At 60.7% G+C, this 54,983-nt stretch carries 52 protein-coding genes (1 of these 52 running past the window's edge); 21 read left to right on the forward strand and 31 right to left on the reverse strand.

Features of this window, described 5'->3' with window-relative positions; all coding sequences use genetic code 11:
• Window positions 1–260: the 3' portion of a hypothetical protein gene (locus ACVWYF_RS21145; protein WP_457071871.1), read on the forward strand. It extends 115 nt beyond the left edge of the window; 260 of the gene's 375 nt are visible here — the last part of the coding sequence; its start codon lies off the left edge, out of view; its stop codon occupies window positions 258–260.
• Between the two features lie 146 nt (window positions 261–406).
• On the opposite strand, the gene ACVWYF_RS21150 is transcribed toward ACVWYF_RS21145, so the two are convergent.
• The gene (locus ACVWYF_RS21150) at window positions 407–1,660 is read right to left on the reverse strand and encodes a M16 family metallopeptidase (protein ID WP_457071873.1); all 1,254 of its coding nucleotides are present in this window, start codon (window positions 1,658–1,660) and stop codon (window positions 407–409) included.
• Between the two features lie 355 nt (window positions 1,661–2,015).
• Here ACVWYF_RS21150 and ACVWYF_RS21155 point away from each other — a divergent pair, with 355 nt between their 5' ends.
• The gene (locus tag ACVWYF_RS21155) at window positions 2,016–4,385 is read left to right on the forward strand and encodes an ATP-binding protein (protein WP_457071875.1); all 2,370 of its coding nucleotides are present in this window, start codon (window positions 2,016–2,018) and stop codon (window positions 4,383–4,385) included.
• Here the strand turns inward: ACVWYF_RS21155 and ACVWYF_RS21160 are convergent.
• A complete protein-coding gene (locus tag ACVWYF_RS21160; protein WP_457071877.1) occupies window positions 4,382–5,101 on the reverse strand; it encodes a LytR/AlgR family response regulator transcription factor in 720 nt (239 codons plus the stop codon). The two genes, ACVWYF_RS21155 and ACVWYF_RS21160, sit on opposite strands and share 4 nt — an antisense overlap.
• A gap of 416 nt (window positions 5,102–5,517) precedes the next feature.
• On the reverse strand, window positions 5,518–6,999 hold the full coding sequence (locus ACVWYF_RS21165) for an FG-GAP-like repeat-containing protein (protein WP_457071879.1): 1,482 nt from the start codon (window positions 6,997–6,999) through the stop codon (window positions 5,518–5,520).
• A 158-nt stretch (window positions 7,000–7,157) separates the two neighbouring features.
• On the opposite strand from ACVWYF_RS21165, the gene ACVWYF_RS21170 reads away from it, so the two are divergent.
• The 4 genes from ACVWYF_RS21170 (at window position 7,158) to ytxJ (ending at window position 10,634) form a co-directional block, all read left to right on the forward strand.
• Complete coding sequence (locus ACVWYF_RS21170; RefSeq protein ID WP_457071881.1) at window positions 7,158–9,137, forward strand: alpha-ketoacid dehydrogenase subunit alpha/beta; 1,980 nt, start codon at window positions 7,158–7,160, stop codon at window positions 9,135–9,137.
• Between the two features lie 102 nt (window positions 9,138–9,239).
• The gene (locus ACVWYF_RS21175) at window positions 9,240–9,824 is read left to right on the forward strand and encodes a hypothetical protein (RefSeq protein WP_457071883.1); all 585 of its coding nucleotides are present in this window, start codon (window positions 9,240–9,242) and stop codon (window positions 9,822–9,824) included.
• 34 nt (window positions 9,825–9,858) lie between these two features.
• A complete protein-coding gene (locus tag ACVWYF_RS21180) occupies window positions 9,859–10,185 on the forward strand; it encodes a hypothetical protein (RefSeq protein ID WP_457071885.1) in 327 nt (108 codons plus the stop codon).
• A 104-nt stretch (window positions 10,186–10,289) separates the two neighbouring features.
• Entirely contained in the window at window positions 10,290–10,634 is a 345-nt protein-coding gene (gene ytxJ / locus ACVWYF_RS21185; protein ID WP_457071887.1) for a bacillithiol system redox-active protein YtxJ, read from the forward strand.
• 79 nt (window positions 10,635–10,713) lie between these two features.
• Here ytxJ and ACVWYF_RS21190 read toward each other — a convergent pair whose 3' ends face one another.
• The gene (locus tag ACVWYF_RS21190; protein WP_457071889.1) at window positions 10,714–11,121 is read right to left on the reverse strand and encodes an OsmC family protein; all 408 of its coding nucleotides are present in this window, start codon (window positions 11,119–11,121) and stop codon (window positions 10,714–10,716) included.
• A gap of 109 nt (window positions 11,122–11,230) precedes the next feature.
• Between ACVWYF_RS21190 and ACVWYF_RS21195 the strand changes: the two genes are divergently transcribed.
• The 3 genes from ACVWYF_RS21195 (at window position 11,231) to ACVWYF_RS21205 (ending at window position 13,592) form a co-directional block, all read left to right on the forward strand.
• Window positions 11,231–12,121 carry a hypothetical protein gene (locus ACVWYF_RS21195; protein WP_457071891.1) on the forward strand — a complete coding sequence of 297 codons (891 nt, stop codon included), beginning with the start codon at window positions 11,231–11,233 and terminating at the stop codon, window positions 12,119–12,121.
• A gap of 130 nt (window positions 12,122–12,251) precedes the next feature.
• Window positions 12,252–13,145, forward strand: coding sequence for a lipoyl synthase (gene lipA, locus ACVWYF_RS21200; RefSeq protein WP_457071893.1), 894 nt, complete (start codon window positions 12,252–12,254; stop codon window positions 13,143–13,145).
• A gap of 45 nt (window positions 13,146–13,190) precedes the next feature.
• Window positions 13,191–13,592 (forward strand): DUF805 domain-containing protein, encoded by a 402-nt coding sequence (locus tag ACVWYF_RS21205; protein ID WP_457071895.1) that lies wholly within the window; start codon window positions 13,191–13,193, stop codon window positions 13,590–13,592.
• A gap of 57 nt (window positions 13,593–13,649) precedes the next feature.
• Here the strand turns inward: ACVWYF_RS21205 and ACVWYF_RS21210 are convergent, their stop codons facing one another.
• Window positions 13,650–14,246 carry a DUF4136 domain-containing protein gene (locus tag ACVWYF_RS21210; protein WP_457071897.1) on the reverse strand — a complete coding sequence of 199 codons (597 nt, stop codon included), beginning with the start codon at window positions 14,244–14,246 and terminating at the stop codon, window positions 13,650–13,652.
• Between the two features lie 231 nt (window positions 14,247–14,477).
• Here ACVWYF_RS21210 and ACVWYF_RS21215 point away from each other — a divergent pair, with 231 nt between their 5' ends.
• Window positions 14,478–14,801: a hypothetical protein gene (locus ACVWYF_RS21215; RefSeq protein ID WP_457071899.1), complete on the forward strand. Its 324-nt coding sequence runs from the start codon at window positions 14,478–14,480 to the stop codon at window positions 14,799–14,801.
• Between the two features lie 82 nt (window positions 14,802–14,883).
• Here ACVWYF_RS21215 and gcvP read toward each other — a convergent pair whose 3' ends face one another.
• The gene (gene gcvP, locus ACVWYF_RS21220) at window positions 14,884–17,802 is read right to left on the reverse strand and encodes an aminomethyl-transferring glycine dehydrogenase (protein ID WP_457071901.1); all 2,919 of its coding nucleotides are present in this window, start codon (window positions 17,800–17,802) and stop codon (window positions 14,884–14,886) included.
• A gap of 301 nt (window positions 17,803–18,103) precedes the next feature.
• Here gcvP and ACVWYF_RS21225 point away from each other — a divergent pair, with 301 nt between their 5' ends.
• From ACVWYF_RS21225 to ACVWYF_RS21235, 3 genes are all read left to right on the forward strand, one after another.
• A complete protein-coding gene (locus tag ACVWYF_RS21225) occupies window positions 18,104–19,336 on the forward strand; it encodes an NAD(P)-dependent oxidoreductase (RefSeq protein ID WP_457071904.1) in 1,233 nt (410 codons plus the stop codon).
• Window positions 19,337–19,372: 36 nt separating this feature from the next.
• Window positions 19,373–19,975 (forward strand): Uma2 family endonuclease, encoded by a 603-nt coding sequence (locus ACVWYF_RS21230; protein ID WP_457071906.1) that lies wholly within the window; start codon window positions 19,373–19,375, stop codon window positions 19,973–19,975.
• A 198-nt stretch (window positions 19,976–20,173) separates the two neighbouring features.
• On the forward strand, window positions 20,174–22,933 hold the full coding sequence (locus ACVWYF_RS21235; protein ID WP_457071908.1) for an Eco57I restriction-modification methylase domain-containing protein: 2,760 nt from the start codon (window positions 20,174–20,176) through the stop codon (window positions 22,931–22,933).
• 222 nt (window positions 22,934–23,155) lie between these two features.
• On the opposite strand, the gene ACVWYF_RS21240 is transcribed toward ACVWYF_RS21235, so the two are convergent.
• The 4 genes from ACVWYF_RS21240 to ACVWYF_RS21255 form a co-directional block, all read right to left on the reverse strand.
• Entirely contained in the window at window positions 23,156–23,638 is a 483-nt protein-coding gene (locus tag ACVWYF_RS21240; RefSeq protein WP_457071910.1) for a hypothetical protein, read from the reverse strand.
• 252 nt (window positions 23,639–23,890) lie between these two features.
• Window positions 23,891–24,325 (reverse strand): CsbD family protein, encoded by a 435-nt coding sequence (locus ACVWYF_RS21245; RefSeq protein WP_457071912.1) that lies wholly within the window; start codon window positions 24,323–24,325, stop codon window positions 23,891–23,893.
• A gap of 155 nt (window positions 24,326–24,480) precedes the next feature.
• Window positions 24,481–25,125: a hypothetical protein gene (locus ACVWYF_RS21250; protein ID WP_457071914.1), complete on the reverse strand. Its 645-nt coding sequence runs from the start codon at window positions 25,123–25,125 to the stop codon at window positions 24,481–24,483.
• A gap of 3 nt (window positions 25,126–25,128) precedes the next feature.
• A complete protein-coding gene (locus ACVWYF_RS21255; protein WP_457071916.1) occupies window positions 25,129–25,908 on the reverse strand; it encodes a hypothetical protein in 780 nt (259 codons plus the stop codon).
• A gap of 198 nt (window positions 25,909–26,106) precedes the next feature.
• Between ACVWYF_RS21255 and ACVWYF_RS21260 the strand changes: the two genes are divergently transcribed.
• Entirely contained in the window at window positions 26,107–27,666 is a 1,560-nt protein-coding gene (locus ACVWYF_RS21260) for a hypothetical protein (protein ID WP_457071919.1), read from the forward strand.
• A gap of 71 nt (window positions 27,667–27,737) precedes the next feature.
• Here ACVWYF_RS21260 and ACVWYF_RS21265 read toward each other — a convergent pair whose 3' ends face one another.
• Window positions 27,738–28,157, reverse strand: coding sequence for a hypothetical protein (locus ACVWYF_RS21265; RefSeq protein WP_457071922.1), 420 nt, complete (start codon window positions 28,155–28,157; stop codon window positions 27,738–27,740).
• A gap of 178 nt (window positions 28,158–28,335) precedes the next feature.
• Between ACVWYF_RS21265 and ACVWYF_RS21270 the strand changes: the two genes are divergently transcribed.
• From ACVWYF_RS21270 to ACVWYF_RS21290, 5 genes are all read left to right on the forward strand, one after another.
• Window positions 28,336–28,737: a hypothetical protein gene (locus tag ACVWYF_RS21270; RefSeq protein ID WP_457071924.1), complete on the forward strand. Its 402-nt coding sequence runs from the start codon at window positions 28,336–28,338 to the stop codon at window positions 28,735–28,737.
• A 125-nt stretch (window positions 28,738–28,862) separates the two neighbouring features.
• Window positions 28,863–29,876 carry a hypothetical protein gene (locus ACVWYF_RS21275; protein ID WP_457071927.1) on the forward strand — a complete coding sequence of 338 codons (1,014 nt, stop codon included), beginning with the start codon at window positions 28,863–28,865 and terminating at the stop codon, window positions 29,874–29,876.
• Window positions 29,877–29,905: 29 nt separating this feature from the next.
• Window positions 29,906–30,967, forward strand: coding sequence for a DUF3089 domain-containing protein (locus ACVWYF_RS21280; protein ID WP_457071929.1), 1,062 nt, complete (start codon window positions 29,906–29,908; stop codon window positions 30,965–30,967).
• A 63-nt stretch (window positions 30,968–31,030) separates the two neighbouring features.
• The gene (locus tag ACVWYF_RS21285; protein ID WP_457071932.1) at window positions 31,031–31,648 is read left to right on the forward strand and encodes a DUF6624 domain-containing protein; all 618 of its coding nucleotides are present in this window, start codon (window positions 31,031–31,033) and stop codon (window positions 31,646–31,648) included.
• A 101-nt stretch (window positions 31,649–31,749) separates the two neighbouring features.
• The gene (locus tag ACVWYF_RS21290) at window positions 31,750–32,094 is read left to right on the forward strand and encodes a hypothetical protein (protein WP_457071935.1); all 345 of its coding nucleotides are present in this window, start codon (window positions 31,750–31,752) and stop codon (window positions 32,092–32,094) included.
• A 55-nt stretch (window positions 32,095–32,149) separates the two neighbouring features.
• Here the strand turns inward: ACVWYF_RS21290 and tsf are convergent, their stop codons facing one another.
• From tsf to ACVWYF_RS21320, 6 genes are all read right to left on the reverse strand, one after another.
• Window positions 32,150–32,986 (reverse strand): translation elongation factor Ts, encoded by an 837-nt coding sequence (gene tsf, locus ACVWYF_RS21295; protein WP_457071938.1) that lies wholly within the window; start codon window positions 32,984–32,986, stop codon window positions 32,150–32,152.
• A gap of 153 nt (window positions 32,987–33,139) precedes the next feature.
• The gene (gene rpsB, locus ACVWYF_RS21300) at window positions 33,140–33,907 is read right to left on the reverse strand and encodes a 30S ribosomal protein S2 (RefSeq protein ID WP_342295207.1); all 768 of its coding nucleotides are present in this window, start codon (window positions 33,905–33,907) and stop codon (window positions 33,140–33,142) included.
• A gap of 18 nt (window positions 33,908–33,925) precedes the next feature.
• Window positions 33,926–34,312, reverse strand: a complete 387-nt coding sequence (gene rpsI, locus ACVWYF_RS21305) for a 30S ribosomal protein S9 (RefSeq protein ID WP_168672488.1) — start codon at window positions 34,310–34,312, stop codon at window positions 33,926–33,928.
• A gap of 105 nt (window positions 34,313–34,417) precedes the next feature.
• Window positions 34,418–34,870: a 50S ribosomal protein L13 gene (gene rplM / locus ACVWYF_RS21310; RefSeq protein WP_457071942.1), complete on the reverse strand. Its 453-nt coding sequence runs from the start codon at window positions 34,868–34,870 to the stop codon at window positions 34,418–34,420.
• Window positions 34,871–35,036: 166 nt separating this feature from the next.
• The gene (locus ACVWYF_RS21315; protein ID WP_457071945.1) at window positions 35,037–35,750 is read right to left on the reverse strand and encodes an RluA family pseudouridine synthase; all 714 of its coding nucleotides are present in this window, start codon (window positions 35,748–35,750) and stop codon (window positions 35,037–35,039) included.
• Between the two features lie 25 nt (window positions 35,751–35,775).
• Window positions 35,776–36,846, reverse strand: coding sequence for a sensor histidine kinase (locus ACVWYF_RS21320; protein WP_457071947.1), 1,071 nt, complete (start codon window positions 36,844–36,846; stop codon window positions 35,776–35,778).
• Window positions 36,847–36,934: 88 nt separating this feature from the next.
• On the opposite strand from ACVWYF_RS21320, the gene ACVWYF_RS21325 reads away from it, so the two are divergent.
• Window positions 36,935–37,525: a DUF3575 domain-containing protein gene (locus ACVWYF_RS21325; RefSeq protein WP_457071951.1), complete on the forward strand. Its 591-nt coding sequence runs from the start codon at window positions 36,935–36,937 to the stop codon at window positions 37,523–37,525.
• A 36-nt stretch (window positions 37,526–37,561) separates the two neighbouring features.
• Here the strand turns inward: ACVWYF_RS21325 and ACVWYF_RS21330 are convergent, their stop codons facing one another.
• The 4 genes from ACVWYF_RS21330 to recA all read right to left on the reverse strand — a co-directional run bounded on the left by ACVWYF_RS21330 (window position 37,562) and on the right by recA (window position 41,123).
• A complete protein-coding gene (locus tag ACVWYF_RS21330) occupies window positions 37,562–38,257 on the reverse strand; it encodes a response regulator transcription factor (RefSeq protein WP_457071954.1) in 696 nt (231 codons plus the stop codon).
• Between the two features lie 100 nt (window positions 38,258–38,357).
• On the reverse strand, window positions 38,358–39,017 hold the full coding sequence (locus tag ACVWYF_RS21335; protein WP_457071956.1) for a hypothetical protein: 660 nt from the start codon (window positions 39,015–39,017) through the stop codon (window positions 38,358–38,360).
• A gap of 111 nt (window positions 39,018–39,128) precedes the next feature.
• Window positions 39,129–39,944 carry a DUF3108 domain-containing protein gene (locus ACVWYF_RS21340; protein ID WP_457071959.1) on the reverse strand — a complete coding sequence of 272 codons (816 nt, stop codon included), beginning with the start codon at window positions 39,942–39,944 and terminating at the stop codon, window positions 39,129–39,131.
• Window positions 39,945–40,091: 147 nt separating this feature from the next.
• On the reverse strand, window positions 40,092–41,123 hold the full coding sequence (gene recA, locus ACVWYF_RS21345) for a recombinase RecA (RefSeq protein WP_457071998.1): 1,032 nt from the start codon (window positions 41,121–41,123) through the stop codon (window positions 40,092–40,094).
• A gap of 478 nt (window positions 41,124–41,601) precedes the next feature.
• On the opposite strand from recA, the gene ACVWYF_RS21350 reads away from it, so the two are divergent.
• Window positions 41,602–42,654: a hypothetical protein gene (locus ACVWYF_RS21350; RefSeq protein WP_457071961.1), complete on the forward strand. Its 1,053-nt coding sequence runs from the start codon at window positions 41,602–41,604 to the stop codon at window positions 42,652–42,654.
• A 187-nt stretch (window positions 42,655–42,841) separates the two neighbouring features.
• Here the strand turns inward: ACVWYF_RS21350 and ACVWYF_RS21355 are convergent, their stop codons facing one another.
• The 10 genes from ACVWYF_RS21355 to ACVWYF_RS21400 form a co-directional block, all read right to left on the reverse strand.
• The gene (locus ACVWYF_RS21355; RefSeq protein WP_457071964.1) at window positions 42,842–43,390 is read right to left on the reverse strand and encodes a GNAT family N-acetyltransferase; all 549 of its coding nucleotides are present in this window, start codon (window positions 43,388–43,390) and stop codon (window positions 42,842–42,844) included.
• Window positions 43,391–43,458: 68 nt separating this feature from the next.
• A complete protein-coding gene (locus ACVWYF_RS21360) occupies window positions 43,459–43,884 on the reverse strand; it encodes a hypothetical protein (protein WP_457071967.1) in 426 nt (141 codons plus the stop codon).
• A gap of 98 nt (window positions 43,885–43,982) precedes the next feature.
• On the reverse strand, window positions 43,983–44,948 hold the full coding sequence (locus ACVWYF_RS21365; protein WP_457071970.1) for an AAA family ATPase: 966 nt from the start codon (window positions 44,946–44,948) through the stop codon (window positions 43,983–43,985).
• A 152-nt stretch (window positions 44,949–45,100) separates the two neighbouring features.
• Window positions 45,101–46,480, reverse strand: coding sequence for a peptidylprolyl isomerase (locus tag ACVWYF_RS21370; RefSeq protein ID WP_457071973.1), 1,380 nt, complete (start codon window positions 46,478–46,480; stop codon window positions 45,101–45,103).
• Window positions 46,481–46,726: 246 nt separating this feature from the next.
• Window positions 46,727–49,042, reverse strand: coding sequence for a peptidylprolyl isomerase (locus ACVWYF_RS21375; protein WP_457071976.1), 2,316 nt, complete (start codon window positions 49,040–49,042; stop codon window positions 46,727–46,729).
• Between the two features lie 184 nt (window positions 49,043–49,226).
• Window positions 49,227–49,640 (reverse strand): ATP-binding protein, encoded by a 414-nt coding sequence (locus tag ACVWYF_RS21380; protein ID WP_457071979.1) that lies wholly within the window; start codon window positions 49,638–49,640, stop codon window positions 49,227–49,229.
• Window positions 49,641–49,742: 102 nt separating this feature from the next.
• Window positions 49,743–50,072, reverse strand: a complete 330-nt coding sequence (locus ACVWYF_RS21385; RefSeq protein ID WP_188561161.1) for an STAS domain-containing protein — start codon at window positions 50,070–50,072, stop codon at window positions 49,743–49,745.
• Between the two features lie 21 nt (window positions 50,073–50,093).
• Complete coding sequence (locus tag ACVWYF_RS21390) at window positions 50,094–51,584, reverse strand: PP2C family protein-serine/threonine phosphatase (protein WP_457071984.1); 1,491 nt, start codon at window positions 51,582–51,584, stop codon at window positions 50,094–50,096.
• 197 nt (window positions 51,585–51,781) lie between these two features.
• Window positions 51,782–53,260: an IMP dehydrogenase gene (guaB, locus tag ACVWYF_RS21395; RefSeq protein ID WP_457071987.1), complete on the reverse strand. Its 1,479-nt coding sequence runs from the start codon at window positions 53,258–53,260 to the stop codon at window positions 51,782–51,784.
• Window positions 53,261–53,349: 89 nt separating this feature from the next.
• Complete coding sequence (locus ACVWYF_RS21400; RefSeq protein WP_457071990.1) at window positions 53,350–54,762, reverse strand: alpha/beta hydrolase-fold protein; 1,413 nt, start codon at window positions 54,760–54,762, stop codon at window positions 53,350–53,352.
• Window positions 54,763–54,983 lie beyond the last annotated feature (221 nt).

A 54,983-nucleotide genomic window follows, 5' to 3' on the forward strand; every position in this document is an offset into this window, starting at 1 on the left:
GTGCCCGCAAGGCACCCAACATCAACCCCCACACCGGCAAACCCTACGGGGCCGGCGTGTCGCAGGACGTTAAGGATGGCACGGCCTACCTCGCGCCCGGCGTGCCCATGCGCAAGCAGGTGGGCTACCAGAACAACGGCGGCTACAACGACAACCGCACCCCGCGCCCGCGCTACGTGAAGCCCGCCAACAGCAGCCTCAGCCGCGACAGCAACGTGCCAGTAGCGCCCGGCAAAACCAAGGTAAAAATTAAGCGCTAGGTTTTTTCAAACCAGAACGGTCCTGCTGAGCGCAGCCGAAGCATCTCTACCACGCAACTAATCCCAATCGAAAGGAATGGTATTGCGGTAAAGATGCTTCGGCTGCGCTCAGCAGGACCATTCTTATGTTTTCAGAAACCCCTGAGCTACGCCGGTTCGGCCACGGCGGCGGCTTCGTAGTAAAGCGTGTTGCAGTTTTCGGGACGTAGCACCAGTTGGGCCATAGCGCGCACGTCGGCCACGGTCACGGCCTGGATGCGGCGGCTTTCGTCGTTCACCAGGTTGGCATCGCCCTGTAGCTTGCTGTATGCCAGGTTCATGGCGCGGTTCAGGAGGTCGATTTCACCGAAAACCAGGCTGCTTTCGGCCTGGTTTTTTACTTTTTCGAGCTCGTGGGCGTCCACGTCTTCGGTTAGGAATTCGGCCACCACGGCTTCCACGGCGGCATCGGCAGCTTTAATATCCACGCCCTCGTTCAGTTTGCCGCTGATGACAAGCAGGCCGGGGTCGAGCGAGCCGGTGAGCGACGCCGAAATGTTATTGAACAGCGCCTGCTCCTTCACCAGCCGCTGGTGCAGCCGCGCCGATTTGCCGTGGCCCAGCATGTCGCTGAGCAGGTCCACGGCGTGGTAGCGGGCATCGCCCCGGGCGGGCATGTGGTAAGCCTTGTACAGGGCGCTGAGGGGAACTTCGGCCTGGGTGGTGAGGTGCCGGGCTGCGGCCTGGGCGGGCTCCTGGGGCAGCTGGCGCTGGTAGGCCGGCCCGCCGGCAATGGGGCCGAACCACTTCTCGGCCAACTGGCGCACGTCGGCGGCGCTCACGGCCCCAGCCACCACCAGCACGGCATTCTGGGGGGCATAGTGCTTCTTGAAAAAGCCGCGCACGTCGTCCATTACGGCGTTTTCGATGTGCGCAATCTCCTTGCCAATGGTGTTCCACTGGTAGGGGTGGGTGTGGTAGGCGAGGGGCTTGAGCTGGAGCCACACGTCGCCGTAGGGCTGGTTGAGGTAGCTCTGCTTGAACTCTTCCACCACCACTTTGCGCTGCACTTCGAGGCCGTTTTCGGAAAAGGCCAGGTTCAGCATCCGGTCGCTTTCGAGCCAGAAGCCGGTTTCGAGGTTGGCGGCCGGCAGCGAGAGGTAATAGTTCGTCACGTCGGCCGAGGTGAAGGCGTTGTTTTCGCCGCCCACGCGCTGCAACGGCTCGTCGTAGCTGGGGATGTTGACGGAGCCCGAAAACATCAGATGCTCAAACAAGTGCGCGAAGCCGGTGTGCGCGGCGTCCTCATCGCGCGAGCCCACGTCGTACATCACGTTGAGCACGGCCATGGGCGTACTGAAATCTTCGTGTACAATGCAGCGCAGGCCGTTGGCGAGGGTGAATTCGGTGAAATGAATCATAGGTAAAGCAATGGAAAGGGCTAAAGATACGAGCCGTGTCCAAGCCTGTTAACCCCGGAAAAGCCCGGCGGGTTTGCGGAGTCTCCATAAACCTGCCGGCCATGAGAAACCGGCTCACCAACACCCCTGGCTTTGCTGGTGGTGCCCGGGCGTTCGGAAAGGGACGAAGCCAGATATGCGAAACCGGCGCCTGAGGCGTTAGGCAGAAGGGTGCCGGCAGTTCAACCAGAAAAAAACGCCGTTGGTCCGGCTAAAACGACCGTTGGCGCACTTGTCAGCCGCTCAATACGGCTTCTTCCAGACCTTTATTAGCTGCCCTTGCCCTCATTTTATGCCCGAAATACTACCTGCTGCTATGACCGCCGAAGCCCCCGCTACGCTTGCCGAGGCAATGGGCCATATCGCGGCCCTCGAACAGCAGTTGGCGCTGTTGCGCGAAAGCGGCACGGCCGCCGCGCAGCAGCGGGCTTTCTACGAAACCGTTCTGAACAGCCTGCCGGCCGAAATAGGGGTGGTAGATACTGCGTTTCGCTTTCAGTACCTCAACCCGGCCGCCATGGCCGACCCCGCCGCCCGCCGGGCAGCGCAGGGCAAAACACTGGCCGAGCTGACCCCGCAGCCCGGCTGCCCGCCCGATTTCACCCCCCGGCACCGCGCCCTTTTCGACCGCGCCTGTGCCGGCCAGATGGTGGAGTGGACCGAGGTAGTGGCCAAACCCACCGGGCCGCGCCACTTTTTGCGCCGCCTGCAACCCGTATTTGGCCCCGATGGAGCCTTGGCGTGGTTTATCGGCTACGGCCTGGATGTGACCGACCGCGAGCAGGCCCGGCAGGCCCTGGCCGATGAGCAGGCGTTTACGCGGCAGGTGCTGGACACCACGCCCAGCATGATTTTCGTGCGCGACCGGGCCGGCAATTTTCTTTTTCAGAACCGCGCCATTCAGGAGCTGCGGGATGCTGCCCGCCTGGAAGGTGATGCCGATACCCGCCGCCAGACCCGGGACGCCGAGCTGGCCCACTTTGCCAAAGTCGATGCCCAGGTAATGGACGGCAACCAGGAAATAGCGGTGGAGGACTGCTTCACCCTGGCCGATGGCAGCCTGCGCTGGTACCACTCCACCAAGCGCCCATTGCACCGCCCCGACGGCACAGTGCATGTGTTGGGCGTGAGCACCGACATTACCGAGCTGAAAGCCGCCCAGCTGGCCGCCGAGGCTGCCGCCACCGCGCGTCAGAACTTCCTGGCCAACATGAGCCACGAAATCCGTACGCCGCTCAATGGCGTGCTGGGCATGGCGGCCCACCTGGCCAAAACCCCGCTCGACCCGCGCCAGCAGCAGCTCATCGACATCATGCAGCGCTCCGGGCAGCACCTGCTGAGCGTGGTGAACGACGTGCTCGACATGGCCAAAATCAGCTCGGGCAAGCTGGAAATGGAGCAGGTGGCGTTCAACCTCTGCGATTCGGTGAGCGCGGCGTTGCAGCCGCTGGCCTTGCAGGCCACCGAGAAAGGCCTGGTGTTCGAGGGCACTTCGTTGCGGACAATCTCTCCCCAGCCTTGGGTGATTGGCGACGCGCACCGCCTCAATCAGATTATCATCAACCTAGTCAGCAACGCGCTCAAGTTCACCGAGCGGGGCACCATCAATGTGTCGAGCGAACTGGCGGCCGAAACGGCCGACAGCCTCACGGCCCGGTTCAGCGTGGCCGATACGGGCATTGGCATTGCCCCGGCCCAGCAAGAGCGCATCTTCGAGAGCTTTACGCAGGCCTATGCCGATACCAGCCGCCAGTTCGGCGGTACCGGGCTGGGGCTGAGCATTGCCCGGGCGCTGGTGGCGCAGCTGGGCGGCACCCTTACCCTGACCAGCGCCATGGGCCGGGGCACCACGTTCGTGTTCACGGTGACGCTGCCCAAGGCCCCGGTGCCGGCGCTGGCCCCGGCCTTTGCGGCGGCCTACGACACCGGCCGGCTGGCCGGGGTGCGGGTGCTGATGGTGGAAGACAACGAAATAAACCGGGCCGTGGCCCAGATGACGCTGGCCCCTTGGGGCGTGGTGCTGGAAGAAGCCGAAGATGGCCCCGCCGGCCTGGCCTGTCTCGAAGCCAACCCCTACGACATCGTGCTGATGGACATTCAGATGCCCGGTATGAGCGGCGTGGACGTGACCCGCTACCTGCGCCAGCTGCCCGATGCCCGACGAGCGGCTACGCCCGTCATTGCCCTCACGGCCAATGCCTTTCGGTCTGATGTGGAGCACTACCTAGCCGCTGGCATGAACGATTACTTGGCCAAGCCCTTCGACGAAGAGGTGCTGTACCATAAGATGGTGGCCCTGCTCGATGCGGCAGCCGAGCCGCCCTACGACCTGGCGCGCCTGCGCCGGCAGTCGCAGGGCCACGCCGCGTTTGTGGGGCAGATACTGCGCTCGTTTCAGGCCAATATGCCCAAGAGCCTGGCGCAGCTGCACGCCGCCGCCGCCACCCGGCACTGGGCGCAGGCTGCCGAAATCGCCCACCACATCAAGCCCAACTTGCTGGCCCTGGGCGTGGCGGGCGTGGCCGCGCCACTGGAAACCCTCAGCCTGGCCCATGCCAAGGCCACGCCGGGCACCATGCCCGCGCCGGAAGTGCTGGCCGGGGCCGTGGCGCAGCTGGCCACCGTGGTGGGCCGGGTGCTGGCCGCCATGCCGGCCGAGCTTGCCGCGCTGCAAGCCACCGCCTAAAGCGGGGCCAGCCGCCGCATCAGCGCGGCTTTGTGGAGCTTGCCCACGGGCACGGTGTAGGGACCCATCACCAGCTGGTGGTCATCTATGGCATCGATGCGGCGCGTGTTCACGATGTAGGAGCGGTGTACCCGCACGAAGTGGCTGAACGGCAGCCGCTCCTCCAGACTCTTGAGCGTGACGTGTACAATGTGCTTGTGCGTGGCCGTGACCAGCACCGAGTAGGTGGACAGGGCCTCGATGTAGAACACCTCATCGAAATTAATGCGCACCAGCCGGCCATTGACTCTGACAAACACGTTGGAATTGTCGGGGGCGGGAAAAGCGGGGACTGCCGGGTGCCGCTGCCAGGCGCGCACCTGCTGCACGGCCTGCAGAAAGCGGGCGTAGTCCACGGGCTTCACCAGATAGTCGGCCACGGGCAGCTCGAAGGCCTCGGCGGCAAAGCTGTGGTGCGAGGTAACCAGCACAATGGCCGGCAGGGGCTGGGACAATATCCGAACCAGCTCCAGGCCGGTAAGGTGGGGCATTTCAATGTCGAGCAGCAGCAGGTCAATTGGCGGGTGCGTTTGCAGGAAGTGCAGGGCCGCGAGGCCGTCCGGCAGCGTGGCGACCAGTTCCAGGCCGGGCGTGAGGGCCACAAAATGCTCCAGGGCCAGGCGGCTCATCTCATTGTCGTCGACGATGACGCAGGTAAGCGGGCGAAGGTTAGCCATAGCCGTGAGGTAGGAAAGGAGCTGCCGGGGTGGTAGTTCCACCAACCATGGTAGCGGTTTATAGGTGCTATAAAGCGCTGATTCTTGGCGGGTGAAGGCAGCTGTATAACGCTGAAATTGGCGCAAATGCCTGCCGCGTCTCAAGGTGCTGATTTTCTCGTAGGATTCCTATGTTTTTTGCCATCTCACCCGTTTTCGCTCGTTGCTGCCCCGCCTGCTGTGGTGGCCGGGCCGTGCTGCCCACGGCCATAAAATGACGGCGGCGGGGGGGGGGGGGGGGCCCCCCCCCCCCCCCCCCCCCCCCCCCCCACCCCCCCCCCCCCCCCCCCCCCCCCCCGCCGCCCCCCCCCCCCCCCAACCCCCCCCCCCCCCCCCCCGCCGCCGGGTGGCAGCAGCCCAATACTTGCCTCCGGGGCCTATTGCAACACTACGCGCCGAGCCATCGTGGTGGTGCCAGCCCGGAGGCGCAGGGTGTACACGCCTGGGGCCAGCGCGGCGGTTTCAACCGCCAGGCGGGTGCCGCTGGCGGGCAGCACGGCTGTTTGGTGCTGCACCACCTGCCCCAAGGCATTAAGCAACTCGGCCTGCACCGTGGAGGGAGCGCCGGCCATGGCGGGTATCAGCACGGCAAAGGCGTCGTGGGCGGGGTTGGGGTAGAGGGTAATGTCGGGGGCGGTCTGCGCCGGGGTATTGGCCAGCACGATGTACGTATTGAGCAGCACGCCCACCGTACCACTGGTGTAGTTGGCCACGGCGATGTCGCGCCGGCCGTCGTTGTTCAGGTCGGCCACGGCGAGGCCGATGGGGCCATTGCCGCCGCTGGAATAGGTAGTGGCCGGCGCAAAAGTGCCGGCCTGCGCCGCCCGGCCCGTGAGCACGCCAATTGAGCCGCTTCCGTTATTTCCCACCACAATATCCAGCCGGCCGTCGCCATTTATATCGCTCAGAACAGCAAAATTGGGCTCGATGCCGCCGCTGGAGTAGGTGACGGGCGTGGCAAAAAGGCTGCCCGTGCCGGCGGTGCCCAGCAGCACGCTCACCGTAGCGCCCGAGGAATTGGCCGTCACAAGGTCGGTCCGGCCGTCGCCGTTCACGTCGCCCAACGCCACGCTCACCGTCCCGGTGCTCCCGCTGGCATACGTGAGCGCGGGGGTGAAAGTGCCCAAGGTGGTGGCCGACGCCAGTAGCACGCCCACACCGGTACCCATGTTGCTGCCCATTACAAGGTCGGGCCGCCCGTCGGCGTTCACGTCGCCGATGGTGATGCCGATGGGGGCCGTGAGGCCACTGGCGTACGTGGTGGCCGGCGAGAAGCTGCCCGCCGGGCTGGCGGAGTTCAGAAATACCGATACCGTACCGGCACCGGTATTGGTGGCCGCAATGTCGAGCCGGCCATCACCGTTCACATCGCCGAGGGCCACAATGTTGGTGTTCGAGGTTCCGGTGAGGTAGGTGCTGGCCGCGCCAAAGGTGCCGGGCGCGGTGGCCGAATTCAGCATGATGCCCACCGTGCCGGTTTGCTGGTTGGCAGTCACGATGTCGAGCCGGCCGTCGCCGTTCACATCACCCAGCGCGATGCCGGTGGGCCGGGTGCCCGTGCCGGTCGGGTACGAGACGGCCGCGGCGTAGGCGGCTCCCGTTCCGGTCCGGCCCAGCAGCACGCTCACGTTGTCGGTGCCCTGGTTGGCCATCACAATGTCGTTCAGGCCATCGCTGTTCACGTCGCCCAGGGCCACGCCCAGGGGCGAGGTGCCGCTGCTGAAGTAAGTAGTGGCCGGTCCAAAGCTGGATTGGGCAAATGCCCCCGGGGCCACCCCCAGCAGGGCCAGTAGCAGCGCCCCGCGCTGCTGGCGGCGGGATAATCCATTAATGAGCGGCGTGAGAAAAGGTTTTTTCATGAAATGATGAAATGGAGGGAAATGAAAACGGGCCTGATGGGTAAAATCCGACAAGGACCCGGGCGTAAAGAAAAGCACGAACACAGGCTCGTGCGGAAAGTAGCCTGGTGCGGGCCCTGCTTTCCTACCTTTGCCCACCCAAACCCACCCACCCCGTCATGACTTTTGACCGCCACGACCTCTCCAACGAAACCCTCCTGCACCTCTACCAGCACCTGCTGCGCCCCCGGCTGATTGAGGAGAAAATGCTGATTCTGCTGCGCCAGGGCAAGGTGAGCAAGTGGTTTTCGGGTATCGGGCAGGAGGCCATCTCGGTGGGCAGCACCCTGGCCCTGGAAGCCGACGAGTACATTTTGCCGCTGCACCGCAACCTGGGCGTGTTCACGGGGCGCGAGGTGCCGCTGGGCCGCCTGTTTGCGCAGTGGCAGGGCAAACGCCTGGGCTTCACCAAGGGCCGCGACCGCAGCTTTCACTTCGGCACCAACGAGCACCACATCGTGGGCATGATTTCGCACCTCGGCCCGCAGCTGGCCGTGGCTGGTGGCATTGCTTTGGCCGATTTGCTGGATAAAAACCCCAAAGTGACGCTGACTTATTCCGGCGACGGTGGCGCTTCGGAGGGCGACTTCCACGAAGCGCTGAACGTGGCCGCCGTGTGGCAGCTGCCCGTCATTTTCATGATTGAGAACAACGGCTACGGCCTGAGCACGCCCAGCAACGAGCAGTTCCGCTTCAAGTCCTTCGTCGACAAAGGTCCCGCCTACGGCATGGAAGCCGTGCAGGTAGACGGCAACAACGTGCTGGAAGTGTACACCACCGTGAAGCGCCTGGCCGAGGACCTGCGCCAAAACCCGCGCCCCGTGCTGGTAGAGGCCCTTACGTTCCGGATGCGCGGCCACGAGGAAGCCAGCGGCACCAAGTATGTGCCCCAGAGCCTGATGGAAGAATGGGCCGCCAAAGACCCGGTGGAAAATTTCGAAAAATGGCTGCTGGACGAGGGCATCCTCACCGAAACCGCCAAGCACGGCATCCGCGAGAAAATCAAAGCCGCCATCGAGGCCGGCCTTCAGGAAGCCGATGCGGAGCCGATGCCTACGGCCGACATCGCCGAGGAAATTGCGGATATGTACGCGCCCTTCGATGCGCCCGCTACGGACGCCCCGCAGGACGGCCCGGTCCGCGAAATCCGCTTCATCGACGCCATTTCCGAGGGCATGAAGCAGAGCATGCAGCGCTATCCCGAGCTCGTGCTCATGGGCCAGGACATTGCCGACTACGGCGGCGTGTTCAAAATAACGGAAGGCTTCGTGGCCGAATTCGGCAAGGCGCGGGTTCGCAATACGCCGCTGTGCGAGTCGGCCATTGTGGGCATCGGCTTGGGCCTGAGCATCAAGCGCAAGAAAAGCATGGTTGAGATGCAGTTTGCCGATTTCGTGACCTGCGGCTTCAACCAGATTGTGAACAACCTGGCCAAAAGCCACTACCGCTGGGGCCAGAACGCCGACGTGGTGGTGCGGATGCCCACCGGCGCGGGCAGCGCCGCCGGCCCTTTCCATAGCCAAAGCAACGAAGCCTGGTTCACGCACGTGCCCGGCCTGAAAGTGGTGTACCCCAGCAACCCGCACGACGCCAAGGGCCTGCTCTGCGCCGCCTTTGAGGACCCCAACCCGGTGCTGTACTTTGAGCACAAGATGCTGTACCGCAGCCTTTCCGGCCCCGTGCCGGAGGCGTACTACACCACACCCATCGGCCAGGCCGCGCTGGCGGCCGAGGGTAACGAGCTGAGCATCATTACCTACGGCATGGGCGTGCGCTGGGCCCTGCAAACCTGCCAGGACCTGGGCGTGTCGGCCGACATTCTGGACCTGCGCACCCTGCTGCCCTGGGACCAGGAGGCGGTGCGCAAAACCGTAGCGAAAAACGGCCGCGTCCTCATCCTGCACGAGGACACGATGACCGGCGGCATCGGCGGCGAAATCGCGGCCTGGATTGGCGAGAATTGCTTCGAACACCTCGATGCGCCGGTGCGCCGCGTGGCGTCGCTGGACACGGCCATTCCATTTGCGCCGCCGCTGGAGGCCGCCTTCCTGCCCCAGCAGCGCCTGCGCGAGCAGGTGCAGGCCCTGCGTAATTACTAGCCGGCGGGTTGGCGCGGTTTTCGCGCGTGACCCACGTATCTTTCTGTACCTGATTTAATTGGTTCTGCCTGCTTTGCGGTGAAATACTGTTTACCCTCCGTTGTGTTCCGGTCCTTGCTGGGCGTGCTGCTGCTGGCTGCGCTGGGCAGCTGCACGCTCTACCACAAGGTGTTTCACCCGTACCGGTTGCCCACGCCCAAGCCGTCGCCGGAGTTCATTGCGCAGCAGAAAGAGAAGAAGGAGCACGAAAAGCTGACGAGCGACCTGGCCAAATCGGCCGCCTCAGTCAAGAAGAAATCGGGTGGAGATGCTCCGGAAGCTGCCACCGATGTCTCGACGCCCAGCAATGCCGGGGCCACGGCCAGCGCCAGCACCACCGATAGCAAAGGCAGCGTATACCCGGAGCGCTCCACGGTGCGGTACGATAAGCACGGGCTCATGAAGAAGCCCAAGCTGAACCGCCGCAAGCGCCACAAAGTGAGCAAGGGCTTCCATCCCATCGAGTCTGTCCGCAACTTCTTCAAATACGGCTTCCATGCAAAACCCAACTACAGCCCCGACCACCGGCCGGCGCCCAAGCAGCCCAGCGCGACGCCCGAACAGGAATTGCCCGATGAAGCCATGCCCACTCCCGCAGCGCCAGCTACGGAGCCCGCGCCAAGCCCCGTGCCTCGCGGCAAGCCTTAGCCGGCTGCTGGGCCTGCTGGCCGTTGCCATCTTTTTGCTGAGTGCCGCGCCCGCCCAGGCCCAGATTGAGCGCACCAAGCCCGGCAAAATAAAAGCCGCCAACCGCCGCGCCCTGCGCGAAGACCGCACCACCGACTCGCCCTACAAAGACAGCCACCTCGGCGTGACCCGCGTGCAGCTCAAGCGCGGCCAAAGCACCCAGGCGGTGCCCGAAACCCGCAAAGACCTCAACTACAAGTCCGGCACCGCGCCCAACGTGCAGCCCCCCGGTTTCCTGGGCCTGCGCCGCAAAAAGAACAACCTGCAACGCCCGCCCGCCCAATCCGGTAGCAAAAAGAACAAGTCCCCCGAAAAAGAATGAGCCATCCGGCGGGAATCTACTGGTCCTAATTTGTTGTAGTGTACCAACGCGCCGTAACTCGTTTTATCCGGCCCAAACGCTTCATCCAATCTCTAATTATCGCAATGTCCACTCCCTGGCTTCCCCTCACCCAGCCCGACGAAATCACCCAGCTGGCCCAGTCCTCGCACGCGCAGCCGGTGCTTATTTTCAAGCACAGCACCACCTGCTCCATCAGCGCGGCGGCCAAGAGCAAGATTGAGCGCCAGTGGGCCGATAGCGGCCTCGACCTGCCCATCTACTACCTCGATTTGCTGCGCTTCCGGCCCCTGTCGGCCCAGGTAGCCGAGCAGTTTGGCATCCGCCACGAGTCGCCGCAGCTCCTGCTCATCCAGGCCGGCGAATGCACTTACGATGCCTCGCATATGGGCATCCGCCTCGCCGACGTGAAGCAGGCCGTGAATGGCTAGCAACCAGCAGTAAAGAAAGGAACGGCTGCCCGGTTTCATGCGTTGAAACCGGCAGCCGTTCCTTTCTTCTAACCCCTTGTTATTTATACTCGAACACGATGTTCTGCCGCACGTCCGGGTGCAGGCTCAGGCCCACCGGGCAGGTGTGGGCCGAGCGTTCCAGCAGGGCGCGCTCGGTGGGCGTGAGGGCGGCGGGCAGCGTAAACGTCACGTCGATTTGGGCAATGCGGCGCGGCGCTTCCGTGCTCATGTGCTTCACCACAGCAAAGGTGCTGCCCACCAGGTCCCACTGGTGGCGCTCGGCCACAATGCCCATCACCGTCATCATGCACGAGCCCAAGGCCGTGCTCACGAGGTCGGTGGGGGAGAAGGCTTCGCCCCGGCCGTGATTATCGACGGGGGCGTCGGTCTGAATAACATTGCTTGAGGCAACGTGCGTGGCTTCGGTGCGGAGGTGGCCCGCGTAACGGGCAGTGGCGGTGTTCATCAAATCAGGAAGTTAACTTTACAAAGTTGTTTGTTCTTTTGCTAAATTACGTATTACGTGGTGCGTCGCATTTTCGGCGTCGGTTCGGGTCCCATTTCGGTTGAAGATTATGCGTTTTTTCTCTGCCCATACCTACCGCTGGGGCCTGCTGGCTGCCGGCCTGCTCACGGCCGCCGGCGCGCACGCCCAGGACCGCGCCGCACCGGCCGCCAAGCCTGCGCCGGCTCCCGCACCGGCCGCGCCTTCCCGCTCCTCGTCGGCCCCGTTGCGTACCGATATGATTCCCGACGCGCCCTCCGATGAGCAGTCGTATCAGAAAGAATTTGTTTTCGGAATAAACTTCAACAACCAGGGCGGCCTGCTGGGCGGCGCGTCCATCCGCTCCACGCGGGTGATGGACGGTCGCCTGCTGCGCTTTTGGAGCCTGGAGGGTGTGATGCTGAAAAACGCCAAGGAAGTGCGCGTTAACTCCCTGATTGGCGGGACTTACATTACCCGCAAAACCAACTATGCCTTCGTGTTGCGGCCTTCGGTGGGCATCCAGCGCATCCTGTTCCGCAAGGCTGCCGATGCCGGGGTGCAGGTGAATGCCCTGCTCAGTGCGGGGCCGTCCATCGGCCTGCTGATGCCTTACTACATCAGCTACGACCGCACGGCCACGCGCACGAACGTCATCAACCTCTCGACCGATGAGATTGTGAACGAGCAGTACGACCCCTACAAGCACACCATCACGGGCGCGATTCTCGACCACGGCCCCCTGTTCAGCGGCATTGGCCAGACGCAGGTGGTGCCCGGCTTCCACCTGCGCGGCGGCCTTAGCTTCGAGTATGGCCGCTACCGCGATGCCGTGACGGGCCTGGAAGCTGGCTTCCTGGTAGAAGCCTTCACCAAGCGCCTGCTCATTCTTAGCCCTAGCATCCTGTCCGATGCCGACGAGCTGAACCGCAAGTTTTTCCCCTCGGTCTACCTCACGCTGTATTTCGGGCACCGCTCTTAAGGGAATTATAAATTATGAATTGGCGGCCAGAGCCGGTGCCGAAGCACTTCGTTCGTAATTTTGTTGTGTCTGGGCACTGGCTTCAATTCTGCCAACTCATAATTTATAATGCATAATTCATAATTTAATTATGATTGATTTGCCCGTTATCCAGCCCGAAACGGCTGCCCCCGCCCGCCCCCGCAAGCCCGACTGGCTGCGCGTGAAGCTGCCCGTGGGCGAAGAATACGCCGCCGTGCGCCGCCTCGTGGACGAGCATAAGCTGCACACCATCTGCGAGAGCGGCAACTGCCCCAACATGGGCGAGTGCTGGGGCGCGGGCACGGCTACATTCATGATTTTGGGCAACATCTGCACCCGCTCGTGCTCGTTTTGCGCCGTGGCCACCGGCCGCCCCACCGAGTACGACCTCGACGAGCCCCGCCGTGTGGCCGAGGCTATTCACCTCATGAAGGTGAAGCACGCCGTACTCACCAGCGTGAACCGCGACGAGCTCAAGGACCGCGGGGCTAGCGTGTGGCGCGAAACCGTGGTGCTCACCAAGCAGCTTAGCCCCGAAACCACTATCGAAACTCTGATTCCGGATGTGAAAGCCAACTGGGACGCACTCGACGTGATGATTTCGGGCGGCCAGGAAGTGATTTCGCACAACGTCGAAACCGTGGGCAGCCTCTACCGCCTCGTGCGCCCGCAGGCCCGCTACGACCGCAGCCTGGAGCAAATCCGCCGGACCAAAGCCGCCGGCCACCGCACCAAATCCGGCATTATGCTGGGCCTGGGCGAGAAGCCCGACGAGCTGTACCAGGCCATGGACGACCTCGTGGCCAACGGCCTCGACATTCTCACCCTCGGCCAGTACCTGCAGCCCACCAAGCGCCACCTCGAAGTAGCCGAGTTCATCACCCCCGACCAATTCGCCCACTACAAAGAGGAAGGCCTGCGCCGCGGCCTGAAATACGTGGAAAGCGGCCCGCTGGTGCGCAGCTCCTACCACGCCGAGCGCCATGTAAACGTGCCTATTTAAAGCCATTTGAACGGACCGGTGTAGTTTAGGCCAAAAATCTACTTCATGGCCTTTTTTACTGCTGCCGGACGCCTGCGCCGTCGGGCTTATTTTCTGCGAGTGCTGGGGCTTTATGTCGCAGGAATTGTCATTTATGCCATTCCCGGGTTGCTGTATCCCGCCGAAATCCCTTCCTGGATGCAGTTGGCAGCCTTAGCGGTCATAGTCGGTTTGTTTTATCTGGTAATTGTGCAGGTCCTGCTTCGCCTACACGACCTAAACTTCAGCAGTTGGTGGAGTTTGATAATGCTTCTGCCGGTAGTGAGCTATATTTTGGGTGGTGGGCTGCAATTCGTGCAGGGCACTATTGGTCCCAACCGCTTCGGCCTCGACCCCAAACGCCTTTTATTGCTGCCGGCCGCCGTACCAGTTGCCTCGCTGCCCCCAGACGCTAGTATTGAATCATAAAAAAAGTCCCGCTAATGTTGGCGGGACTTTTTTACTGAGCAGAATGCGCTGAAATTATTAGCGACGGGCGTTGTTATCCTGCGGCGGGTAGGTGCTCAGAATTCCGTTCACGATGCGGTGGGTTTCGGCTTCGTCGATGGTATTCTGGTTGACCTGGGCCTGGCCGGTGCCGCGCCATGCCAACTCCTTGCGGTGGGCGTCGATGATGTCGATAACCACGGTGCCGGCTTTGTACTGCGTCACGGGCGAGTAGCCGCGGTAGCCGCCATAGCCGTAGCCGTAGGGGTAGCCCAGGCCGTTGTAATAGGGCGAAACCTGCTGCTTGTCCTCCACGCGGGCGCTGTAGGCCACGTAGATATCGGGCGCGGTGGTTACTTCGGTGAGGCCCTTCTGGGTCATCTCCGAAGCCACAGAGGCGCGCATCCGCTTGTCGAGAAACGACTCGTAGCCCTTGGCGGGGCCGTTCTCGGCATCGCGGGGCTGCTGCGGGTACCAGGCCCAGGTTTTGAAGGCCCGGAAATTTACCGCGTGGTCAAAGTCATTGGTCACGCCTACGCGGGAGGACGTGGTGCAGCCGCTGGGACCCAGCAGTAACACTAAGCTGGCGGCAACCATGGCCACCGGATGGGCCAGAAAACGGGTGATGCGGTTCATAAAAAGGAAGAAAGAAGACGGATGGAATATGCCCCCTAAAAAGCCGTTTATCAGGATAAAGGGACTGTTTTCGGGGGCTGTGATATTAACGGAAAAGTGGGTTGCGGCGTTCCATTTTCGCAGGGCCGGGTTGGGGGTTGAGCGAATGCAAATAAGAAGAGAAAATGTTGACATCACCGGAATTTGTCCTACCTTACCTCCAAAATCCCCACCCTTGCTTTTTCCCAGTTGATGAAAAGAACTGCCCTACTCTTTTTGGCTGTTTCCGGTCTGTTTGCCGCCTGTACCTCCACCCGCGACGAAATGAGCAAAGCGGCCGTCGACCGTACCCCCGTCGCGCACAATACCATTGTGGACTGCCCGGTGTACGACGGCATGAAAAAAACGTCCACCATCCTGGCCCAAACCACTAGCGGCAATGAGGTTCAAGTAACGGATACCATCAACGCCTATTTTGTGCGCGTCCGGCTCGATAAAGACGGCCAGACCAAAGTAGGCTACATGGACCGTCGCTGCTTCGGCGAGCGCGGCAACGAGCGGGGAAATCGCAAATGAGTTAAAAATTAGGAGTTAAGCGTTAAAAAGCCCGCCTGATGATTCAGGCGGGCTTTTTAACGCTTAACTCCTAATTTTTAACTTAATAAGACGGGCCTTTGTCGGCCTGCACCAGCTCTTCCTGTTGGTCGGCGTATTCCTCGATGGGCGTGCAGCTGCAAATCAGGTTCCGGTCGCCGTAGGCCGAGTCGATGCGGCTGACGGCGGGCCAGAACTTGTTGGCGCGCACGTACTCCATGGGGTACACGGCCTGCTCGCGCGAGTACGGGCGCGTCCAGTCGTGGACGAGCACGGTGGCGGCAGTGTGCGGGGCATGCTTGAGCACGTTGTCTTTGGCATCGGCCTTGCCCGATTCCACATCGGCGATTTCCTTGCGGATGGAAATCATGGCGTCGCAGAAGCGGTCGAGCTCGGCTTTGCTTTCGCTTTCGGTGGGCTCAATCATGAGCGTGCCGGCCACGGGGAAGCTCACGGTGGGCGCGTGGAAACCGTAATCCATCAGGCGCTTGGCGATGTCCTCGACTTCAATACCGGCCTTTTTGAAGTGGCGGCATTCCAGAATCATCTCGTGGGCGCAGCGGCCGTGGCTGCCGGTGTAGAGCACGGGGTAGTGCGCTTCGAGGCGGGCCTTGATGTAGTTGGCGTTGAGGATGGCCGTTTCGGTGGCGCGCGTCAGGCCGTCGCCGCCCATCATCGAAATGTAGGCGTAGCTGATGGGCAGGATGCTGGCCGAACCCCACGGCGCGGCCGAAACCGAGCCGCTGGTGCGGCCTTCCACCGGTACCACGGCGTGGCCGGGCAGGTAGGGAGCCAGGTCGGCCACCACGCCGATGGGGCCGACGCCGGGGCCGCCGCCGCCGTGCGGAATGCAGAAGGTTTTGTGCAGGTTGAGGTGGCACACATCGGCCCCGATGATGGCGGGCGAGGTGAGGCCCACCTGGGCGTTCATGTTCGCGCCGTCCATGTACACGCGGCCGCCGTACTCGTGAATCATGTTGCAGATGTCGATAATGGTTTCCTCGTACACGCCGTGCGTGCTGGGATAGGTCACCATCAGGCAGCTCAGGTTGGCGGCGTGCTTGTCGGCCTGGGCCTTGAGGTCAGCTAGGTCGATGTTGCCGTCTTCGGTGCTCTTCACCACCACTACCTGCATGCCGGCCATTACGGCCGAAGCGGGGTTGGTACCATGGGCCGAGGCCGGAATGAGGGCCACGGTGCGGTGGTGGTCGCCGTGGGCATCGTGGTAGCCTTTGATGGCCAGAAGGCCGGCGTACTCGCCCTGCGCGCCCGAGTTGGGCTGTAGGCTCACGGCATCGAAGCCGGTTACCTCGCAGAGCCAGGCTTGCAGGTCCGAGAAAATCTGCTCGTAGCCTTTGGCCTGCTCGCGGGGGGCGAAGGGGTGCAGGCCGCCGATTTCGGGCCAGGTCACCGGAATCATCTCGGCGGTGGCGTTCAGCTTCATGGTGCAGGAGCCCAGCGCAATCATGCTGTGCGCGAGGCTCAGGTCCTTGTTTTCGAGCTGCTTCATGTAGCGCAGTATCTCGTGTTCGGCGTGGTGCGTGTTGAAGACGGGGTGCGTGAGGTAGTCGCTTCTGCGGACGAGGGCGGCGGGCACGTGCAGCTCGGCAGCTTCAATGATTTCGGCCAGCTGGTCGGCTTCCTTGCCCAGCACCTTGGCGAACACGTCCAGAATATCGGCTACGTCGTGCAGCTCGGTGTTCTGGTTCAGCGAAATGCCGACGCGCACATCTTCGAAATAGCGGAAGTTGATGCCGGCGGCTTCGGCTTCCTTCTTCAGCGCCTGCTGCATTTCGGCGCTTTCGAGGCGCAGGTTCAGGGTGTCAAAATAAGAAGTGTTGGTTTGCTCCACGCCCAGCTTCTTCAGGCCGGCTTCGAGGGTTTGGGCCAGCAGGTGGGTGTTGGTGGCAAACTGCTTCAGGCGTTGTGGGCCGTGGTACACGGCGTACATGCCGGCCAATACGCTCAGCAGCACCTGCGCGGTGCAGATGTTGCTGGTGGCTTTTTCGCGGCGGATGTGCTGCTCGCGGGTTTGCAGGGCCATGCGGTAGGCCTTATTGCCGGCCGCATCAATGCTCTGGCCGATGAGGCGGCCGGGAATCACGCGCTTGAACTGCTCTTTGCAAGTGAAGAAACCGGCGTGCGGGCCACCGTAGCCCATCGGTACGCCGAAGCGCTGGGAATTGCCCACGCACACATCGGCCCCCAGCTCGCCAGGCGAGGTGAGCAGCGTGAGGGCCAGCAAGTCAGCCGCCATTACCACGAAAACGTTGTTTTTCTGCGCCTGGGCGATAAAGTCTTTGTAGTCGAACACCTCGCCATCAGCGGCGGGGTACTGCACCATCGCGCCGAAGAAGCCTTCGTTGCTGAGGTCCACTTGGCGGTGGTCGCCCACTACCAGCTCGATGCCGACCGGCGTGGCGCGGGTGCGCAGCAGGTCAATGGTCTGGGGCAGCACCTGCTCCGACACGAAGTATTGGTTGGCACCCTTTTTCTTGGTCTGCGAGTGCAGCATGTGCATGGCTTCGGCGGCAGCAGTGCCTTCGTCGAGCAGGCTGGCGTTGGCGATTTCGAGGCCGGTGAGGTCAATTACCACGGTCTGGTAATTAATGAGGGCTTCGAGGCGGCCCTGGGCAATTTCGGCCTGGTAGGGCGTGTAGGCGGTGTACCAACCCGGGTTTTCCAGAATGTTGCGCTGGATAACGGGCGGCAAAGTCGTGTCGTGGTAGCCCAGGCCGATGTAGGATTTGAACACCTGGTTCTGGCCGGCAATCTGCTTGAACTTCGCCAAAAAAGCCCGTTCGCTGAGGGCGGCGGGCAGGTCGAGGGGGCGTTTCAGGCGGATGGCGGGCGGCACCGTTTCATTGATGAGCTGCTCGATGCTTTCGACCCCAATGGTGCGGAGCATCGCGGCCTGGGCCTCGGCGCTGGGCGCGTTGTGGCGGGCTTCAAAAACGTCGACTGGCGAGAATTTCAACGACATAAAGACGGGAATGGATTGGTGGGGAGCTGGTTAGGCAGGTGGGTTTTCGGATTCAGATTCCTTAACAAAGGTACGCCCGAAACCTCCCGGCGAACTGCGGGAAAGCCGTAATTTTGGCCGTCGTTCAGCTTATATAGGCGGCCAATCCCGGGCTGTTGGCACGTCATGCAGCGCGCAGCGAAGCATCTTTACCGCTTCGTTGGGTCAAGTAAATAGCGTTGAGCGGGCAAGATGCTTCGCTACGCGCTGCATGACGTTCTCGGTTTTTTCCTTCCCACCCAATTCCCACTATTCCCTCCCCATGTCCCTCACCATCGGCCTCATCCGCGAAGGCAAAACCCCGCCTGACAAGCGCGTGCCCCTCACCCCCAAGAAATGCACCGAGGCGCAGGCCGATTTCCCGGGCCTGAAAGTCGTGGTGCAGAGTAGCCCCATCCGCAGCTACACCGACCAGGAATACCGCGACCTGGGCCTGGAATTGCGCGATGATATTTCGGCTTGCGACGTGCTGATGGGTGTGAAGGAAGTGCCCGTCGACCAGCTGATTCCTAACAAAACCTACCTCTTTTTCTCGCACACCGTGAAGAAGCAGCCCGCCAACCGCAAGCTGCTGCAAGCCGTGCTCGACAAGCACATTACCCTGATTGACTACGAGCTGCTGACCAATGAGCACGGCGAGCGCATCGTGGCCTTCGGGCGCTATGCCGGCATTGTGGGGGCCTACAATGGCCTGCTCACCTACGGCCGCAAGCACGGCCTCTACGACCTGAAACCCGCCTGGCAGTGCGTGGATATGGATGACATGCAGGAGGAATTCTTCAAGGTGAAGAAGCTGCCACCCATCAAAATGGCCGTCACGGGCAGCGGCCGGGTGGCGCAGGGTGCGCTGGAAGTGCTCGACCGCATGGGCATCCGCCGGGTGAGCGTGTACGATTACCTGTACCTGACTTTCAACGAGCCGGTGTATACGCAGCTGCGCAGCTCCGACTACAACCGCCGCCGCGACGGCCGCGTGTGGGACACCCAGAATTTCCACCAACACCCGGCGGAGTACGAGTCCACGTTCGGTAATTTTCTGCCCGTGACCGACCTGCTCATTGCCTGCGCTTACTGGCACCCGGCCGCGCCGCTGCTTTTCTCGGAAGCCGACACGCGCCGGCCCGATTTCCGCATCAATACCATTGCCGACGTGACTTGCGACGTGAACGGTTCGGTGCCCACCACCAAGCGCAGCAGCACCATCGCCGAGCCGGTTTTCGACTATAACCCCGCCACCGGCGAGTTGGAACCCGCTTACTCGCGCCCCGGGAATATCACCGAAATGGCGGTGGACAACCTGCCCTGCGAGCTGCCCCGCAACGCCAGCCGCGACTTCGGCCGCCAACTCATTGACAAGGTGCTGCCCCACCTGCTGGGCGACGACGCCGAAGGCGTCATTGCGCGGGCCACCATCGCCAAAGGCGGCCGGCTGACGAAGCGGTACGAGTATCTGAGCGATTACGTGGCCGAAGCCAGTCGTGCCTCCGTGGGGTGAGGGCCGTATCTTCAAGTAATTATTTCTCCTGTTGCCATGGAATCCATCACGAAACTCTCGCAGCTCGACCCGAACGGCAGCTACACCTACGCTGACTACCTGACCTGGAAGTTTGAGGAGTTCGTGGAGTTAATCAGGGGCAAGCTGCTGCGGCATATGGCTGGCCCCAGCTCCCGGCACCAGCAGTATTCGACCAACCTCGTCATCGAAATAGGTCGGTTTCTGAAGGGCCGGGCCTGCCGCGTGTACGCCGCGCCCTTCGATGTGCGCCTGACCACGGGCGGCGCTAATAGCGACCAGGAAATCAACACCGTGGTGCAGCCCGACCTGTGCATCGTCTGCGACCTGACCAAAATCGACGCCCGTGGCTGCGTGGGCGCGCCCGACTGGATTATCGAAATTCTCTCGCCCGGCAATGTGGGCCACGACACGAAAACCAAGTTCGACCTCTACGAGGAAAACGGGGTGCGCGAGTACTGGATTGTGGCCCCCGGCCTGCTCACCGTCACGGCCTACGTGCTCGATGCTCAGAGCCGCTACCAGGTGGCCGCCGAGTATGCCGAACCCGGCCCCATGCCCGTGGCCACGCTGCCTGGTCTGGCCGTGGAGTGGGCCGATATTTTTGACGACGCGGTGTAGCGGCCGGGGACGGGACAAGCGGAACGGGCCGTTACATTTGCCGGCATGACTTCTACCAAAGAACAGGCCCGCGCCACCCTGACCCGGCTGGTTGATAAATTCAGCTAGAACTACAATCACTACAAGAGCGCGGCCTATAGCGAAGCCCAGCTGCGGGTCGATTTCCTCAACCCTTGGCTCGAAGCCTTTGGCTGGGACGTGCCCAACCACCAGAACCGCCCGCTCTCGCAGCGCGAGGTGATTACCGAAGACCGGGTGCGCGTGGCCGGCCGCCAGAAAGCGCCCGATTATGGGGTGCAGCTCGATGGCCGCTTTCGCTTCTACATCGAAGCCAAAAAGCCCGCCGTGAACCTGCACGACGACCCCGCCCCGGCCGTGCAGGTGCGTACCTACGCCTGGAATAAGGGCATCCCGCTGTCTTTCCTCACCGACTTTGAGGAACTGGCCCTCTACGACTGCCGCGCCAACCCCAACGCCCGCGCCACCGCGGCCACCGCCCGCCTCGATTACTTGCGCTTCGATACCTACCTGGCCCGATTCGACGAGCTGTGGGACCTGCTGGCCCGCGAAACCGTGGCCGACGGCAGCCTCGACCGCCGCGCCGCGGCCGTGCCCGAAAGGCGCGGCACCGAAACGGTGGACGTGGCCTTTCTCAACACCCTGGAGCAGATGCGCGCCGACCTGGCGCAGGACCTGATTCGCCAGAACCCAAAGCTGGACGTGGACGGCCTGCGTTACCTGGTGCAAATGCTGCTTGACCGCATCGTGTTTCTGCGCATTGCCGAAGACCGCGAAGTGGAGCCCTACGGCGACCTGGAAAAGCTGGCCGCCGACCGCAAAAAGGAAACCCCCGGCCAGCTCTACGGCGAGCTGCTCGACCGGTTCCGCGCCGCCGTGACCCGCTACAACTCCGGCCTGTTCGACCTGAGCGCCGATACCCTCTCTAGTGCCGTCACCCTCTCCAACGACGTGGTGCGCGGGCTGCTGCGCGGCCTCTACCCGCCCGATTCTAACTACAAGTTCGACGTGATTGGCGTTGACATTCTGGGGTCGGCCTACGAGCGGTTTCTGGGCAAAATCATTGAGCTGCCCGCCCCCGGCCGCGCCCAGATTGTGGAAAAGCCCGAGGTGCGCAAGGCCGGCGGCGTGTACTACACCCCGCCCTACATCGTGCGCTACATTGTGCGGGCTACCCTGGAGCCGCTGTGCCAGGGCCGCACCCCCGCCGAAGTGGCCCAGCTGCGCATCGTGGACCCCGCCTGTGGCTCGGGCTCCTTCCTGCTGGGGGCGTATGACTACCTCCTCGACTGGCACCAGGACTACTACCAGCGCCACCCCAAAGCCGCCGCTCCGCCCACGGCCGCGCCCCGCCCCACGCCCGGCAAGGCCCGCGCCGCCGCCGCCGACAAAGCCGCCCTCACCTCCGACGGCCGCCTGAGCACCACCACCCGCAAGGCCATCCTGCTCAACAACCTTTACGGCGTCGACCTCGATGCCCAGGCCGTGGAAGTCACCAAGCTCTCGCTGCTGCTCAAGTGCCTGGAGGGCGAAACCCGCAACAGCGCCGCTCAGCAGCTCGGCATCGAGCGCCTGCTGCCCACCATTGACCACAACGTGAAGGTGGGCAACTCGCTGGTGGACCCGGATTTTTACGATGAATTTGAGTTTGAGGCAACCACTGATAACCTACGCCCCTTTTCGTGGCGCGACGAGTTCAAAGCTATTTTCAAGCAGGGTGGTTTCGACGGTGTTATCGGCAATCCGCCCTACGTTCGGAGCCAGTTTATTTCCGAAGCCGTTAAAACTTACTTTGCCCGAACCTATCCGGCCGCTTCCTACCAGCCCGATACGTTTGCCTTTTTCATTTCCAAAGCCGTCATGTTGCTGAAAGACGGGGGCCGGTTTGGGTACATCATCCCATCCGCGCTGCTCACCAACAAGTATTATCAGCCGTTGCGGGAGCTGGTGCTTGATAGAACCCGGCTGGAACAGGTTATTGACCTTAAATCGGGCATCTTCAAGGATGCGGCGGTAGATACCATCATCCTGCTCGCCGCTCGGGAAGACAGCGCGGCCAAGCGGGCCGCGCACAACGTCATTATTGGCACCGACGCGGCAGCCCGGTTCAGTGGCGTTGTGACCACGCCCTCCATGCGCATTAAGCAGGCCGTACTGCGGTCAGGCCCCGGCGCATTTTACAATACGGCCAATGATACTGCCTCTTTCGACCTAGCCACCCGCGTGCGCAAGGCCAACCCGGTTGCGTTGGGCAGCGTGGTAGAAGTAAAGGCTGGGATGAAGGTGCGCAAGGATTTCGTGCGCGGCAAAAAGGAAACAAGCTTTTATAAAAAATTCCTGATGGGTTCTGATGTGAAGCCCAATTATACCACTTGGAAGGGCAAGTGGGTCTGCTACGACAAAGACTTGGAAACCCGGTTCTCCAACCAGTCTTTTCGGGACGAGCGAATTTTTCTCGCGCCCGAAAAAGTCTTGGTTAGGCAGGTAATGGGTAAGGAAAGGATTTATGCCGCAGTGGACAAAAGCCAGTTTTACGCCGACCAAAGCCTGTACCTGCTGCTCCCCATCAATAAAGCCTATCCGGCAACTTTTTTGGCTGGCGTTATTGCCTCGCGGCTCATGAGTTTCTATTTCAGCAAAACCATGGCCGACGGCAAAGCGACCTTCCCAAAGGTGAAAGGCGACCAACTGAAACAACTGCCGCTGCCCAAGTTCAGCCCCAAAAATGCAGCCCACAAGCAAACCGTGGTCGATATCACCAAAGAAGTCGATGAGCTAACCAAGCTGCACCAGCAGCGGGCCGCCGCCACGGTGCCCACCCAGCAGCAGCAGCTTCAGCGCCAGCTCACGCAGGCCGAGCGCCGCCTCGACCGGCTGGTGTACCAACTCTACGGCCTCTCGCAGCCTGACATCGACCAGATAGTGGCCGCCCTCGGGTAAAAAGACTGCGCTGCCGAGGATAATAACCCCGACTCCGGGCATAATAACCCCGACACCGGGGTTCCGAACTCCGGCTTCGGGGATAATAACCCCATTATCGGGGTTCCGAACCCCGACTCCGGAGATAATAACCCCGCCATCGGGCATCGGAACCCCAGCCGACACAAAAAAGGCCCCGTTTCGCAGGAAACGGGGCCTTTTCATGAAGCGCGGCGGCAGGCTTTAGGCCTTGGCGGGCTTGGGTTCCTGCTTGGTGCGCTCAAACTGGGTTTTCAGCTCGTTGAACACGGGCTGCGCGCCGGGCTGGTTATTGTCGGCAGCCTCCTGCACCCGGTTATAAATGAGCAGGCCCGCCGACTGGGCCGAGCCGCTGGCCACCATATTGGTGCTTTCGAGGCTGTAGCCGAGGTTGGCGAAGCGGGCGGCCACGGGGTCGAGGCCGGCCACAGTGGCCAGGTTGGTGCCCAGGCCGGGCACGTCCACGAAACCGGGGGCAAAGGCCGGCGTGGCCGTGGTAAAATTGAAGGTTTTGGTAACGAAATCCACCGACTTGGGTCCCATTTTCAGGCGCTTCTTGCGCTGCTCGGTGGTGAGCGGAATGAGGTAGGGGGCCGCCAGGGCTTCTGCCTGGGCCGCCAAGTCGGCCAGCTGCTGGAGCACTTTGGTAGGAATGTCAACGATGACGATGGGCTGTTTATCGGCCATACGGTTAGAAAACGAAGAACGTGAAAGAGAAAATACCCCGGCCGTCGAGCCGGGGATGGTAGTTTATTCTCAACGTCCTGCGCCGCTGACGGTCGAAGGTGCGACTTTTCGGGCAGCCCGCCAAATTCCCCGGCCAAGCCGCGTGCCCCGACTACAAAAAAAGCCCCTCCTGTTTCCAGAAGGGGCTTTTTGATGATAACGCAACCCAGTGTGGCTAGGAAGCCGCGTCACGTCATCGGGGAAAGAATTGCGTTAGAACGTGCGCTGGAACCAGCCTTTGATGTCGTCGATGGCGTGGCCCGTTTTCTCTTGCAGGCGGCCGTACCACTCGTCCTGCTTGCCGTCTTCATAGTCGAGGTCGTCGTCGGTGAGGTTGCCCCACTTCTGCTTGGCCTGGCCTTTAATCTGGTTCCAGTCGCCACGGGCTTTCAGCTCGGTGCTGTTGCCGGCGGCGGTAGCGCTGGCATCGTTACCGATGCTGCTGAACCAGTTTTTGATGTTGTCAACGGTTTCGCCCGTTTTCTCCTGCAGGCGGCCCAGCCATTCGTCCTGTTTGCCTTCGTGGTAGGTCAGGTCGTCATCGGTCAGGTTGGCCCATTTCTGCTTGGCTTCGCCTTTCAGTTGGTTCCAGTTGCCGCGCGCTTGCAGCTCAGTGTTGTCGCTAACGTTGTTGCTGTTGAGGTCCATGATTGAAAGCAGGTTTAGTTAGAAAGAAAATGAGGGTGGGGAGAGGTGAAATTGTTGGGCTTGTACGCAAGGCTTTTTAGGCGCGTTGAGGCCACCGGCCGAATGCCGGAATTTTATACCCCGCTACCGCCACCGCTGCCCAACCATGCGCCGTGCTATTGCAAACTGGCCGCGATGATACTGCCCAGCACCACCACCCATACGCCCACGCCCGTAACATAGCCGCCCCAGGCCCGGTCGCGCTTGCGGCGCTGGGCCTCCGCGCGGTAGGCCGGGCCATAAGCCGGGTCGGCTAAGAGTTCAGGGTGGGGGGCTCTGAGGTTGGCCGCCACTATCGGATGCGGCGCGATGCTGACCGGAGCCACCACCCCTAGCAACGGCCCCCCGTAGAGCGTGGCCCCCAGCGAACCCCAGAACGGCCCGCTGCTGGTGTAGCTGCGAGCCGCGTCCTGGCGGCCCTTGGTGCGGCGCTGGGCCTCGCTCAGGTCCGGCAACAGGTCGGGCGCTGGTGGCTGCTCGGTTGAAGCGGCCGGGTGCAGCACCTCGCGGGTGCCGTTGGCGTAACGCACCAGGAATACGTCGGCGGTGGCCAGTTGCAGCGTGTCGGCCCCGGTGGGCGGCAGGTAGCGCAGCGTCAGGGGCGAGATGGTGAGCACCCGGCCCGGCACTTCGCGGCCATCGGTGCGGAGAATAACATCGGTGGTTCCGGCTGCCTGAGCCCGGGCCGGGCCCATCCCGGCCACGAGTAGCGCTGGTAGCAGCAGGCGGCGCAGGGCCGGGAGCGTGACGGCGGTACGCATGGCCTAGCGATGACGGGCGTTGAACCCGAGCATCAGGCTGATGCGGGTGCCGCCGTTGCCCGGCACCACGGCCACGTTCACGGGAAAGTTGATGCCGTTGGAACGGAAGGAAGTGCCCATGGCCAGCACCAGGTTGGCCCCCAGCGGAGTTACGTTCGGTCCCACGCCGAACTCAAAGCCCTTGGCCCCGCGGATGCCCAGCAGCCCGCTCAAGCTGGGCAAAAACTTGCCCTGCTCCAGCCCGCCCACCAGCGGCACAAATTCCACCAGGCCACTCACGCCATTGGGCATCCGAAACAGGCGGCTTTCGAACTGCCAGCCAAACTGCGTGAGGAAGGGGTTGAGGTCGGGAATGCTTTCGCGGGCTTTGTCCAGCACGCTGGCCGAGAGAATGGTGAAGCCAATGCGCGGGCCATCGAGCCGGATGGGCTCGTCGAGAATGGCATCGTCGGGCGACGCGTTGCTAATGATGGGCACTTCGGCTGGAAAAGCCGTGCGCGCGGCCGCGCCCGATATGGGCACGCCATTGATGGTGGCCGGCGGGCTGTTGAGCACTTCCTTGGTGCCGTTGGCGTAGCGAATCAGGAATATGTCGGTGCGCCAGATGCTGATGAGCGGGCCGTCGGGATTGTCGGCGCGGCGGTATTTTACTTCGGAAGGCGTGATTTCGACCACCTTCACCGCGATTTCGTCGCCGTTGCGTTTGGTGAGTAAGTCTTGGGCGTGGGCCGGGCCGACCAGCAGCACCAGCAGGGAAAACAAGAACAGTAGGCGTGCAAACATGGCGCAGGGGGCTAAGGGTGAAAACATGGTTAAAGGTGGCATATTCACTACCCGGATTTCAACCGTATTTTGCACATTGTTAGACCTTAGCCCAAGGGGTTTGCTTCGAACAAGTTATTGATTTTCATTGATTAATATCGTTGTAAAAGGATATTAGCTCGCGCTCTAAATAATCAAAAACCGCTATCTGCTGCACCAATGGACGACCTGCGCACCACGCTCCTCACCCTCAGCCCCGACGACCGGCGCGATTTCGGCCGCTTCATTCAGCGGCAGCGCCGCAAAATCATCGACCGCCTCGATTTGCGCCTCTACGAGCTGCTGGTGCGGGCCAAGGCACTGAAAACCGAGCAGCTCATTGCCCAGCTCTACCCCACCGCGCCCAACCCCGTGGCTTACTACGCGCTGCGCAAGCGCCTCATGCGCCACCTCACCGACTACCTGCTGCTGCGCCAGCGCCAGCTCGATACCACCGCTGCCGCCACCGTGCGTGGCCACCTCACCCTGGCCCAGTACCTCTTCGAAGCCGGCATTCCGCGCCTGGCCTGGACCACCCTGCGCAAGGCCGAAAAGTTGGGCCGTGAAACCGAGCAGTACGAGCAGCTGAACGCCGTGTACAATCTCCAGATTCAGCACGCCGAATCGCCCCACGCTACGCCGCTCGACGAAATCCTGCCCCGCTACCGCCTCAACAAAAAGGCGGCCGATGAAGAAGAGCGCGCCAACATTGCCGACAGCCTGCTGCGCCTGCGCCTGCGCGAGGCGCGGGTGCGCGGCCGGGCCACGGTGTCCGTCGATGCCATTCTGCAAAATATTCTGGCCGAATACGACCTCCAGGAAGCCTTTGCCCGCTCGCCCTCGCTGCTGAGCCGGCTCATGTCCATCACGCGCAGCGCCATGCTGGTGCGGCGCGATTTCACGTCGTTTGCCGTTTTTATCGAGCGCTGCTACAATCTCATGGAGCGCCGCCACGGCTTTGCGCCGGCCCAGCGCGGGCATCAGCTCAAACTGCTCTACATGCTGGCCCACGCCCTGTACCGCTCGCGCCGCTTTGCCGAGTCGGTGGCATACCTGGAAAAAGGCACCGCCCTGATGAGCGCCGGGTCGGGCCGTTCGTTTAGCGAGTTTGCGCCGCGCTTCACCTTCCTGCTGGCCGCCAACTACGCGTTTCTGCATCGCAATTCCGAAAGCATTGGCCTGCTCGAAGCCGCCTTGCGCGGCTCCAAGCCCCTCGCCACCGCCGACGACCTCACGGCCCGTTTCCAGCTTACCTTCCATTACTTCGCCGAAGGCAAATTTGCCAAAGCCAACCAGGCCCTGCTCAGCCTAGCCCGCACCGACCACTGGCTGGAGCAGCACCTGGGCCTGGAGTGGATGCTGAACCGCAACATCGGCGAGGTCCTCATCCAAATCGAGCTCGACAACGCCGAGCAGGCCCTGACCCGCCTGCGTGCCATCGAGCGCACTATCCGCGATTTATTCCCCGCCGTGCCCGCCGATGCGGCCACCGCCACCGAAGCCGTGCCCGCCGGCGGTCCCTACCACCCCGTGCTCATTTACCTGAGCCTGGTGCGCGAACTTATCGAAAGCCCCGATGCCGCGCACGACCGCGATTTCGGCAACCGCGTGGCGCACTTGCCCCCGTTCATTTCCCAGGAGCGCGAAGATTTGCAGGTCATTAGTTTCTACTCCTGGCTGCGCGCCCGCACCTTGGGCCGTCCGTACTACGACGTGCTACTGGAAATTGCCAGTGCCTGAGTATTGCGCATAAAAAAAGTCCCGCGCAATTTCTTGCGCGGGACTCTTCAGGAAATCAAAGCCGACTGGAATTACTTCTTAGCGGCTTCTTTCATGTTGTCTTTGGTCTGCTGGGCCGATTTGGCGGCGGCATCGCCCATGGCGTTCATTTTGTCGCCGGCGGCGTTCATTTTGGCGTCCATCTTGGCACCGGCAGCGTCCATTTTGGCACCAGCAGCATCCATTTTAGCGCCCATTTTGTCGCCGGCGGCGTCCATTTTGTCGCCGGCATTCTGCATGCCCTCTTTCATGTTGGCCGAGGCGTTGTCGACGGCCGCACCGGCGGCGGCACCGGCTTCGGTAGCCGTGGTGGCGCTGCTATCGGTTACCACGGTGGCAGTGGTGCCTTCGGGCGTGGTGGTGGTGGTTTCGGTGGTTTTGGTTTGCTCGCAGGCGGTGGCGGTGAAGGCAACAGCGGCGGCTACGAACAGTGCTTTAACGGAGATTTTCATGGTCTTTGAATTTGAGAGTGAGATTTAACGGTTAATCAACAAGGAGGGAAAAGGTAACCCATACGCGGGCTTGGCCCGGCAAGGCTTCGCGCCAAGTCCGCCCGCGCAAACCGCTCAGCTAACTTTTATCGGCCCGCGGCAGTATAGTCCTCACGCATCTCCTCATTCTCGCATTCCCATGGACTCCACCGCCGCCACTCCGCAAACGCCCGCCACGCCCGCCGTGCCCATGGCCGTAAGTGACCAGCAAAATACTGCCCTGCTCGACGATACCCTCACGTTCCTCACGGCCAGCACGCCCACCAACTCCGGCCCGCAGGGCCGCACCGAGGTTGAGCGCTGGGCCGCTGTGCTGGCTGCTTCCGACCGCCCCGGGCTGGCCAAAATCAAGCAGGAAATCAGCCAGCTCAGCGATATGCTGGCCGACGCCAAAACGCCCGCCCACGACATCGCCGAAATCCTCGCCAGCCTGGGGGCCGAAACCGCCAAGGTAGCCGAAGATGCCGGCGGCGACTACGCCGCGCCCCTCGCCAACCTAAGCAAGCAGCTCATCAAAGCCGGCAACGCGCTCTCGAAGTAAGCCGCCGGCCATATCGGCCGTAACCATTGTAGCGCGAACTTTGTAGTTCGCGTCCCCGCGCCGCCCGGCACATTCCGGCTGGCCGCGGGCGACGCGAACTACAAAGTTTGCGCTACTGCTTTTTTATGGCCCTCCTCACCCCCGCCGACCTGCTGCCCTACGACCCGTTCGACGGCATGCGCTTTGGCCCCGAAACCTGTTTCCTCAGCGGCCAGCCCGTCGGCCCCGACGATACCGTACCCGTCTTCGCCGAGTGGCTGCAAACCCGCTACAACCTAGCCGAGCGCCCCATTCAGCTCCTCGACCAGCGCACCGTGCTCATCAAGCACCTGCGCTTGCCCGCCGCCCCCGCCGCTCGCCAGCGCATCGCAGAGCTGGAGGGTAGGGTAGAGGCCGCCGCCGCGCAAGGCCCCGCCGCGTTGCGTGCCCTCGGCGACGACACGCTGTTTCTCTGGATGGGCAAAATGTTCTACGGCATCTTCATCACCGAGCTGCTGAACGAGTTCGAGCCGCTGATAAAGCCCAAGTACCCGCTGGCCGAAAACGCCGCGCTGGTGCGCCGCTTCCAAGCCTTCTTCCAGCTACTCCAAGGCCTGCGGGTACCCACCGAGTACGCCGATTTTGTGCCCGGCTCCGTCTTCGTCCTCGAAGCCGACCCCGCCGAAGACGTCACACCCTTCGAGTACGACGACGACCTAAACACCCTCGTTTTCAGTATTAAGCTCGATAAAACCGTACTGGTTGCCTGCCTGGTCGATATTGGCCTTGTGGGCCAGGCCATGCGCAAAGTGTATGCCGATGCCCAGCGCCCCCTGCACCCGGTCCAGATTGCCGAGTTCAAGGCCCGCGTGTACTACGCCGCCCACCTGCTGCACGTCGTGCCCGACATTTACCCCCGCCACCCGCGCCCCGGCGACACCCAAATTGTCTTCGATGCCCTCATCGATGACGTGACCGGGGCCGTCTTCAACCCCTGGGAAAACAGCGCCTACACCCAAACCCTGGCCGAAATGTGGCAGCGCTGGAACATCACCCTCGCCGACGTAATAGCCAAACCCGCCGAGCCGCTGACGCTACTCTACGACTCTGCGGGAAGTCCGCGCGAGTTGCAGCATTGGCCGGTCCGAAGCGAAGCATGAGCAGCATGAGAAACTACGAAGATGGTCGTTTGGCTCCCCCTCTCCACCGGAGAGGGGGCCGCTATGTCTGGGCAGCACTGCTCATTGTGCTGCCGCTCACCAGTTGCCTCACTCTCCTCAAACCCCGCCACGACTTCGCCACTTACACCCCCGCGCCCGGCCCCGACTACGCCCAGGACAGCCTCTGGGCCGCCCTGCCCACCCGCCGCGACTCAGCGGATACCGTCCCTTACAACTCCGGCCTGCGCGACGAGCAAGCCACCGCCGCTGCCGACGTTTTCTTCATCCACCCCACCACCTACTACTGGCGCGGTGCCTGGAATGCCGACCTCGCCAAAGACCGCCTCAACCGCTACACCGACAAAAGCACCATTCGCCACCAAGCCACGGCTTTTAACGCCGCCGGCCGCATCTATGCCCCGCGCTACCGCCAAGCTACGCTCTATTCCTTCTTCGACGAAGAAACCACCAACGGCCAGGCCGCCCTCGACCTCGCCTACGCCGACGTAAAAGCTGCCTTCCAATTCTACCTCGCCCACTACAACCAAGGACGCCCCATCATCATCGCCGGCCACAGCCAGGGCACCGCCCACGCCACGCGCCTGCTCCACGAGTTCTTCGACCACGACCCCAAGTTGCGCCGCCAGCTCGTGGCTGCCTACCTCATCGGCTTCAAAGTGAAGCCCGACGAGTACCAGACCATCCGCCCCTGCCCCGATTCGCTCGCTACCGGCTGCTTCATCAGCTACAATTCCGTGGCCACCGCCAACGACTACCCGCCCTTTCATCCCTTCGTCGCCACCAATCCCCTCACCTGGACGCTCGACACCCTGCTGGCCCCCGCCACCCGCAACCGCGGCGGCGTTAGCCAGGATTTCGAGCGGGTCGACCCGCAGGTCACCGACGCCAAAGTCCATCAGGGCCTCCTCTGGATAACCCCGCCCAAGCCCGGCGGCTACCCGCGCTTCCTGCTCCCCGGCCGCCCCGAGCTGCGCCATTCCTACCACATCGCCGATTACGGGCTGTTCTATATGAACATCCGCGAAAATGCCAAGGCGCGGGTGCGGGCGTGGCAGCACGCCAGGCAGTAAACTTGCTATACCTAAACCAATAAGCCCTGCGTTAGAACATTCCTAACACTTTTCTCTTCCGTGATGAGACGCTTCCTGATACCACTCATGGCCATTGGTTTTACGCGGCCTGCCACGGCCCAAACGAGCCCGGTACTTTATCCGGCGCTCAGCAAAATGCTGGACAGCCTGGCCTTCGCGGACCAGCGACCCATGCAGGAAATGATGCGCGGCCAAACGGCTGACAGCACCAAAAAGCGCCTCGTTGCTGAACAGTACGTCAACTTTGCTCGTCACCAACCGGTGCTGGAAAGTATTGTGAGGAAGTACGGCTATCCAGGCATTAGGCAAGTAGGCGAAACCAGCGCCAAAAACTTTTTTCTACTGGTTCAGCACGCCGATGCACACCCCGCTTTCCAGCAGCAGGTGCTGACAATGATGGCGGCTGAAGTACAGCGCAAAAACGTCGATAACCGCAGCTTCGCCTATCTCACCGACCGCGTGGCCCTCAACAGCGGCCAGCCGCAGACCTACGGCTCCCAGGTTGAGTACAAAGCCGATGGACAGCCCACGCCTCGCAACCTCCTCGACCCGGCCAATGTGGATAAGCGCCGCGCTAGCATCGGCATGGAACCCCTGGAAGCCTACCTCGCCAAAATCAGGGAGATGCAGCAGCAGTCGCGCCATCCCAAGCAGAAGTAATAGCCATACCACATTGCCTACTATGGCCCTTTCCACATGGATATTCGCGAGAATGCCAAGGCGCGGATGCAGGCATGGCAGCGAACTAACCCCTGAAATATATGGACGATATTGCTGTTACCCCGGATGATTTTGCAAGAGAGTTCTGGCTTCTCAAGAAACATTATCTGAGCCCATTGGTCAGCCATAACCTGCCATTCGTGCATGATAAGCTCCTCGAAAAACTAAACCTTTCGCAAGAGCAAAAGGAGGTTTTGCCGGAGTTACTGAATGCTGTCATCACCGCCATTCTCTACACTGTCCTGTTAGGTTTGGATGGAACAGCTCAAATTGGAGAAAAGCAGGTGGTATACACGATTCTTGACGAGGTAGGGAATAAAATATGTGGCGAGATGGGTGAAGTTGAGGTATCTGCCTATGAGTATTTCCATGGCCAAAAGCAATAAAAAAGCCCCGCCGGCACAATGCCAGCGGGGCTTTCAATTTAGCAATTCGCCGCAATTAAGCGCCGATAGCCACCCGCTTGAAGTCCGAAACCGTCATGCCTTTCGACTTGCTGTCGAGCAGTTGGGCGATGGTCATCGAGTTGTCTTTCACGAACTCCTGGTTCAGCAAGGTATTGTCCTTGTAGAACTTGTTGAGCTTGCCGAGAGCAATTTTCTCCAGCATCGCCTCGGGCTTGCCTTCGGCGCGGGCCTGCTCTTTGCCCACTTCAATTTCACGCTCAGCAATAGAAGCATCCACACCGTCTTTATCCACGGCAATGGGCTTCATGGCGACGATTTGCATAGCTACGTCGCGGCCTACGGCAGCAGCATCGGCCGAACCAACGTTCTTCAGGCCCACGAGTACGGCCTTTTTGTTGTCGGAGTGGATGTACGAAGCCACTTTCTCAGCGGTCAGCGTCGCATAAGTCACTTCCAGCTTCTCGCCGATTTTGCCCATCAGGTCGGTTACGTGTTCCTGAATGCTCATGCCGTCCGAAGCCTTGGCAGCGAGGATGTCCTCTTTCGTGCCCGCGTCGATGCGAATAGCGGTGTCCAGAATTTGCTGGGCCAGCTCGCGGAAGTTTGCCACTTTGGCTACCGATTCCGTCTCGCAGGCCAGGGCCACCAGTTTGCCCTGGGTACCGTCTTCGCTCACGTTCACCAGCACGAGGCCTTCCGACGTCTCGTTATCAGCGCGCTTGTCAGCGATTTTCTGGCCGTGCTTGCGCAGAATGTCGCGGGCGGCTTCGAAGTCGCCGTCGGCTTCCACCAGGGCTTTTTTGCAATCCATCATGCCCGCACCGGTCATGGTGCGGAGCTTATTTACGTCTGCGGCGGTAATAGCGGCCATTGTGAGTAGCGCGGACTTTTAGTCCGCGAATTAAGTGAATGGTTATTTTTGAGAAGGGTCGCGGACTGAAAGTCCGCGCTACAAAAAGAAAAAGGGAACCTTCGGAGCCTAGACTACACGAAGGTTCCCTTTTTTCAAAGAGCTAAGAAGGGACTATTCTTCGTCAGCAGCCGTCTTTTCAGCAACAGCAGCCTCATCGGCTTCTTTGCGGTCGGCGTCTTCTTTGTCAACTTTGCGCTCCGACAGGCCGTCTTCGATGGCCTTGCCAATCACGCCAACAATCAGTTGGATAGATTTCGAAGCGTCATCGTTGGCAGGAATCGGGAACTGCACCAGCTCGGGGTTCGAGTTCGTGTCGCAGATAGCGAAAACCGGGATACCCAGCTTGTGCGCCTCTTTCACGGCGATGTGCTCGCGCTTCACGTCCACGATGAACAGGGCAGCGGGCAGACGGCCGAGGTCGGCGATACCACCGAGTACGCGGTCCAGCTTGGCGCGCTCACGCGACATCATCAGCTTCTCACGCTTGGCGAGAGCGGCGTAGGCCGTGTTCTCTTTCACCATCTTGTCGATGGTGGCCATCTTCTTCAGGCTCTTGCGAACCGTGGCGAAGTTGGTGAGCATGCCGCCCAACCACCGGTCGGTCACGAAAGGCATCTTCAAACGCTCGGCTTCCGTGGTTACGATTTCCTGCGCCTGCTTTTTCGTGGCTACGAACATGATTTTGCGGCCGCTTTTCGCGATGTTGCGAATAGCCGTGGCAGCGTAATCAAGCGAAACCAACGTTTTGTTGAGGTCGATGATGTGAATGCCGTTCTTCTCCATGAAGATATACGGCGCCATTTTGGGGTCCCACTTGCGGGTGAGGTGACCAAAGTGGGCACCTGCGTCGAGCAGGTCCTTATAAGTCGTCTGAGCCATGATAGTATCCTCCTGGTTTTAGCGTTTCGAGAACTGGAACGAGCGACGTGCTTTGCGCTTGCCGAATTTCTTGCGTTCCACCATGCGCGGGTCGCGGGTGAGGAAACCTTCCTTCTTCAAAGCCGGACGGGTTTCTTCGTTGTCGCTAACGAGCGCCTTGGTGATTGCCAGACGGATAGCCTCGGCCTGCGCCGAAATGCCACCGCCTTTCACATTCACCTTGATGTCGTACTGGCCGACTTGCTCAAGAATTGCCAGGGGCTGGTTGACCACGTTTTCCAGCAACTCGTTGCTGAAATACGACTTCATGTCCCGGTCATTGATAGTGATATTCCCTTGCCCGGCCTGCATGTAAATGCGGGCCACCGAGGTTTTTCTTCTACCAGAGGTGTTGGTAATTGCCATTAGGTTAAAAAAATGTGAAAATGTGCTTGATGTGAAGAATGTGAAAAATGAAACAGTGGTTAATTCCCCACACTTTCACATCTCCACATTTTCCACATTAAAAAATTACAGGTTTTTGAGTTCGATAGCAACGGGCTGCTGCGCCTCGTGCGGATGCTCCATGCCCGAGTACACGTACATGTTGCGGTACTGAGCCGAGCCGAGTTTGTTGCCTTGCAGCATGCCTTTCACGGCGTGCTCGATGACGCGACGCGAGTCGCGGTTCATCTGCTCTCGCACGGTGCGACGCTTCTGGCCGCCGGGATAACCCGAGTGGGTGATGTAGACCTTCTCGGTCATTTTCTTGCCCGTTACGCGCAGGTTGTCAGCGTTGAGGACAATGACATTGTCACCGCAATCAGCGTTGGGCGTGAACGAAGGCTTGTGCTTGCCGCGCAGAATGTTGGCAATCTGCGAGCAAACGCGGCCCAGAGGGGCGACGCTGGCGTCGATGATAACCCAGCTCTTCTGGGCGTTGGCCTTGCTGACGTGGGTCGTCTTGAAGCTCAGGTGGTCCATGAGTCGAAAAAAAAGGTATGCTAAACTATTGAATAAGAGTGCGGAGCCGCTTGGGCTCCGGGAAAAACGGACACAAAGGTACTGATTTATGGGGAAATAGCCAAGCGGAGTGCAGTAATAATTTCCTGCAAAGCGCCTTAGCTATTCGCTGAGGGCTGAATAGCGCCTACTGGTTTTGCCGCAAGGTTTCCACCAGCACCCGGAAATCCTTCGGATACGGAGCTTCCACGCTGATTTCTTCGCCATCCAATCCGGTAAACTGCAGCTTGAGGGCGTGCAGGGCAAAGCGCTTAATGAACGGCTGCTCTTCCTCGCCTTCTTTCATGTTGAATTTCTTCTTGAGCGATGACAGGAAAAAGTCTTCTCCGCCGTAGTCCTTGTCGCCGATAATAGGGGCCTGCAAGTACATGAGGTGCAGGCGAATCTGGTGCATGCGGCCGGTGACAGGCTCGCAGAGGATGAGCGAGTGGCGGGCGAAGTTTTCGAGGGTGGTGAAGTAGGTTTCGGCGGGCTTGCCCTTGTAGGCGAGGCGTGCTTTGCCGCGCGTGGTGGTTTCGATGCTGCGCTCCACCAGCTGGTGGTCGAACTGCGGGGTGCCCCACACGGCGGCGTGGTATTGCTTTTTCACCTCGCGGTTTTCGAACTGCATGGCCAGGTGGCGGTAGGCGGCCGGGTTTTTGGCGAAGGCCAGCGCGCCGCTGGTTTCGCGGTCGAGGCGGTGGGCGGCCTGAATGTCGTCGTGGTGCTGGCGGGCCAGGCGCAGCATGTTGGGCGCGCCGCCCACCCGCTCATCGAGCGTGGCCATAAACGGTGGCTTGTTGACGACGAGGTAGTCGTCGTTTTCGAAAATAACGAGGCCGGAAAAATTTGGGAGCTTCATAAGAGGCCGCAAAGGTACGAAGGCCTTAGGCCGCGCTTCCCAAGATGCCGCTTTTGGGTTTGTTCAGCTTGAATTCCAGCGTTGTGCCCTCGCCCACGGTGCTTTTTACCTTGATGGCCGACTTGTGCGCCTCCACAATGTGCTTGCTGATGGCCAGCCCCAATCCGGAGCCGCCCGACTCGCGCGAGCGGCTTTTATCGATGCGGTAGAACCGCTCGAAGATGCGCCCCTGGTGCTCGGGGGCAATGCCCGCGCCGTCGTCGCGCACGGCAATGCGGACGGAGCGGCCGCTTTCCACCAGCGATACCACCACGCGGCCTTTGTCGCGGCCGTATTTGATGGCATTGTCAATCAGGTTGATGAGGACCTGGCGGATGCGGTTGCGGTCGGCTACCACCAGCAGGCCGGCTTCGGGCAGGCTGGGCGGGAATAGCTCCAGGTGCGTGCCGCGCCGGGCGGCCTGCTGCTCCAGCAGCTCAAATATTTCGCGCACCAGCACAATCAAATCAAAGCGCTGACGGCGCATTCGCACCACGCCTTTTTCGAGCTGCGCAATGGTGACCAAGTCCTGCACCAGCGCATCCAAAGTGTCGAGGCTGGTGGCCGCTTTGCGCAGGAATTTGCGGCGGGTGGCGAGGTCAATTTCATCGTCTTCATCATCGAGAATGGTATGCACGAAGCCCTGGGCGGCGAAAAGCGGGGTTTTGAGCTCGTGCGACACGTCGGCCAGAAATTCGCGGCGCAGGGCCTGCAGGCGCACCAGCTCATCCAGCTCCTGCTGGCGGCGCTCGGCCATCTGCAGGATTTCGTCGCGCACGCGCTTCACCGGCTCGGGCCGGAACAGGAACTTGTTGCTCAGCTTCTTAAACTCCTTGCGTTTGATGTGCTCCAGGCCCGCGTAAATACCGTTGATTTCTCTGAAAATCAGGGCTTCAAATGAGAGATAGACCAGTAGGAAACAGGCTGCCACCGTGATGCCCGCCGCCAGAAAGGCCTCCCGAAACGGGAGCGTGGGACCGATGCGGGCGTACGTCGTGAGCACGCCCGCCACCAGCAGCGCAATGATGATGGCAATGGTGCGAGAGGATAAATTCATGCGCAAATATGAAAAGGCTGGACTTGTGAAGCGAGTTCCTACCTTTATCGTCCGGACATACCGCCCGGTCTACCAACAGTCCAATTTAATGAAAAAACAACTACTCATTTCTGCCATTTTGCTCGGGAGCGCGGCAGCTGCCCAGGCGCAAAGCAATGTTATCAAGCTCAACACGGTCAGTCTCGCCCTCCAAACTGGCTCATTCTTTTTTGAGCATCAGGTCAACTCCGACCATAGCCTGAATTTAGGCCTGTTTGTCACGAATTACTCGTCATCATCCGGTGGCACTTTCAGTCACAAAACCCAATGGACTGGCTTTGGACTCACCGGCGAATACCGCATTTATACCGGCGGGGAAGCCTTGCACGGGTTTTTCATCGGGCCTTACCTGCGTTTCCAAAACTACAACTACACCGAAACGTCTAGTTTCTTAGGTGGGGCTCCGGTTGATGATAAGGCCACACTCACCACGTTTGGGGGTGGTGGCGTGCTGGGATGGCAGTGCCTCATCAGAAACCGCGTTAGCATAGAGCCATTCTTGGGCCTGGGTTATGCGGCCGGAGATGTTGACAACCTGGAGGATAACCACGGAACACTGACCGTTCAGAACGGCATCCGGGGTGTGGAAGTCAGGTTGGGTCTGAACGTTGGCATTGCCTTTGGCAAGGATAAAGAGTAAGCATCCGCCGACCCATTCGGTACCTCGTCTCTCGACTTAGTCGGCGTTGAACTTGTAGCCCACGCCTTTGATGGTCTGAATGTGGTGGTCACCTACTTTTTCGCGCACTTTGCGCACATGCACGTCCACGGTGCGGGCCAGCACAAATACGTCGTTGCCCCAGATATTCTGGAGCAGCTCTTCGCGGTTGAACACTTTGTGGGGCGAGGCAGCCAGGAAAGACAACAGCTCAAACTCCTTCTTGGGGAGGGTAATTTTTTTGCCGTCCTGGTACACGGCGAAGGCGGTGCGGTCGATGCGCAGACCGTTGATGTCGATGGCATCGACGGCCGCGTGGGGGTCCTGGTCGCGGCGCTTCACGGCGGCCAGGCGGCCCAGTAGGGCGCGCGGCTTGATGGGCTTGGCGATGAAATCGTCGGCTCCGGCCTCGAAAGCAGCTACTTCGGAGAATTCCTCGGCGCGGGCGGTGAGGAACAAGATGTACGTATCCTTGAATTTGGGATTTTCGCGCAGCAGGCGGCAGGCGGCAATGCCATCGAGGTTGGGCATCATCACGTCAAGCAGGATGATGTCGGGGTGAAACTCGGCTGCTACGTCCAGGGCCTTGCGGCCGTCGGAAGCGGAGGCCGTTTGGTAGCCTTCCTTCTTCAGGTTGAACTCCAGCAGCTCGACAATGTCCGGGTCGTCATCAACCACGAGAATCTTATACACGGGCGTTTTGGCAGCGGTCACGGCGTTGGGGGCTTAGGTGAAGCGAGGCAATGTTTCCGCAAAAGTACCGCTCCCGACGGCCGGCAGCATGTTACGATTGTGTGATGCCCGGCGGCGGTAGCTACTGGTTTGGGCCGGGGCGGGGCGTTACACTTAGGGCGACGACGTAAAATATATTCAAAAAGGTATAGAGCAAGGCGTGAATGGCCCAGAGCATCCGGCTCAATTCTATGAAATTCAATAATATATAATTGCTGGTCAGAAAAATCAGGCTGTTGGCCGCGAAGTACAGTAGCAGTCCCGCTGACACCCAAAACATGGGCTCGTATTCGAGGGGCGTCAGCGTGATGGGAGGCTTCAGAATGCGATGAAAGTAGACCAGCACCAGCCCCAGCATCACCATGCTTTCGATGAAATGCTGAACGGGGCTGAACTCAACAGTCGTGAGCCGCGGCTGATAGGTGAGCGCCGAGCCCAGCAAAAACAGGCCAATGACCACCGGCAGGTACCGGGCCACGGCCATTGGCCAGAGCACCCGCCGGTACATCAGCGCCAGCAGGGTGAACTCGATGGCCGTGTCGATGGGGCTCAGAAACAGATTGGGGCGGTGGTGGTATGCCAGCACCGACGAAATGACCGTCATTACCAGGGCCAGGAGCGACAGCCACACCAGATACCGCCGCGTAAGCTCCAGCTGCCGGTACCGGGCCACCCCAACCAGGCACGCTGCCAGCACCGCTACCGAGGAACCATAGAAAATGAATTTTTGGATAAGCAGCACGGCTGTGGCCTGAAGTTCCGTCCTGTTCAGCCGCTAAGACGGCCGGAGAAGAGTTGGAAGCATCAAGATAAGCGCAAGCCCGCCTGAAACAAATGCTATACCGCCAAGCGGTTAATTCGCCAGATTCAATTTCCACTTAAGGCCCTGGTAGCGGACCATGTCCACCTTCACGGTGCCCACAAACATCTCAGCTTGAAACAACACCGGAATCTTGTTCCGGTCGTCGGAGAGGTACACCGAAATGGCATTTTCGCCCCGAAACAGCTTGTTGTTCGGCATTTTGGGTACCAGTTTGAAGGCGCGCACATCGCCGGCCTTGGTTTCCACCACTTCGCGGCCCTTGTACACCACGTCGAGGATAAAATTGTCGCCGTCGAAGTAGCCGGGCATCCGCACCACGTCGCCCACTTTCATGCGGTCGAAGTTGATGGTGCGCAGGTAATAAAAGCCGCTCACCAGCTCCAGGGTGTTGTTGGCCACCTTCACGGTGGAGCGGGCGTTTTCGTGCGAGTGGTCTACCACTTCGGCCATGTCGTGGCGGTGGTCAAAATCGACGGTTTCCTTCTTGCGGTAGTTTTTCTCGGCAATGTCGCGCTGGGCGCGCAGGGGCAGGATGCTGGTGGTGTCGATGTAGGCACGCCACTGGTCGCGGATGCGCAGGAAAAAATCGAACGAGCCGGTGGTTTTGCCACTCACCGTGGCCTTGTAGCAGGGCCGGTCGTTCACGCGCTCCAGGCTGCCGCCGGTTTCCACGGTGGCCTCGCCACCGTTGATGAGGCCGTAGTGAACCGTGTAGCGAATGGTTTCGCCGCGCCCAAAGCTGGACTGTGGAACGCTGCGCACGGCATCGCCCGGCCCTATTGCGAGCTGCGCGGAGGCCAGCAATACCAGGATAGCGGGGGTAAAGAATAACCAGCGGCGCGTCATATCGATAACTATAATAAAAAGAAGGGGCGGCTTTATTCTAGACAAATCGAATGCCAGCCCCGCAGCTAAATGTAAAGGTACGAACGTAAAAAAGCCCGCTGCGATTGGCAGCGGGCTTTGGATTATTTACGGAAGACACAACCGTGCTTACAGCGTGTCCTCGCCGTCCTCCGGAATGCTCATGTCCACGGGGATAACATCGGTGTCGCCCTTGGCCATGTCGCGGATTTTCTTTTCAATTTCGGCGGCCAGCTCGGGGTTGTCGAGCAGCAGCGTTTTCACGGCTTCGCGGCCCTGGCCGATTTTGGTTTCGCCGTAGTTGAACCACGAGCCCGACTTGCCGATAATGCCCATGTCGACGCCAAGGTCGACAATCTCGCCGACTTTGGAAATGCCCTGGCCGTATATAATGTCGAACTCGACCACTTTGAAAGGCGGTGCTACTTTGTTCTTCACCACTTTCACTTTGGTGCGGTTGCCGGTCACGTTGTCCTTGTCCTCCTTGATTTGGCCAATGCGGCGAATATCGAGGCGCACGGAAGCATAGAATTTCAGGGCGTTACCGCCGGTCGTGGTTTCGGGCGAACCGAACATCACGCCGATTTTCTCGCGGAGCTGGTTGATGAACACGCAGCAACAGCCCGTCTTGTTGATGGTGCCGGTGAGCTTGCGCAGGGCCTGGCTCATGAGGCGGGCGTGGAGGCCCACTTTCGAGTCGCCCATGTCGCCTTCGAGCTCACCTTTCGGTACGAGGGCGGCCACGGAGTCAATCACGATGATGTCAATCGCACCCGAGGAAATCAGCTGGTCGGCTATTTCGAGGGCTTGCTCACCGTTGTCGGGCTGGGCGATGAGTAGGTTGCTGGTGTCGATGCCCAGCTTTTCGGCGTAGGATTTGTCGAAGGCGTGCTCGGCGTCGATGAACGCGGCCATGCCGCCTTTCTTCTGCGCTTCGGCAATCATGTGCATCGTCAGCGTGGTCTTACCCGACGATTCCGGGCCGTAGATTTCGATGACGCGGCCCCGGGGCACGCCGCCAATGCCGAGGGCAATATCCAGCGAAAGCGAACCGGTGCTGATGCTCGGAATGTCGCCCACCTTGTTGTCGGAGAGCTTCATCACGGTGCCTTTGCCGTAGGCTTTGTCCAGCTTGTCCAGCGTGAGCTGGAGGGCTTTCATTTTTTCGGCGGCGGTGTTTACTTCGCCTCTTTCAGCCTTTTCAACTTTATCGGCCTTGGGAGCCGCTTTGGTAGCTAGTGCCATGTGGGGGTGTTTAAGAAAAACGGGTTAGGTTTGGTAAAGTTACTGGTTTTGGCCGGGTCGCAATCGAATAAATATATTCTTTGGTAAAGGCCCCGAATGGGCCGTTTTGCGGCGGCTTTTTCTAACAAAGGGCTTAGTAGTTTGGTGCCGTTGAGAGGCGAAATATATGAGGAATTATCTAAAAATATTAGTTGGCCTTGTGGTTGTGCTAATTAGAGTGGAAACAGCACAAGCGCAACTGGACAATCGGGCGTTTACAAGCCCCACACCGGGTGGAAAATTGCAGCGCTTGGTAATAGGTCATATGGCTGATATACCAATAGAGACTCAAAGCCATTACGATAGTATAAACCATGAAACGATAAACGAGCGGCGTGCGGACAGCCTACATTATTTGCCTGCTCAAGCCGGTGAACTGCGCATTTCTCTCAACGCCTTCACCTTCTTCAAAGACAACGAATACTTCAACAAGATTGTGGACGGCTATACGCTCTTCGGCACCCAGCTAAACCCGCAACTTGTCTATTACCCTACTAAGGATTTGCGCCTCGAAGCGGGCGTGTTGCTCTGGAAAGACTTTGGCAACCCGGTGCTGAAGCAGGTGCGGCCTACGTACCGCGCCACCTGGACCACGGGGCGTCACCAATTTGTATTGGGCAATATTCGGCCAAACCTCAACCACAACTACATTGAGCCAATGTTCAATTTCGAGCGGGTGATGCTGAATCCGCTGGAAGAAGGCCTGCAATACCGCTACTTGGGCAACCGGCTGTTTCTGGATTTCTGGGTGGACTGGCAGCGGCAGCAGTACCGCTACAGCAATTATCAGGAGGAAATTGCGGGCGGCCTGAGCAGCAACTATCGCATCAGTGGCAACGACAGCCGCTGGCAAGTAGCGCTGCCGTTTCAGTTCACTGCCATTCACCACGGCGGGCAGATTGATACCCTCGATAAGCCGCTGCAAACCTTGTTCAATGAAGCCATCGGAATCGAGGTTCGCCGCTCTCTCAGCGGCTCTAAAATTCAGGCCCTGCGCTTCAACGGCTACGTCCTCGGCTTCCAGGACAATTCGCCTACGCAGGGCCAAAACCCCTTCAAATACGGCCGGGGCCTGTACCTGAACACCACCCTCGAAACGCGCTACGCCGATGTGATGCTGAGCTACTGGCAGGGCTCGCGCTTCATGGCACCGCTGGGGGGCGACTTGTACCAGAGCGCCTCGCGCACGGTATCGAACCCCGATTATCTGGACCGCCAGCGCAGGATTCTGCTGGTGCGGCTGCTGCGCGACTTCCGCATTTCGGACGCGGCGGCGCTCACCGTGCGCGTTGAGCCGCTGTATGATTTCAATGCGCAACTGCTGGATTTCTCATTTGGCGTGTACCTCAATTTCCGGCAGGAATGGCTGCTGGGCAACGTGGGCAAGCGCGTGCGGGTAGGGCAGTAGCCGCTGGGGCTACCCCAATGACTTCCCGGGAATCCATCTGCCCTTTGGGGTCGCCCCAATGCCTTCCTGGGCACCCGACTGCCCATTGGGGCGGTCTTAATGGCCTCCGAGAGTGCGCTATACCATTTGGGGCTGCCCCAATGCACGTAGGGCATGCGCTTCAGCTGTTGGGGCAGTTCGGCGGGCTCTAGGTGTTGCGCGCCAGCCAGAAGCGGCAGATTTCGCTGAGCGCATCGGCGTTGCGGAACCAGAGCGGGCGCCTGGGCGGCGGCTCCGGCTGAAAGCCAGCGGCGCGGGCCACGGCCTGCCCGCGCACGTTGTTGGCGTAGCAACGCACTAGCAGGCGCTGGCTGCCCACCAACGCGAACCCAAAGTCGACGACGGCCGCCAGGGCCTCGCGGGCGTAGCCCTGGCCCTCGGCGGCGGCGGCCAGGTAATAGCCGATTTCGGCCTGGCCCTTCTGCTGGGGCATGAGGCAGATGTCGCCCAAGTACCGGGCCGTGGCGCGGTGCCAGATGCCAAACACGTAGAAGCGGCCGGTGCGCCAGTCCTCGGCGAAGGTGCGCAACGATACCACGGCATCGGCGGGCACACGCACGGCCTGAAGGCGGTCGGGGAAGGAGGGCTGGAAGCGGGCGCGGTCGGCGTGTAGCAGCGCGAAGAAGGCGTCGGCATCGGCCGGCTCGTAGGGGCGCAGGCACAGGCGTTCGGTGTAGAGCGGGGCGCGGGGCAGCATAGCAGCGTACTACGAAAAAAGGGCCGCCTCCGTGCCCGGAAGCGGCCCTTTCACAAGAAATAAACGGACTATTTGTTCTCGCCCACGTACTGGCTGGGGCTGCCCAGCGACTGCTGGGTCCGCATCACGTTCACCTGCCGGGCGGCTTCGTTGAAGAATTCGAGGCGGCGAATGAGCATTTCCTTTGCCAGCACCCGGCCTTCGGGCGTACGCATGGTGGCGCGCTTGTCGGCCAGCACGCGCTGCATGGCGGCCAGCGTCTGGCCCTCGTGTTTCATAAACTGCTGCTGGAACTCGGCCAGGCGGGCCACGCCGCTGGCGGTGAGGGTGAAGTCCTCGCCGGCTCCTTGGTTCAGCACCTCGCACAGCACGTATACTTCAATGGGCAGGCTGGTTTCGAGGGCCGTGGTGCGCAGGTCGAGGCCGGCGGCCATGGCGTCGAGGATGATGCGCACGTTGCGCTCAAATTGCTGATAGTAGGCTTGGGCTTCCATTAGGGTCAGAGCACAGAGGTTAGAGCGTAGAACTTAGAAATAGGTTTGGCTTGAGAAGCGGCATGAGAGTCTAAGTTCTGAGCTCTCATATCTGAGTTCTATAACAACTCTTTCACAATCTGCTCCACGCCAATGCCTTCGGCTTCGGCTTTGAAGTTGCGCACGAGGCGGTGGCGCAATATCGGCACGGCCACGGCGCGCACATCCTCAATGTCGGGTGAGTACTTGCCGTTGAGCAGGGCGTTGCACTTCGCGCCCACGATGAGGTGCTGCGAGGCGCGGGGTCCGGCACCCCATTCCAGCAGCTGGTTGGTGCGGGGAGCGGCGCGCTCAGTGTTAGGGCGGGTTTTATGCACGAGGCTCACGGCGTATTCCACCACATTGTCGGCCACCGGCACGCGGCGCACCAGCTCCTGGAAGGCCTGAATATCGGCCGCGTGCAGCACCTTATTAACCGTGTTTTTGATGTTGGACGTGGTTTGCTTCACGATGTTCAGCTCCTCGGCGTAGGTCGGGTAGCCCAGCTCAATGTTGAACATGAAGCGGTCGAGCTGCGCCTCGGGCAGGGGGTAGGTGCCTTCCTGTTCGATGGGGTTCTGCGTAGCCAGCACAAAGAACGGGCGCTGCAAGGGGTAGCGCTGCCCGGCCACCGTCACGGCGTATTCCTGCATGCTTTCGAGCAGAGCGGCCTGGGTCTTGGGCGGTGTCCGGTTGATTTCGTCGGCCAGAATGATGTTGGCGAAGATGGGGCCTTTCACGAAGTGAAAATCCCGCTGCTGGTTCATCGTTTCCGAGCCCACTATGTCCGAAGGCATCAAATCAGGCGTGAACTGAATGCGGTTGAACGACAAATCCAGCGAGTCGGCAATGGTCTGAATCAGCAAGGTTTTGGCCAGGCCGGGCACGCCCACCAGCAGGCTGTGGCCCTGCGAAAAAACAGCGGTAAGCACCAGCCGCACCACCTCGTCCTGCCCCACGATGACTTTGCCGATTTCCTGGCGCAGCTTCTGGAAGGAGGCGGCTAGGGCATCGGCCGCTTCTTTATCGTTTTGAAATTGAGCCATTCGGGAGTTTAGGAGAGAAAAGAAAAGAAAGCCGGTCATGCTGAGCGCAGCCGAAGCATCTCTACCGTGTAAGTAATCCTTACGATTGGGTTACTCTTCGCGGTAAAGATGCTTCGACTGCGCTCAGCATGACGCTCCGGGGTATCAGAAGGTTACTTCTCCGCTACGTCCAGCACTTTGCATTGGGCGTATTCGGGCTCCACTTCGAGGTACACGGTGCCACGGTTTTTGGCAAACCACTCGTCCAGGGCCTTCGTCTTTTTCTCGTTGAGAGCGGCGGCGGCAATTTTCTGGTAGTCGTCCTGCAGGTTGGCCTGGTGGGGCGCGGTGTTCGATTTCAGCCACAGGATGCGCATGGCGTCCTTGCCGTCGTCGGTGCGGTAAGCCATGGGCGGGGTGATGTGGCCCACCTTCATGGTGTCAATCGTGAAGAAGATGGCCGGGTCGAGTTTATCGAGCGGCAGGCGCGAGCCACCGTCGGCCCGGTTGGCGAGTAGGCCGCCGTTGCTGCTGCTGGTCTTGTCCGACGAGTTGTCCTTGGCCGCTTTGGCGAAGGTGATGCTGTCGGACAAAATCTGGCGGCGCAGCTTGGTCAGCAGCTTAGCCGAGGCACCTACGTCGGCCGAGCCGGTTTCGGGCTTCAACAGGATGTGACGGGTCGAATAGGTGTTGCCCTTGCGCTCAATAAACTGAATAAGGTGAAAGCCGAACTGCGACTGCACTACCGGCGACATCTGGCCCGGCTCCAGCTTCATCGAAGCCGCCTCGTACTCCGGCACCAGCTCGCCGCGCTTGAAAAAGCCCAAGTAGCCGCCTTCCTTGGCCGAGCCGGGGTCTTCCGAATTGGCTTTGGCGAGGGTGGCGAAATCGGCTCCGGCCAGCACCTGCGCCCGCAAGTCGTTGAGCTTGGCAATGGCGGCCTGCTTGGCCTTGTCGTTTACCTGCGCCGGAATCACAATCTGGCCCACTTCAACCTCGGTGCTGAAATAAGGCAGGCTGTCCTTCGGAATGCGGGTGAAATACTGCGCCACCTCGCGCGGCGTCACCGCCACCTTGCCGGTGATGGTTTCCTGCATTTTCTGCTGCGTGAGCTGGTCCTTAATCTGGGGCCGCAGGTCGTCTTTCAGGGATTTGATGGACTTGCCGTACTGCTCTTCGAGGCGTTTTTCGGAGCCAATCTGCTGGGCGAAGTAGGCCATGCGGCGGTCCACTTCGCTGTTCACCTGCTTGTCTTCCACCGTCACGGAGTCCACGTCGGCGCGGGCCAGCATCAGCTTGTTCAGCACCAGGCTTTGCAGGATTTTGCATTTCAAATCGGGCGGCAGCGGCTTGCCTTCGGACCGGGCCACTTCCTGGGCGTAGATGAGCTCCACTTCGGAGCGCAGCACAATCTGGTTGTCCACCTTCACAATAATGCCGTCGAGCAGCTGCTGGCCCTTGGGCCGGCTGATGCCCAACTGGGCCTGGGAAGCGGGCGCGAAGCCCAGTAACAGCAATAGCGTAAGCAGGGCCGACGCTAAGGCGCGATTCACATTAACAAGCATAAAGTCGTATTGAAAAGCCAGAGGACAGCTGCCTCGGCTTGGTCCGTGTAGGGCTAACACCCAAACGGCCCCACAAATTTCACCATAAATCCGTTGGCAGACAAAAACAAGGAGCCGAACGGTCGTTGGAAGGTTGCAGTTCTAGCAACCAGAACTTAGAACGGAGAGCTTAGAACTCAGAATTAAATCTTTCTGGGCCCTAATCTCTCCGTTCTAAGTTCTGATTTTCAATGATTACTTGGTCACCAGCTTGCTCACTTCGGCCTCGTTCACTTTCACGGGGCGGGCGGCGCGCATCTGGGCAATCCATTCTTTTTCCAGGTAAGTCTGGTAGTCCGACGTGGCCTGGCCACGGGCTTCGGCCAGGGTTTTGGGGCCGGCAGCCAGCGTGCGGTCGATGGTGGCGGCGTAGTAGCGGCCGTCCTTCTGCACGTTGTAGGTGCCGGGGCCTTTGGCCATCAGGTCGTCCATCACCTTGTTGTCGCCTTTCTGGAACACTTTCTGGCTGATTTGCACCGACAGCGGGTTCTGCTCGTTCAGTTCCGACTCGATGGCGGCCGAATTGCCGCTGAACAGCGCCACCTGCGCCGAATTATCGGCACTTGGCTTGGCCTGCACCATTTTGCGAATGCGGCTGGTGGCCACGCCCCGGCGGCGCAGCTGGCGCACCGTCGAATCGGCGCGGGCGTTGGCCAGGCTTACTTTTTCGCCTTTTTTCACGCGGCCCGTGATGGTCACCAGCATGCTGGTGTCCTGGGCCATGCGCTTGCTGATATCATCCAGCGACATCACTCCCGTTTTTGCCAGCGAGCTGCCTTTCGTGAAGGCGACGCCCGTGGGGACGTTGCGGGTGAGCGGGAAGCGGCCGGTTTTCAGCTCTTTCTGCACGCGGGCCAGCAGGGCGGGCGTGGCGGCGCTCACCACGGTGCCCTGCACGCGCTGGTCCCACTGGTACTTGGCCTGGTTGTCGGCGAAGTATTTTTTCAGGCCCACGGTGTCTTCAATGGCCTTGCTCCACACCTTCTCGTCCATCAATTGGAAGAGCAGAATGCCGTCGCGGTACTCTTTCACCAGCATGCGGTAGTCCTCATACTTGGTATCGAGGCTGCTTTTCTCGAATTCGGTCAGGCTTTGCTCCACGTACTGGTCGTAGAGCTGCTGCATGGCGAAAGCCGGCTGGGCGCCCGTGCGGGGCCGCTGGTTCTGCTGTGCGTATTTCAGGAAGTCACTCACCAAGTAAGGCTTGCCCTTGATGCTAAACAGCGTCGAATTGTCGTTGGCAGCACCTTTCGCCGCTTTCACCGCAGCTGCCGGGGCCGTGTACTTGAAACGGCCGGCTACCAGCGCCGTATCAGCCTTGCTGAACACATACGTTTTGGCGGCGGCCATTTCTGAGAACTGGTCTTCCTGGCGCACGCGCTTCAGGAAAGCAGCTTTGTTCAGCTCCGAGCGCGAATCCTTGGCCACTTTGCTTTTCAGGCTGGGCTCCATGTCGGCAAATTTGGCCAGCGGCTGACGCTCAATCAGCTTGATAATGTGCCAGCCGTAGGGCGTCTGGACCGGGGGGGCCAGGTCGCCGGGCTTCTGCAGCTTAAAAGCGGCATCTTCAAATGACGGAATCATGCGGCCGGTGCCGAAGGGCGGCAGTTCGCCACCGTTGGCCGCCGAGCCGGCATCTTCCGAGAACTGGGCCACGAGCTTGTCCCAGTTCTCGCCCTTTTTCAGGCGGCTGTAGAGCTCGTCGATTTTCTTTTTGGCGGTGAGCGAGTCGGCCTTGGCGGCGTTGGCGTTCATGCGTACCATAAGGTGCGCCACCTTGATTTCGCCCTGCGCCGTGCGCTTGTCGTTTACTTTAATAATGTGATAGCCGAAGCGCGTGCGGATGGGCTGCGACACCTGCCCCACGGGCGTTTTGTAGGCCGCCGACTCAAACGGGTACACCATCTGCATGGCCGTGAAGTAGCCCAGCTTGCCGCCGTTCTCCTTGGCCGAGGGGTCTTCGCTGTTGGCGCGGGCCAGCTGGCCAAAATCGGCCCCGCTCAGGGCCTGCTCGCGCAGCTTCCCAATCTTCTGGTAGGCAATCAGGGTGTCCTGCGGGGTGGCATCGGGTGCCACGCGGATGAGGATGTGCGAGGCGTTTACCTCCTGGCTCATGCGGTCGTAGGCCTCGCGCACCAGTTGGTCGGTCACGCTTTTCTCGGTGAGGTAGGGCTGGGCCAGCTGCTGGCGGTAGCCCTCCAGCTCCCGCTTGAAGGCCTGCGTGGTGTCGAGGCCCTTCTGCTCGGCTTCCAGCACTTTCAGGCGGAAGTTGGTGTACAGGTCCAAGTAGTCGGTCACGCTCTGGCGGGTGCCGTAGTCGGAGGCCGAGTTGTTGTTTTTCCGGTAAACGTAGGCAAACTCGTTGGCCGGCACCGGGTACGTGCCCAGCGTTTCGACGGCCGGGCCGACAGCGGTAGAACCCGTGGTGGCCGAAGTGGCCGGTTTGGAAGTTTGGCAGCCAGCCAGCAGTGTTACGACGGCCGCGCCGGCGTACAGAATGCGTTTATGCATAGGAAAGGTTAGAAGACAAAAGCGCTAAGCCAGTAGTAAGCAGCGGCGCGGGCATAAAATTACTGGTGCGAAATTAACTAATTTCCGGGCGGAATGATGCAAGTTATTGGCCGAAGGTGCCGGATAAAAAAAAGACCGTCGCGCCAGGCACAACGGTCTCAAAAATAAAGGCCAAAAGCGGAATTCAAGCCAGATGCTTGCTGAGGTGGCACACGGTGTGGTTGCCGCGCGTAAAAAACTCCACGCGGTCCATGAGCCGGTTCACCAGGGCCATGCCCATGCCGCCCTTGCGGCCCTGCTGAATGTAGGCGTGGAAATCGGGGTTGGGCGTGGGACCGGGCAAGAAAATGGTGTCGCCATTGTCGGCAATCTCCACATTCAGGTCATGCTGGTCGAAAGCCAGGGTGAGGTCCAGGAACTGGGTTTCGTCCTCGCCATTGGCGTGGATGATGAAGTTTGCCACTACCTCATCCACGGCCAGCACCACTTGGTTCACCGTCACTTCGGAAAGCTGCCGGGTGTTGAGGTAATTCCGCACAAAATCGCGCACCTGTTGTAGGTGGGCACGCGAGCAGGCAATGCGGAGGGCAGACTTCATAAGGAGTTAAGAGTTACAAGTTAAGAGTTAAGGGTTAATGAATTGAAATGACGAAAACGACGGCTTCAATCCTTAACTCTTAACTCCTAACGCTTAACTGAATTATGCGGCTTCGGCTTCGGTAACGCTGGGTACAATGGTCATCAGCGCGTCAAGCCCCAGGATTTCAAATACGTTGAATACTTTTTCCTGCATGTTGAAGAACACCAGCTTCACGTTGGCATCCTGAAAGCGCTGAAGGTGCGAAATGAAAACTCCCAGACCGGCCGAGGAAATATAGCTGAGTTTGGCGCAGTCGATGAGGACTTTGCGATAGTTGAGAATATCGGGTTTAGCCAGCTCAGTGTCAAGCACAATGGCGGAACTGGCGTCCAGCTCGCCATCGAGCAGGAGGGTAAGGGTGTCAGCGGAGGGTTGGGCGGTAACTTTCATAATGAGGGCGATACGTCAGGCCTAGAGTAGGGGTTGGGCCGACTTGAATTTAATCACGAGCAGAGTCTGGTCGTCGTGGATGGGGTGGCCGTGCGTAAAGCCGTTGAGGTCATTAAGAATGAAGTTTTTAATGTCTTCAGCCTCCTGAAAATAACTTTCCTCCAGGCGCAGCTTGAGGCGGTCTTCGCCGTACTCGTCGGTGCCGGAGCCGCCGCGCGCCTCCACAATGCCATCGGTGTAAATCACCATCACATCGCCGGGGCTGTAGTCGTAAAACTGGTTTTTGATGTGCTTCTCGTAGTTCTCGTTCCGGATGATACCGAGGCCCAGGCCGGCCGAGTCGAAGTAAAAAACTTCCTCGCGCAGGGCGTGGTAGTAGAGCGTGTGGCAATGCCCGGCGCGGGCAAATACAAAGCCGCCCTGCTCATAGTCAATGATGTAGAGCGAAGAAGTGATAAACGATGACTTCTCCAGGCAGTGAATAAGGGCCGTGTTGGCCTGGGCCATGAATTTGCTGGGCACCGGGAATTTGTCGCGCTCGTTTTTGGCCAGCGGGTTTTCCTGCATCAATGAGTGGAAAATCCCTTTCATCTGGGCCATGTGGAAGGCGGCGGTCACGCCCTTGCCACTCACATCGCCGATGATGACGGCCAGCCGCCGGCCCGGCAGGTGCAGGAAGTCGTAAAAATCGCCGCCTACCTCCTTGGCTGCCAGTGAGTGCGAGCTGATTTCGAACCAGTTATCGGTGGGCAGGTTTTTGGGGATGAGGCTGTCCTGCACCTGCGACGCGATTTTCAGCTCCTCCTGGGTACGCTGGTTGGCCAGCGAGGTCCGCATCAGCTCCAGGTTTTCGATGCTGAGGACGGCCTGGCCGGTAAAGGTTTGGAGGATGCTGAGGTCTGCGCGGTTGAAGGTGTTGGGCTCTGCTTTCAACAGATACAGGGTGCCGTACTTGAAGTGCAAGCCGTGCAATGGCAGCTGAATGAGCGCGCGGAAGGCCTGCGTGGTACCCAAAAAGCCGGGGTGGCGGTTCAGGTCGTTGGTCACGTACTCGCCCTCCACGGGTGGGTGGGCCCGCAGGCTCGTGCGCAGGGCATCTGCCTGCGCGGGCGTGATATTGTAGTACTGGGTGGCGTTGGTGTCGTCGGTGCCCGTGTGGTGGGGGGCGATGTCAATCCAGGCCGCATCGGCCCGCACGGTTTCCACGGCCGAATCCAAGAGCACATGATAGACTTCGGTGGAAGTCTGGCCTCGTTGGACAATCTGGGCCAGGCGTTGCAGGCTCAGCATCTCGCTCTCGCGCAGGGCGGCCGGGGTTGCCTGGCGTGGCGCGGCCGGCGACCGCAAAAACAGCTTGACCAGCACCGCGAGAGTGCCCAAGTCGGCCAGCAGCAGCAGCCAAGTGGCCCACGATGCGGTCCCGGTGCCGCCGTCAGTCAGCAAATTGCCGACGGCCAGCGCTCCGCTCAGCAGCGCTAATAGAAAACCAATGTAGAGTAACGGATGACGCACAGACAGAAACTAGGAATAACACAAGCACACCAGCCCGCCGCGCCGTAGCCGACGCTCAACCGGGGTGCAAGATACAATCGGCTACCGGAAAAGACTTCATCCGGGACAAGACCCAAAAATGGGCAATGCCGGCCGCAGCCAGCATTGCCCATTGTCATTCAACCCACTAATCGGCCTTTGGTAAAGCAGACACCCGGCTAGCGGCTCGAATAATTTGGGGCCTCGCGGGTAATCTGCACATCGTGCGGGTGGCTCTCGCGCAGGCCGGCCCCGGTGATGCGGACGAACTGCGCCGCCTGCAAGGCCTCAATGTTGGCCGCGCCCACGTAGCCCATGCCGGCCCGCAGGCCGCCCGCCAGCTGGTAAATCACCTCCGATACGTTGCCTTTGAAAGGTACGCGGCCCACAATGCCCTCGGGCACCAGCTTCTTCACGTCGTCCTCGGCGTCCTGGAAGTACCGGTCCTTGCTGCCGTCTTCCATGGCCTCCACCGAGCCCATGCCGCGGTAGCTCTTGTACTTGCGGCCTTCGTAAATGATGAGGTCGCCGGGCGCTTCCTCGGTGCCGGCCAGCAGCGAGCCCACCATCACGGCCGCCGCCCCGCCGGCCAGGGCCTTCACGAGGTCGCCCGAGAACTTGATGCCGCCGTCGGCCACCAGCGTCACGCCGGTTCCTTCGAGGCCCTTGGCCGCTTCGAGCACGGCCGATAGTTGCGGCACCCCAATGCCGGCAATGATGCGTGTGGTACAGATGGACCCCGGGCCTACGCCCACTTTCACGCAGTCGGCCCCGGCATCGGCCAGGGCTCTGGCACCGGCGGCGGTGGCCACGTTGCCGGCCATCACGTCGAGGTTGGGGTAAGCAGCTTTGATGGCGCGCACGGCATCCATCACGCCCCTGGAGTGGCCGTGGGCGGTGTCGAGGCTCACGATATCTACGCCGGCTTCGACCAAAGCGGCCACGCGCTGGAGCAGGTCGGGCGTCACGCCCACGGCGGCGCCTACGCGCAGGCGGCCCTGGCTGTCCTTGCTGGCGTTGGGGGCGCGGCGGCGCTTGCGGATGTCTTTATACGTCATCAGGCCGGCCAGGCGGCCGTCGGCATCCACCAGTGGTAGTTTATCCACTTTGCTGTCGGTGAGCAGGGCCTCGGCCGCCGCCTGGGTGATGCCGGCGGGGGCCGTGACGAGGCGAGCCAGGGGTACCATCACAGTAGTCACGGGCTGGTTCATGTCTTTCTCGAAGCGCAAATCGCGGCTGGTGAGGATGCCTTCGAGAACGTGGCCGCCGTTCACCACCGGGATACCGCCGATGTTGTGCTTGCGCATCAGTTGGCGGGCATCGGCCAGGGTGGCGGTGGGCGGCAGGGTAAAGGGGTCCTGAATCAGGGCTGACTCGCTGCGCTTTACGCGGCGCACCTGCTCGGCCTGCGCCTTGATGGACATATTCTTATGAATGATGCCCAGTCCGCCTTCCTGCGCCAGGGCAATGGCCATGTCCGACTCCGTAACGGTGTCCATAGCCGCCGAAATCAGCGGGGTTTGCAGCCGGATGTTATTGGTGAGGCGGGTGCCGGTGTCGCAGTCGCGGGGCAAAACCTCGGAGTATGCTGGCAACAGCAGTACGTCGTCGTAGGTGAGGGCCTCGAAGGCAATTTTAGGGGTTGCGGAATCCGCCATGGCAAAAGGGGTTGGGGGTTGGTGCCTTTTGCCAGTCAAAGGTACGGCGGGAAGTTGGGTTGAAACCCCAATTTCCCGCCGCCTTATCTTTATTCTTTGGTGAATTTGCTGGTACCCACCGCGCCGCCTGCCGAGAGGCGCGACAGGTACAGGCCGGAAGCCAGGCGGCTCACGTCCACGCTCTGGCCGTTGCGCACGTGGGTGTGCAGCACGGCCCGGCCCCGCGCGTCGCTGATTTCAAGTAAGGCATCGCCAGCCAAGTTAGCAGGCAGTGAAACGCGCAACTCACGGGCGGCGGGGTTGGGGTAGAGGCTCACGGTGAGGGTTTGGGCGGGGCGCACCGCGGTAGCCACGGCCGGCGCATACAGCCAGGAGTAGCCGGCCGGAAACTCGCGCTTCCAGAACCATTCGGCGTGCTGGCCGTCGGCGCGGGTATTGAAGTTTAGGTTGGCGGCCGGCACACCGCCGCGTTGCAGCGAGTCGCGCAGGGCCTGCATCTGGGGCACCATAGTAGTGCTTTCGGTGGTGCCGCTCACGAAGTAGAAGCGGGTGTTGGGGTTGGCCGGGTGCTGGTGGGCGTAGGCGGCCAGCTGTGGGTAAGCAAACCAGTAAGCGGGCGAAAACGACGCCACTTTGCCGAACACCGCCGGCTCGCGCAGGGCCGCGTAGGTGGCAATGAGCCCGCCCATGCTGGAGCCGCCGATGCCGGTGTTGGCGCGGTCGGCCAGGGTGCGGTAGTTGGTGTCGATGTAGGGCTTGAGGGTTTGTACCAGGAAATCGACGTACAAATCGCCCTGCCCGCCGCCGTAGGCCGGGTTGTTCCAGGGCGAGTATTCGTCGAGGCGGTTGGCGCTGTTATCGATGGCCACCACGATGCAGCCAGTAGGGTCCTGGCCATTGGCCGCCAATAGATTCAGGGCTTCATCCACGCCCCACTCGCCTGCGAAGGAGGTAGCGGCATCGAACACGTTCTGGCCATCCTGCATGTACAATACCGGGTAGCGGCGGCCGCTGGTGGCGTAGCCGGGCGGTAGGTAGAGCCACACGCGGCGGGTGCGCCCCAACTGCGGCATGGCAAACGTGGTGGAAATCACGCTCACGTTGGCTGCTGCTGTGGAAGTGCCCCCGCCGGGGGCGCCACCCGCCAGGTCTTCCCAGTTCAGCACCTGACACAGCACGGTAGCCGCGCCGTTACCGAAAGTGTAGGTGCGGTTGGGCACCGAGCCATTCGAGGCAGTGGTTTCGACGGCTGCCCACGAGCCGCGGGTGAACTTGTATTCCATGGTGCCGGTGGCGGCGGGCAGCGTAATCTGGTAGCTGCCGTCGGCGTTGTGGGTGAGGGCGTGGGTGGCGTTGCCGGGGTCCCAGCTATTGAAGGTGCCCGCAATGTAAAGGGTGGCATTAGCCGGCGTGTTGGCCGGCACGGCCGTGATTTTGAAGGTAACCTGGGCTTGGGCGGTGAAGCCGATAAGCGCCAGCAGCAGCGTGAAAAGCTTTCTCATAGGGAACGGGTGGGATTTGAAAGGATAAGAGAATTCGGGGCGTGAAGGTACGGCGGGGGGGGGCCCCCCCCCCCCCGCCCCCCCCCCCCCCCCCCAAAAAAAAAAAAAAAAAAAAAAAAAAAAAAAAAAAAAAAAAAAAAACCCCCCCCCCCCCCCCCCAAACAAACCCCACCAAGAAAAAAAAAACACACACAACAACAAAACAAAAATAAAACCACACA

It is taken from the genome of Hymenobacter sp. UYAg731 (genome assembly GCF_054061335.1).

Excerpts from the sequence above, each read along its gene's own strand:
- ACVWYF_RS21150 (WP_457071873.1), bottom strand. The coding sequence starts at position 1,660 with ATGATTCATTTCACCGAATTCACCCTCGCCAACGGCCTGCGCTGCATT.
- ACVWYF_RS21155 (WP_457071875.1), top strand. The coding sequence starts at position 2,016 with ATGACCGCCGAAGCCCCCGCTACGCTTGCCGAGGCAATGGGCCATATC.
- ACVWYF_RS21160 (WP_457071877.1), bottom strand. The coding sequence starts at position 5,101 with ATGGCTAACCTTCGCCCGCTTACCTGCGTCATCGTCGACGACAATGAG.
- ACVWYF_RS21165 (WP_457071879.1), bottom strand. The coding sequence starts at position 6,999 with ATGAAAAAACCTTTTCTCACGCCGCTCATTAATGGATTATCCCGCCGC.
- ACVWYF_RS21170 (WP_457071881.1), top strand. The coding sequence starts at position 7,158 with ATGACTTTTGACCGCCACGACCTCTCCAACGAAACCCTCCTGCACCTC.
- ytxJ (WP_457071887.1), top strand. The coding sequence starts at position 10,290 with ATGTCCACTCCCTGGCTTCCCCTCACCCAGCCCGACGAAATCACCCAG.
- ACVWYF_RS21190 (WP_457071889.1), bottom strand. The coding sequence starts at position 11,121 with ATGAACACCGCCACTGCCCGTTACGCGGGCCACCTCCGCACCGAAGCC.
- ACVWYF_RS21195 (WP_457071891.1), top strand. The coding sequence starts at position 11,231 with ATGCGTTTTTTCTCTGCCCATACCTACCGCTGGGGCCTGCTGGCTGCC.
- lipA (WP_457071893.1), top strand. The coding sequence starts at position 12,252 with ATGATTGATTTGCCCGTTATCCAGCCCGAAACGGCTGCCCCCGCCCGC.
- ACVWYF_RS21205 (WP_457071895.1), top strand. The coding sequence starts at position 13,191 with ATGGCCTTTTTTACTGCTGCCGGACGCCTGCGCCGTCGGGCTTATTTT.
- ACVWYF_RS21210 (WP_457071897.1), bottom strand. The coding sequence starts at position 14,246 with ATGAACCGCATCACCCGTTTTCTGGCCCATCCGGTGGCCATGGTTGCC.
- ACVWYF_RS21215 (WP_457071899.1), top strand. The coding sequence starts at position 14,478 with ATGAAAAGAACTGCCCTACTCTTTTTGGCTGTTTCCGGTCTGTTTGCC.
- gcvP (WP_457071901.1), bottom strand. The coding sequence starts at position 17,802 with ATGTCGTTGAAATTCTCGCCAGTCGACGTTTTTGAAGCCCGCCACAAC.
- ACVWYF_RS21225 (WP_457071904.1), top strand. The coding sequence starts at position 18,104 with ATGTCCCTCACCATCGGCCTCATCCGCGAAGGCAAAACCCCGCCTGAC.
- ACVWYF_RS21230 (WP_457071906.1), top strand. The coding sequence starts at position 19,373 with ATGGAATCCATCACGAAACTCTCGCAGCTCGACCCGAACGGCAGCTAC.
- ACVWYF_RS21240 (WP_457071910.1), bottom strand. The coding sequence starts at position 23,638 with ATGGCCGATAAACAGCCCATCGTCATCGTTGACATTCCTACCAAAGTG.
- ACVWYF_RS21245 (WP_457071912.1), bottom strand. The coding sequence starts at position 24,325 with ATGGACCTCAACAGCAACAACGTTAGCGACAACACTGAGCTGCAAGCG.
- ACVWYF_RS21250 (WP_457071914.1), bottom strand. The coding sequence starts at position 25,125 with ATGCGTACCGCCGTCACGCTCCCGGCCCTGCGCCGCCTGCTGCTACCA.
- ACVWYF_RS21255 (WP_457071916.1), bottom strand. The coding sequence starts at position 25,908 with ATGTTTGCACGCCTACTGTTCTTGTTTTCCCTGCTGGTGCTGCTGGTC.
- ACVWYF_RS21260 (WP_457071919.1), top strand. The coding sequence starts at position 26,107 with ATGGACGACCTGCGCACCACGCTCCTCACCCTCAGCCCCGACGACCGG.
- ACVWYF_RS21265 (WP_457071922.1), bottom strand. The coding sequence starts at position 28,157 with ATGAAAATCTCCGTTAAAGCACTGTTCGTAGCCGCCGCTGTTGCCTTC.
- ACVWYF_RS21270 (WP_457071924.1), top strand. The coding sequence starts at position 28,336 with ATGGACTCCACCGCCGCCACTCCGCAAACGCCCGCCACGCCCGCCGTG.
- ACVWYF_RS21275 (WP_457071927.1), top strand. The coding sequence starts at position 28,863 with ATGGCCCTCCTCACCCCCGCCGACCTGCTGCCCTACGACCCGTTCGAC.
- ACVWYF_RS21285 (WP_457071932.1), top strand. The coding sequence starts at position 31,031 with ATGAGACGCTTCCTGATACCACTCATGGCCATTGGTTTTACGCGGCCT.
- ACVWYF_RS21290 (WP_457071935.1), top strand. The coding sequence starts at position 31,750 with ATGGACGATATTGCTGTTACCCCGGATGATTTTGCAAGAGAGTTCTGG.
- tsf (WP_457071938.1), bottom strand. The coding sequence starts at position 32,986 with ATGGCCGCTATTACCGCCGCAGACGTAAATAAGCTCCGCACCATGACC.
- rpsB (WP_342295207.1), bottom strand. The coding sequence starts at position 33,907 with ATGGCTCAGACGACTTATAAGGACCTGCTCGACGCAGGTGCCCACTTT.
- rpsI (WP_168672488.1), bottom strand. The coding sequence starts at position 34,312 with ATGGCAATTACCAACACCTCTGGTAGAAGAAAAACCTCGGTGGCCCGC.
- rplM (WP_457071942.1), bottom strand. The coding sequence starts at position 34,870 with ATGGACCACCTGAGCTTCAAGACGACCCACGTCAGCAAGGCCAACGCC.
- ACVWYF_RS21315 (WP_457071945.1), bottom strand. The coding sequence starts at position 35,750 with ATGAAGCTCCCAAATTTTTCCGGCCTCGTTATTTTCGAAAACGACGAC.
- ACVWYF_RS21320 (WP_457071947.1), bottom strand. The coding sequence starts at position 36,846 with ATGAATTTATCCTCTCGCACCATTGCCATCATCATTGCGCTGCTGGTG.
- ACVWYF_RS21325 (WP_457071951.1), top strand. The coding sequence starts at position 36,935 with ATGAAAAAACAACTACTCATTTCTGCCATTTTGCTCGGGAGCGCGGCA.
- ACVWYF_RS21340 (WP_457071959.1), bottom strand. The coding sequence starts at position 39,944 with ATGACGCGCCGCTGGTTATTCTTTACCCCCGCTATCCTGGTATTGCTG.
- recA (WP_457071998.1), bottom strand. The coding sequence starts at position 41,123 with ATGAAAGCCCTCCAGCTCACGCTGGACAAGCTGGACAAAGCCTACGGC.
- ACVWYF_RS21355 (WP_457071964.1), bottom strand. The coding sequence starts at position 43,390 with ATGCTGCCCCGCGCCCCGCTCTACACCGAACGCCTGTGCCTGCGCCCC.
- ACVWYF_RS21360 (WP_457071967.1), bottom strand. The coding sequence starts at position 43,884 with ATGGAAGCCCAAGCCTACTATCAGCAATTTGAGCGCAACGTGCGCATC.
- ACVWYF_RS21365 (WP_457071970.1), bottom strand. The coding sequence starts at position 44,948 with ATGGCTCAATTTCAAAACGATAAAGAAGCGGCCGATGCCCTAGCCGCC.
- ACVWYF_RS21375 (WP_457071976.1), bottom strand. The coding sequence starts at position 49,042 with ATGCATAAACGCATTCTGTACGCCGGCGCGGCCGTCGTAACACTGCTG.
- ACVWYF_RS21380 (WP_457071979.1), bottom strand. The coding sequence starts at position 49,640 with ATGAAGTCTGCCCTCCGCATTGCCTGCTCGCGTGCCCACCTACAACAG.
- ACVWYF_RS21385 (WP_188561161.1), bottom strand. The coding sequence starts at position 50,072 with ATGAAAGTTACCGCCCAACCCTCCGCTGACACCCTTACCCTCCTGCTC.
- guaB (WP_457071987.1), bottom strand. The coding sequence starts at position 53,260 with ATGGCGGATTCCGCAACCCCTAAAATTGCCTTCGAGGCCCTCACCTAC.
- ACVWYF_RS21400 (WP_457071990.1), bottom strand. The coding sequence starts at position 54,762 with ATGAGAAAGCTTTTCACGCTGCTGCTGGCGCTTATCGGCTTCACCGCC.